This window comes from Kitasatospora sp. NPDC034533 (assembly GCF_055575155.1).
The window spans coordinates 14,969-71,331 of record NZ_JBVITE010000032.1 but is presented as its reverse complement, the minus strand read 5'-3'; the positions used below and the strand labels follow the sequence as shown (position 1 = coordinate 71,331).

Sequence of the window (56,363 nt, the reverse complement as noted above, 5' to 3'; positions counted from 1 at the left end):
ACGGCCGGCTCACCGCGCTCGACCAGGTCTCGCTGACCGTCCCCAAGGGCTCGGTCACGGCCGTCGTCGGCCCCTCCGGCTCCGGCAAGTCCAGCCTGCTGGCGGTGGCGGCCACCCTGATCGGCCCGGACTCCGGCCAGGTCGTGATCGACGGCACCGACACCGCAGGCCTCGGCCGGGCCGAACTCACCGCGCTGCGCCGCACCCGGATCGGCATCGTGTTCCAGCAGGCCAACCTGCTGCCCTCGCTCACCGCCGTCGAGCAGTTGCAGGTGATGGCCCACCTCGACGGCCGCTCCCCGCGCACCGCCCTGCCCCGCGCCCTGGAACTCCTGGACGCCGTCGGGCTGCGCGACCAGGCCGCCCGCCGCCCCCACCAGCTCTCCGGCGGCCAGCGCCAGCGGGTCAACATCGCCCGCGCCCTGATGAACGACCCCACGGTGCTCCTGGTGGACGAACCCACCAGCGCCCTCGACCACGAACGCGGCGCGGCCGTCCTGGACCTGCTCACCGACCTCACCCACCGCCGGGCCACCGCCACCGTCCTGGTCACCCACGACCGCACCCACCTGACGGCCGTCGACCAGATCGCCGAGGTCCGCGACGGCAGGCTCACGGTGCCGACGGCGGCGTGACCTACTTCTTGGCGATGAGCACGTCGTCCACCGAGAGCGTCACCGCCGCGCCGATCGACTCGGGCAGCGTGAAGGACTGGCCGGGGTGGTGGACGGCGTGGACCCGGTACTCGCCGTCCTCGGGGTCGGTCAGCACCCTCACGCGTTGGTTCGCCCGGTCCACGATGACGTAGACGGGCACACCTGCTGACGCGTAGGCGGCCGGCTTCTTCTTCAGGTCATCGCCGAAATCGGAGGAGGTCACTTCCAGCACGAGGCGAAAGACCGCCGGGTCGTAGCAGTTGCGCTCGATCAACCGATCGTCGCTGTACGCGTCAAGGATCGACAGGTCCGGGATCGCGAAGTCGGACGGACCGCCCGGGAGCCAGATGCCCACGTTCTGGAGGATCTCGGCTTCGTCTTCATCGAGACCGGCGGCGAACAGCGTGCGCATGAGCCTGGTCAGCGATCGGCCGTGCTTGAGGTCGGGTGGCGGCGTCACGGTGATCTGGCTCCCGATGATCTCGACCCGGTAGCCGGGGAACTGCTCGGAGATCAGTTCGGCGGCTTCGAGCAGCGTCGGCTGCTCCATGGGATCTTCCACTGCTGCGGCGGACATGGAATTCCTCCTGCTGCCGATGTCGAGACCATCATCGTAGGGCCCGGCCGCCGCCCGGCGCCCGGTCCCCGGGCTTCACCCGAACGAGCGGTTTCAGCCCTGCCGGGAGTGCAGCCGCAGCGCCGGGGGCTCCGGCTCGGCGGACTTCTCGCCGGCCCACAGGGAGCGGACGTGGCTGAGGTGGCGGGTCATGCAGGCCTCCGCCGCCTCCGCGTCGCCGGCCAGCATCAGGTCCAGCAGCTCCAGGTGCTCCTCCGCCGAGGAGACCAGCTGCCCCAGCTCGTCCAGCCGCGTCAGCCCGTACAGCCGGGACCGCTTGCGCAGGTCCCCGACCACGTCGACCAGCCGGGAGTTGCCGGCCAGCCCGAGCAGGTCCAGGTGGAACTGGCGGTCGGCCTCCAGGTAGCCGATCAGGTCGTGCTTGCGCGCCGCCGCGACGATCGCCTCGGCCTGCGGGCGCAGCCGCTCCAGCTGTTCCCTGGTGGCGGTGCGCGCGACCCGGCCGACGGTCGGGACCTCGATCAGGGCGCGGATCTCGGTGTAGTCGTCCAGGTCCCGCTCGGTGAGCTCGGTGACCCGGAAGCCCTTGTTGCGGACGGCCTCGACCAGGCCCTCGCGGGCGAGGTCGAGCATGGCCTCGCGGACCGGGGTCGCGGAGACGCCGAAGTCGGCGGCGAGCGCGGGTGCGGAGTAGACGACGCCGGGGCGCAGTTCGCCGGAGATCAGGGCCGCCCGGAGTGCGTGGGCGACCTGGTCGCGAAGCCGCTCCTGGACGGAGATCAGGGTGCGGGATTTGAGGTCGGCCATGGTGTTCCTCCGGATGGGTGCAGAACACCAGCGTACAATGTCACGTTACGTTGCGTACGCAACCGTCCGCGATGCGAACACCGCCGGCCGGCCCCCGCGGCACCCAAAAGCCGTGGTGGCGGCGGCCGTCGGCCGCGGGAACGGCCGACGGCGCGCGCTCCGCCACCCGTACGCAGGGCTACGCCCGGCGGAACTGCTCCACCAGGGTGCTCAGGCTGGCCGCGCCGTTCCCGGCCTCGACGCCCCGCCGGACCGTCCGCGCCAGCAGCGCCGGCAGTTCGCCGTCCACCCCGGAGGCCTCGGCGGTGTGCCGCACGTGCTCGATGCTCGCGAGCGCCATGACCAGCCGGTCGACGTCCCCGCCGTGGTCCCCGGCGGTGATCCGCGGCGCGTAGAACTCGACCATCCGCGGCATCAGCGAGGCGGTGGAGACGGCGTACGGCCGGAAGTCCTCGGCCGGGATGCCGTTGGCCTCGGCGATCGCGGTGGCGTGCAGGTAGCCGACCATCGAGGTCCAGAACAGGTCCATCTGGATCTGGTAGTACAGCTGCGCCAGCCCCGGGTCCTCACCCCGGTAGTCGGCCCCGGTGAGCACCTCCAGTGCCGCCCGGTGCCGCTCGAACAGCTCGGCCGGCCCGCTGTAGAAGGTGGACGACCCGGGGTTGCCGATGCCCGACGGCGGCACCTGCACGCCGCCGGTCAGGTGCCCGGCCCCGCGCTCGGCGAGCCAGCGGGCGACCTCCCTGGCCCGCTCGGGGGTGTCCGAACTCAGGTTCGCCACGGCCTTCCCCGCCAGCGCCGGCTCGGCCGACTCCAGCACGGCGAGCACCGCGCCGTAGTCGGTGAGGCTGAGCACCACCAGTTCGTTCGCCGCCACCGCCGCCTCCGCGCTCGGCGCCGGCTCCGCTCCCCTGGCGACCAGTTCACCGGCCCGCGCGGCCGTACGGTTCCACACCGTGACGGCGTACCCGGCGTCCAGGAACGCCCCGGCCATGGCCCGCCCCATCGGGCCGAGCCCGATCACCGTCACGGAATTCTTCGAGTGCTGCTCCACAGGCATGTGCTTCCCCTCCACTGGAACGAACGCTCTATCCAGAGCGCCGGAGCTGACGCTAGCACGGCTCTAGAACGAACGCTCTATTCATCCCATCGGATAGGATCACGCCGTGAAGACTCCGGAGAAGACCGTCACCGTCGGCACCCGCGAGCGGATCGTCCGGGCCACCTCCCGACTGCTGCAACGCCAGGGGTACGAGGGCACCGGGATCAAGCAGATCTCCCGCGAGGCCGAGGCCACCCTCGGCTCCGTCTACCACTTCTTCCCGGGCGGGAAGCAGGAGTTGGCCGCCGAGGCGATCCGGCACGGGGACGAGGAGTTCGCCGTCCTGCTGCGGGCCGGGCTGGACTCCTCGGCGGACCTCGCCGAGGCGGTGACCGCCTGCACCCGGCTGCTCGCCACCGAACTGCGCGCCTCCGACTGGCAGGACGGCTGCCCGATCACCAGCACCGCGCTGGAGACAGTCGGCCGGGCCCCGGTGATCGAGCAGGCCGTGGCCGAGGCCTTCGCCAACTGGCGGGCCATCGTGGAGGAACGGCTGCGCGCCGCCGGGATCGGCGAGGAGGACGCCCGCGAACTGGCCGGCACCGTCATCAACACCCTTGAGGGCGCCGAACTCGCCGCCCAGGTCGCCCGCAGCGAGGAGCCCCTGCTGGTCACCGGCCGGCACCTGGCCCGGCTGCTCTCGACCTACCGCTGACCGCCCCGACTCCCGCCAGGAGCAAAGGACTTGTCGATCGAAGTGGCGCTGTACGACGGCCGCCCGCAGGGCGGGCGCCGGAGCCCCGCCGTGCTGCACCTGTCGACCGGCCACGGCGGCGCCCTCGCCGAGGCGCTCGCCGAGCACGCCCGGCCCTCCGACCACCGGCTCGGCCGGATCGACCCGTACGGCGACACCCTGTTCAACGAGCAGGACGCGGGCGCCGCCTTCGAGGAGGCCACCGCCCTGCTCGCCCGCTGCACCGACGAGGCGCAGCGGGCGGCCGTCCGGGACCTGCGCAACCTGCTCGCCCACTGCGCCGCCACCCCGGGCAGCTGGCTGTGCCTCCACGGCGACTGACCCGGGCGGCCCTCACACCCGCGCGGCCCTCACACCCCGACGGGCCTCACACCCGGGCGGCCCTCGCACCCCGGCGGCCTCACGGCGCGGCATCACCCGCGGCCCGCCGGTACACCCGCGCCGCGACCGCCAGGTCCTCCCAGGCCATTCCGACGCTCTTGAAGAACCGCGGCCGCCCGTCCGGCACCGGCGCCTCGCCGCGCACCAGCTCCGCGAGGTTCCACGGCCGCCGCCCGGCCACGTCCGCCAGCAGCAGGTCCCCGGCCTCCCGGGCCGCGACCGAGCGCGCCTCCACGTACAGCTCGGCCCGGTGGACCAGCGCCGCGTCCACCTCCCGCGCGTCCGGCTCGTGCGAGCCGACCGCCGCCACCACCGCGTGCGCGGGCACCAGGGCGCCGTCGAACAGCGGGGTGCGCGCGGTGGTGCAGCAGACCACCAGATCCGCCGACGCGACCGCCTCCGGCCCACCGACACCGGCCGTCAGGCCGAGCCCGTGCCCGTACGCCGCCAGCGCCCGCGCCCGTCCGGCGTCGCGCGCCACCACGGTGAGCCTGGTCAGCGGCCGGACGGCGAGCAGCGCGTCCAGGTGCCCGTAGGCCTGCGGCCCGGAACCGAACAGCACCAGGTGCCCGGCCTCCGGCACAGCCAGCCGCCGCAGCGCGACCGCGGTGACGGCGGGCGTGCGCAGCGCGGTGAGCGCGGCGCCGTCCAGCAGCGCGAGCGGCTGCAGGGTGGGGCCGTCCAGCAGCAGGTAGCTGCCGGTGATCCGGGGCAGCCCGCGCTCCGGGTTGGCCGGCGCCACCCCGGCGATCTTCACGCCCGCGTACCGCCCGGCGGCGGCCGGCATCAGCAGCAGTTCCCCGGCGGGTACCGGTACGGCCGACCGGGCGGGTGCCGCCTCCGGGTCGAACCCGTCCAGCAGCACCCGCTCGATCGCCCCCGCCGCCTCGGCGGGGGCGACCCTGCCGACACTCCCCCGGCCCGGCGGCCGGGAGGTGCCCTCCGGTGCGAGGTACCGGAGCGGCACAGCCCCCGTACCGGAGGACGTTCCCGGGCTCACAGCAGGAACCCCGTCCCCAGCTCGTCGCCCGGCTCCAGGACGAAGCCGTGCTCGCCGGTGCGGTACGCCGTCCCGGCGACCTCGGTGACCACGCCCTCGGCCCGTGGATCGCCGCCCGGCAGGTAGCGGCCGGTGAAGACGGTGCCGATGACGGATTCGTGCCGCAGCGGCTCACCGGGGGCCAGCCGCCCCTCGGCGGCGAGCACGGCGAGGCGGGCCGAGGTGCCGGAGCCGCAGGGCGAGCGGTCGATCTGCCCGTCCGCGAAGACGGTGACGTTCCGCTGGCTCAATCCGCCGTCGGGCGAGGTCAGTTCGTCGTACAGCACCACCCCGTACACCCCCGACAGCCGGGCGTCCGACGGGTGCGCGACCGCCGCCGATCCGGCCAGTGCCGACCTGATCTCCCGCCCCACGGCGGTGAGTTCGGGCAGTTGCGCCGCTTCCACGGCGAGCCCCAGCGAGGCCGCCGGCACCGAGGCGTAGCAGGCGCCGGAGTGCGCCACCGCGACCTCCACGGTGCCCCGCGAGGTCTCCACCGGCAGCTTCACCTCCGCCACCCGGCTGGGCACGTTGCGGAAGGTCACCCCGGTGGTCCGCCCGCCTGCCCGGTGCACCAGTGCGGTGACCCGGCCGGACGGCACGTCGATCCGCACCGGCGCCACGCCGTCCGCCGGGGCCGCCACCAGCCCGGAGTCCACCGCCCAGGCGCCGAGCGCGATGGTGCCGTGCCCGCAGGCGGTGGAGTAGCCGTCCTTGTGCCAGAACAGCACCCCGAGGTGCGCCCCGTCGTCGTCCGGCGGCACCAGGAAGCCGCCGTACATCCCGGCGTGGCCGCGCGGCTCCCGGGCGAGCAGCTGCCGGACGGTGTCCAGCGGGCTCGGCCGGGGCGCGGTCGCGCTGCCTCCCGCGCCGAGCACGACGGCGCGGCGCTCGGCGACGGTGTCACCGGGGATCGGCGGCGCCCCGTCCAGCACGATCCGGAACGGCTCGCCGCCCGCGTGGTAGTCGACGGTGCGGACGTACATCAGGCACCCCCGCCGGGCAGCACGCTGACGGTCCGGCTGACGGTGTAGAAGTCCAGGGCCGCCTGGCCCTGTTCGCGGTCGCCGTGGCTCGCGCCCTTGGCCCCGCCGAAGGGCAGGTGGAAGTCGACGCCGCTGGACGGGGCGTTGACCCGGACCATGCCCGCGTCCAGCCGGTCGGCGGCGGCCAGCGCCACGTCCAGGCTGCGGGTGTGCACCGAGGTGGAGAGGCTGTGCGGGGTGTCGTTGGCGAGCGCGATCGCCTCGTCCAGGTCGGCCGCGGCGTGCAGCACCGCGACCGGGCCGAAGAACTCCTCGCGGGCCAGCGGGTGTTCGGCCGGGACGTCGGCGAGCAGGGTCGGCTCGACGTACCAGCCGGCCCGCTCGGGCACCCCGCCGCCCGCCAGCACCACGGCCCCGGCTCCGGCCGCCGAGGAGACGGCGCCGGTCAGCCGCTCCCGCGCGGCGCGGTTGATCAGCGGCCCGCAGACCGCGTCGTCGACCGCCGCGAGTGCCTTCACCAGCGCCTCGCGCAGCGGCTCGTACGCGGCGCCGACCGCGATCACCCGGCTGGTGGCGGTGCACTTCTGCCCGGCATACCCGGCGATGGCCGCGGCGAGGTGCCCGGCGGCGAGCGCGATGTCCGCGTCCGGGAGCACCAACGCCGCGTTCAGTCCGCCCAGTTCGGCCTGCACCGGCACCCCGCGCTCGGTCGCGGCCCGCACCACGGCCCGGCCGACGCCGGTCGAGCCGGTGAAGGAGACCACGTCCGCCGCGTCGACCAGCGCCGCGCCCTCCCGCGCCCCGCCGGGCAGCACCGTGAACACGTCCTCGGGGAGCCCGGCCTCCCCCACCAGCTCCGCCAGCCGCAGCGCGCAGGCCGTCGCCTCGGGGGCGGGCTTGAGCACCACCACGTTGCCGACCGCGAGGGCCGGCGCGGCCTTCCAACTCGGGATCGCCAGCGGGAAGTTCCACGGTGCGATCAGCCCGGCCACCCCGTACGGCCGGCGCCGGGTGAGCAGCAGCCCGGGCCCGGCGGCGGTCTCGTGCACCGCCCCGGACGGCGCGTACGGCGCCTGCGCGTAGTAGCGCCAGATCGCCGCCGTCCGGGCGACCTCGCCGGCCGCCTCGGCCGCCGGCTTGCCGACCTCGCGCACGATCAGCGCGGTCAGCTCCCCGGCGTGCGCGTCCACGGCGTCCGCGATCCGGCCGAGCGCCGCCGACCGGGCGGCGGCCCCGGAGGCGAGCCAGCCGCCCTGCGCCGCCCGGGCCCGCCCCACGGCGGCCCGCACGGCCTCGGCGCCGGGCTCCTCGACGGCGACCACCAGGTCGTCCGGATCGGCGGGGTTGTACGAGGTGATGGTCACGGCCGGCAGCCCTTCGGGAGAGGTTCGTACGGGAGGGTCAGAGCAGGAAGCCCGCCGGGAACGGGTCGCTCGGGTCGAGGAAGTACTGGGCGGTGCCGGTGATCCAGGCCCGCCCGGTGACGGTGGGCACCACCGCGGGCAGCCCCGCCACCTCGGTCTCCTCCACCAGCCGCCCGGTGAAGGTGGTCCCGATGAAGGAGTCGTTGCGGAAGTCCTGCCCGAGCGGCAGCTCGCCGCGCGCGTGCAGCTGGGCCATCCGGGCCGAGGTGCCGGTGCCGCAGGGCGAGCGGTCGAACCAGCCCGGGTGGATGGCCATCGCGTGCCGGGAGTGCTCGGCGGTGGAGCCGGGGGCGAGCAGCTGGACGTGGTGGCAGCCGTGGATGGAGGGGTTCTCCGGGTGGACCGGCCGGTCCGGGCCCGCGTTGATCGCCGCCATCATCGCCAGGCCCGCGTCCAGGATCTCCTGCTTGCGCTCGCGCTCGAAGGGAAGCCCGAACTCGGCGAGCGGCAGGACGGCGTAGAAGTTGCCGCCGTACGCGAGGTCGTAGGTCACCGTGCCGTGGCCGGGCACCTCGATCTTGCGGTCCAGGGCCACCGCGTAGGACGGCACGTTGCGGATGGTCACCGCCTTGGCGGCGCCGTCCTCGACCCTCACCTCGGCGACCACCAGCCCGGCCGGGGTGTCCAGCCGGACGGTGGTGACCGGCTCGACCACCGGCACCATCCCGGTCTCGACCAGCACGGTGGCGACCCCGATGGTGCCGTGGCCGCACATCGGCAGCAGTCCGGAGACCTCGATGTAGAGCACCCCGAAGTCGGCGTCGGGCCGGGTCGGCGGCTGGAGGACCGCGCCGCTCATCGCCGCGTGGCCGCGCGGCTCGTACATCAGCAGGGTGCGGAAGTGGTCCAGGTGCTCCTGGAAGTGCACCCGGCGCTCGGCCATGGTGGCCCCGGGGATGACGCCGAAGCCACCGGTGATCACCCGGGTCGGCATGCCCTCGGTGTGCGAGTCGACGGCGTGGAACACATGACGGCTGCGCATGGGTCACAACTCCCGTGGAGGGTCGGATGGTTGGGGGTGCGGTCAGACGAGGCCGTCGGCCAGCGCCTTCTCGGTGGCCGCGCGCACGGCCGCCTCGGCCTCCGGGGAGAGCGGCACCCGCGGGGCCCGCACCGGGCCGCCGGGGCGCCCGGCGATGTCCATCGAGAGCTTGATCGCCTGGACGAACTCGGTCTTGGAGTCCCAGCGCAGCAGCGAGTGCAGCGCCCGGTAGAGCGGCAGCGCGCTCTCCAGGTCGTGCCGCACGGCGGCGTCGTAGAGCGCCACCGAGGCCGCCGGCAGCGCGTTCGGGTAACCGGCGACCCAGCCGACCGCGCCCGCCAGCGCCAGCTCCAGCAGGACGTCGTCCGCGCCGATCAGCAGGTCGAGCCCGGGGGCCAGCTCGGCGATCTCGTACGCCCGGCGGACGTCGCCGCTGAACTCCTTGACCGCCACGATCGAGCCCTCGCCGTGCAGCTGGGCGAGCAGTTCGGGGACGAGGTCCACCTTGGTGTCGATCGGGTTGTTGTACGCCACGACCGGCAGGCCCGCCTTGGCGACCTCGGCGTAGTGGGCGCGCACCGAGGCCCGGTCGGCGCGGTAGGCGTTCGGCGGCAGCAGCAGCACGGAGCCGGCGCCGGCCTCGGCGGCCTGCTCGGCCCAGCGGCGGGACTCGGCGCTGCCGTACGCGGCCACCCCGGGCATCACCCGGGAGCCCTCGCCGGCCGCCTCGACCGCGACCTCGACCACCCGGGCGCGCTCCTCGGCGGTCAGCGTCTGGTACTCGCCCAGCGAGCCGTTGGGGACGACGCCCTCGCAGCCGGAGTCGATCAGCCGGCGGACGTGCTCGGCGTAGGCGTCGTAGTCGACGGAGTGGTCCGGTCGCAGCGGCAGCGTGGTGGCGACCATGATCCCGCGCCAGGGGCGGGTGGTGTCGTGCGAGGTGATGGACACGTGGACTCCTTGATGAGGTGTGACATTTTATAAGCCGGATCGGACCGAGACAAGCTCCCCGGCCCGCCCGAAAGACGGTCGCTACTCGGGGACCGGCCCCGCCGCCAGCTGGGAGAGCGGCACCGGGCAGCCCAGCGGCCGCCGGTCCGGCCCCGGCGCTCCCGAACCCGAACCCGAACCCGCCAGACAGGCCACCGCCGGGCCGCACATCCGCCCCTGGCACCAGCCCATCCCGGCCCGGGTGAGCAGCTTGACGGTGCGCGGATCGCCCGCGCCCAGCTCGTCGACGGCCTCCCGGACCGCCGCCACCGGCACCTCCTCGCACCGGCAGACCTCGGTGTCCGGGCGCAGCCAACCGGTCCAGCCGGGGCCGGGCCGGTGGGCGGCGGCCATCAGGTCGGCGAAGGCCCGCAGCCGCGCCCGGCGGCGCAGCAGCCCGGAGGCGGGCCGCACCCCGGCGACGGCGTGCGCGGCCAGCTCGCCCTCGACGAGGGCGAGGTCGGCGCCGCCGACGCCGTTGGTCTCCCCCGCCGACCAGAGCCCGGGCACGCTGGTGCGCAGCCGGGCGTCCACCGCCAGCGCGACCGCGCCGTCCGGTCCGGTCCGCGTCCGCGCGCCCAGCTCGGTGGCCAGGTCGATCTGCGGCAGCAGCCCGTGGCCGACGGCGAGCGCGTCGCAGTCGATCCGCCGCTCGGTGCCGGCCACCGGCCGCCAGTCGGCGTCCAGCCGGGCCACCGTGACGCCGGTGACCCGGTCCGTCCCGTGCGCCTCGACCACCGCGCCGCGCGGGCGCAGCCGCACGCCGTGGCGCAGCAGCGCTCCGCCGTGCCCGGCGCCCTCGACCAGCTTGCCGGGCACGCCCGCCAGCACGCCGGGGCGCCGGGCGTACCCGAGGTAGCCGGTGGCCTCGACCACCGCGGGCACCTCGGCTCCGGCGGCGACCAGCGAGGAGGCCGCCGCGAGCAGCAGCGGGCCGCTGCCGGCCACCACGATCCGCTTCCCGGGCAGCACCAGTCCGGCCTTGAGCATGGCCTGGGCGCCGCCCGCGGTGACCACCCCGGGCAGGGTCCAGCCGGGGAACGGCAGCTGCCGCTCGTACGCGCCGGTGGCGAGCAGCACCGACCGGGACCGGACGGTGGCCCGGTCGGTGCCCTCCGGCCCGCGGCTGACGTGCAGCGCGAAGCCGTCCCCGGTGCGCTCCAGCGCCCAGACCTGGTGGCCGCCCCGGAACCGGGCCCGCGCCGAGGCGTCCAGCCGGTCGGCGAGGTCGGTGTAGGCGGACCAGTGGTGGTGCAGCCGGTCCGGGCGGGCCGCGCCCAGTCCGGGCGCCGGGTGGCGGTAGTACTGGCCGCCGGTGCGCTGTCCGCCGTCCAGCAGGACGCAGCTCAACCCGAGGTCGGCCGCGGTGACGGCGGCGGCCAGCCCGGCCGGTCCGGCGCCCACCACGGCGAGGTCGAAGGTCTCAGACGGCGAGGTCGGCACGGCCGTGGCCCTCCTGGGTGGTGACGGTGGTGCCCGGTTCGGCGGGCAGCAGGCAGGTGCGCTGGTTGGGGCGGCCGTCCACGGTGGCCAGGCAGTCGAAGCAGGCGCCGATGCCGCAGAACGCCCCGCGCGGCTTCCCGCCGACCCGGGTGGTGCGCCAGGCGAGCACGCCGTCGGCCCAGAGCGCGGCGGCGATCGACTGGCCGGGCAGCGCGGGGACGGGCCGTCCGTCGAACTCGATCAGGTGGGCGGGCCCGGGCTCGGCCTCGACCAGCCCGGCGGGGGTGCGGCGGCGCATCGGCGGCCTCTCCAATCTCACGGCTCCATCTCGCGGGTCCATCTCGGTTCCATCTCGGGTCCGTCTGACGCGGAAGCGGGTCCGCCTCACGGGCCCGTCCCACGGCCCCGGCGGGGGATCCCACGCCTGCGGGTGGTTTCCCGGCCGGGCCGTCACCCGGCCGGGAAGCGATCCGCCCGGAACGGGGCGAGGTCCTGTTCCGGCTGCTTGCCGGTGAGCTGCTCGCTGATCAGCAGCCCGGTCGCCGGGGCCAGCCCGATGCCGGCCCCCTCGTGCCCGCAGGCGTGGTAGAGCCCGGGCACCCTGGGGTCCGCCCCGACGGCCGGGAGGTGGTCCGGCAGGTACGGGCGGAAGCCCCGGTAGGCGCGCAGCACGGAGACGTCGGCGAGCACCGGGAAGAGTTCCGCGGCCTGGGCGGCCAGCCGGCGCAGCACCTCCTGGGAGAGCGTGCGGTCGAAGCCGACCCGCTCCCGGCTGGCGCCGATCAGCACCGGCCCGCCCGGGGTGCCCTCGACCACGGCGGAGGTCTCCAGCCCGGCCGAGCCGCTGGCCACGTTGGCGACGTAGTCGGCGGCGTACACCTTGTGCCGTACGACCCGCGGCAGCGGCTCGGTGACCAGCACGAAGCCGCGCCGGGGCAGCACCGGCAGGTGCACCCCGGCCATCGCGGCCAGTTCGCCGCCCCACGTCCCGGCGGCGTTGACCACGGCGGGCGCGGCCAGGCTCCGCCGGTCGGTCCGCACGCCCCGCACGGCGCCGTCCGGGCCCCGGTCCACCGCCGTCACGCTCTCCCCGGTGATCAGCTCGGCGCCCAGCCGGCGGGCTTCGCGCAGCAGGTGGGCGGCGGCGAGGGCGGGCTGGACCTGGGCGTCCTGCGGGTAGTGGAAGCCGCCGGCCAGGCCCTCGGCCAGGTGGGGCTCCAGCTCGCGCAGCCGCTCGCCGGGCACCTCCTCGGCCTCGACCCCGGCCGCCCGCTGCCCGGCGGCGAAGGCCCGCAGCGCTTCCTGCCCGGCGGCGGTCGGGGCGACCACCAGACCGCCCTTGGCCTCGTACTCGATCGCCGGGCCGAGCAGCTCGGCGAGTTCGCGCCAGAGCCGGCTGCTGAGCAGGGCGAGGCCGAGTTCCGGGCCGGGCTCCTTGTCGGAGACGAGCAGGTTGCCCTCGCCCGCGCCGGTGGTGCCGCCGGCCACCGGGCCGCGGTCCACGACGGCGACGGCGAGCCCGGCGCGGGAGGCGTAGTAGGCGCAGGCGGCGCCGACCACACCGGCGCCGACCACGACGACGTCCAGCGGAGGTCTGCGGTTCTTCAGCACACCAGTAATATGTCACATGCCATCGACTCTGACCAGAGGGCGTCGAAAAGCCCCGGCCCACCGCTCGGTGGCGGCGGGCCGGGGCTCCTCAAGGGGACTACCGGATCAGGTGATGTCGTCCATCTCGTCGCGGCGGGACGCCGGCAGCGCCGCACCGGCCGACGGAGCCGCCGAGGCCTCGACCATCTCCGCCCCGGCCACCGGCTGCACCGAGAGGTCCACGTGCGAGGCCTCCTCGTCGTCCAGGTCCGCGTCCGGGTTGTTGCGGCGCTTGCGCTTGTCGTTGACGAGCGCGATCGCCACCGCGAAGAAGTACAGCGCCCAGATCGGCGCGGCCAGCGCCAGCATGCTCAGCGGGTCGGCACTCGGCGTGGCGAAGGCCGCGAACACCGTGATGCCCATGACCATGCCGCGCCACCAGCCCAGCAGCCGCTTGCCGGTCACCATGCCGATGATGTTCAGCATCACCAGCAGCAGCGGGAACTCGAAGGCCAGGCCGAAGACCAGCACCATCCGGGTGGCGATGTCGAAGTAGTCCTCGGGCGGCAGGATCGGCGTGGTGTTGTTCGGCGTGAACGAGATCAGCACGTCGACCGTGGTCGGCAGCACCAGGATGGCCACGGCCACACCGGCCAGGAACAGCGGCGTCCCGCAGATCAGGAAGACGATCGTGTACTTCTTCTCGTGCTTGTGGAGGCCGGGCGCCACGAAGGCCCAGAGCTGGTACAGCCAGATCGGCACGGTCCCGACCACGCCGGCCGTCAGGGCCACCTTGAGCATCCAGGTGAAACCGGAGGTCAGACCGATGTTGGAGACCTGGGCGCACTTGCCGTGGTAGTGCTCGGCCAGCTCCCTGGTGTCACAGCGCGGCAGCGGCTTCAGCAGCAGGTCCTCCAGCTGCTTGTGGTAGATCGCCGCCACGATGGTGATCAGCACGATCGCCAGGACCGACTTGACCACCCGGTTGCGCAGTTCCCGCAGGTGATCGGCGAGGGCCATCCGCCCCTCAGGATCTTTTGGCGCCTTCGACGCCTTGGAGAGCTTGCTCAACCCCGGTCCTCAACTCGTGCGTGGGGGCCCGCCGGTCGACGGGCCTCCGAAGTCGCGTACGTCACGTGCGCCGCGCTCAGTGCGGGCGGTCGCCGTCGGGCGCGGAGGCCCCGCCGGCGGAGCCGTTCACCGGACGGGCCGTGGCCGAAGCGCCCGGAGCGGCCTGGACGGTCCTGGTCGCGCCGCCGTCCACCGGCGCCGGAGCGGGCCGGGCCGGTGGCTCGGACTCGCCGTCCGAACGCATCGCCTTGGCCTCGCTCTTCAGGATCCGCATCGACTTCCCCAGCGAGCGCGCCACCTCCGGCAGCCGCTTGGCTCCGAACAGCACGATGGCGAGAACCACGATCACCACGATCGCGGTCATCGAGATGCGCATGCGCGACCACCTTCGGTCTCGGCGGCCCGACTGGTCCGTCCGCTGCGGATGGTAACCGCTGCGGATGACGCCACGACGACGGCCGCCCGAACAGGACAGCGGCCCCCGGTACACGGTTCAGGAGCCACCTGAGAGCGTAACCCGCCCTCACCCGCGCGGAGCAGCCCCCGTACCGCCGTGAGCCGGACCGTGCTATGCCACCGGGACGCTCCGCTCGCCGTCCTCGGCCCGGGCGCCCGGCACCGCGTCCGCCAGCTCCTCCGCCGCGGCGGTCAGCGCCCGCGACGCCTGGTCCACGCCCTCGGCGAGCGCCCGCACGTCCAGCCAGAGCCGGATCGCGAGGACCCCGAGGACCAGCAGGCCCGCGGTGGCGAGCAGGACGGCGGCGACGAGCATCCAGGACATGCGCCCCAGCCTATACGGGCCGTACGGCGCTCAGCCCTCCGCCGGGACGAGCCGCATGGTGCGCACCCCGGCCCCGGTGAGCGCCTCGACGATCTTCTCCCCGGCCGGCTTGCGCACCGCCGCCCCGCAGCGGGGGCAGCCGAAGCTGTAGTGCGCGTGGGCGGGGGTGCGACCGAGGGTCAGGCGGAACTCCTCCGCCGGGAGCTCCACCTTCTCCCGGCACTCCGAGCAGTACACCTTGAATCTGGTCCCGGGCTCCACCGCTCAGTCCCGCCCCTCCCCGTAGGCGGCCAGCGCCTCCCGCGCGGCCGAACGCGCCTGCTCGGCCAGTTCGGGGGGCGAGACGATCCGGCCGTCCCGGCCCAGCCGCAGCGCCAGCGGGCGCAGCTGGGAGGGGTCGGCGCTGCGCAGGGTGATCCTCAGCCCGCCGTCGGGCAGCTCCTCGGCCCGGTCGTGGGTGTAGTACTCGGCCACCCAGCGCCCGCCGGAGGAGACCTCGACCACCACCTCCGGGTCGTCCGCCGCCGGGTTGACCAGCCCGCCGCTCAGGTCACGCGGCTCGCGCCGGGGCGGGTCGGCCGGGACGTCCAGGACGCGGATCTCGGCGACCCGGTCGAGCCGGAACATCCGGTGGTCCTCGGAGGTGCGGCACCACGCCTCCAGGTAGGTGTGGCCCTCGGTGAGCAGCCGGATCGGGTCGACCTCGCGCTCGGTCATCCCGCCGCGCCCGTGCGAGTAGTAACGCAGCCAGAGCCGGCGGCCCTCGCTGAGCGCGCGGTCGATGTCGGCGAAGACGTGGCTCTCCGCCTCGAAGGTCACGCCGACCCGGGCACTGCCCTCGGCGCTCTCCCCCGCCGCGTTCTCGATCTTGGCGACGGCCCGGGTGAGCGCCTCCCGGTCCCCGGCCCGCAGGCCCGGCAGCCCGGCCACCGCGCGGGCGGCCACCAGCAACGCGGTCGCCTCGTCGGCGGCCAGGCGCAGCGGCTGGGCCACGTCGTCGACGTTGTGCCACCAGATCCGCTCGCCGTCGGTGTCGATGTCGAGCAGGTCGCCGCCGCGGAAGCTGGTGCCGCACATCGGCAGCACGTTGAGGTCCCCGATCAGCTCCCGCTCGCTGATCCCGAAGGCCCGGGCCACCTCGGCGACCTCGGCGCCCGGCCGCTCGCGCAGGTAGGTGACCAGCGACAGCATCCGTCGCGTCTGGTCGATGGCGTTGCTCATGCGTCCACCTCGCCGCGCTCGGTGGGCGCTCCGCACGGCGCGCACCCTCCGACGATCCGCTCACTCCGCTCGCTCATGCCCGAACCCCTTCAAGACCCGCGACCGCCCGCAGCCGGTCGATCACATCCGCCCGCAGCTCCTCCGGCCCGAGCACCAGCACGTCCGGCCCGAACTCCGCCAGGTCCGCGCCCAGCCCGTTGCCGTACGGGATCTCCAGCTCGTCCCAGGCCTCGTCCACCCGGGTGCTGTTCAGCGCCTTGGTGCGCAGCGGGAAGCCGGCGCCCCGGCGGACCCGGACGGTCGCGGTGGCGGTGGCGCCCTCCCCGGCGAACTTCGCCACGGTGGCCCTCACGTCCACGTGCTCGGGCACGGTGCCGAGGAAGGCCCCGGACCGGGCCTTCACCCTGCCGGTGATCCGGCTGAGCCGGAACACCCGGGCGTCGCCGCGGTCGCGGTCGTACCCGGCCAGGTACCAGTGCCCGCGCCAGCACTCCAGCGCCCACGGTTCGACGCTGCGCTGCTCGACGGCGGCGGCACCGGCCTTGCGGTAGTCGAAGGTGACCGGACGACGGTCCCGGGCGGCGGTGAGCAGCGGCTCGAACGCGGCCTCCCGGGCGGGGATGCGCGGCTCCAAGGCGGTGCGGCCCTCGGCCTCGGCGAACGGCACCCCGGCCGCGCGCAGCTTCTGGAGGGCGCCGCTGGCCGCGCCGGACATCTTGGCCTGCTGCCAGACCCGGGCGGCCAGGGTCAGCGCGGCCGCCTCCTCCGCGTCCAGGGCGATCTCGGGCAGCCGGTTGCGGTCGGCCCGGGCCAGGTAGCCGAGCTCCCCGTCCAGGGTGCTCTCGTCGACGTCGATCACCAGGCCGAGCTCGCGCAGGTCGTCCTTGTCCCGCTCGAACATCCGGTTGAAGGCGTCCTCGCTGCTGCTCTGCCAGGCCTCGCGGTACGCCTCGATGGATTCCCGCAGCTCCTTCTTGGAGAGCGGCCGTCTGGTGTTCATCAGGCACAGGGCGAGATTCATCAGCCGCTCTGCCTTGGCGATCGCCATCGCTGACCCTTCCGGTGTGCCGCGCCGCGCGCGGGGTGCGCCAACCGGGCGATCACCACCCGGCGGGACCGACCGTACCGGTAGCGGTACGCGGTGCAAAAGCCGCCTCCGGCACCCGTTCCCCCCGGCGTGCCGTTCGGGCCCGGACAGGCCCGTGGGCCGGGCCCCCGGAGGGGTCCGGCCCACGGTCACGACGGGCTCAGACGCCCAGCAGGTCGACCACGAAGATCAGGGTCGAGTGCGGCGGGATCGCCGGGGTCGGCGACTGCGCGCCGTACGCCAGGTGCGACGGGATGGTCAGCTCGCGACGGCCGCCGACCTTCATGCCGACGACGCCCTGGTCCCAGCCCTTGATGACGCGACCGGCGCCCAGCGGGAACTTGAACGGAGCGGTGCCCCGGTTCCAGCTCGCGTCGAACTCCTCGCCACTCTCGAAGGTCACGCCGACGTAGCGGACGCTGACGACCTGGCCCGGCTTGGCCTCCTCGCCGTCGCCCACGACGATGTCGCGGATCCGCAGCTCCTTCGGGGCGTCGCCGATCGGGAAGTCGATCTCGGGCTTCTCGTTGAGGTTGACGCTCACAGTCCCTCTTCTCACATTCGCTGTCATTCACGACCAAGCGGCGGGCGCCCGCACCCGGTCCGCCAGGACTCGTCGCCCTGGCGGACCACAGTACGGGCGCCCGCCGCCCGTAGGGGCCCGGCCACGCAGGCCGGACCCGAAGGTCACACGCGCACCATTGTCACCCGAAAGTGGCTCAGCCCTGACCGGCGTCCAGGATGTCCACCACGAAGACCAGCGTCGCGCCGGCCGGGATGTCGCCCTGGCCCTTGTCGCCGTAGCCCAGCGAGGCGGGGATCACCAGCTCGACCCGGCTGCCGACCGTCTGGCCCTCCAGTCCCTGGTCCCAGCCGGGGATGACCTGGCCGCCGCCGACCGGGAAGGTGAACGCCTGGCCCTTGCTGAGCGAGGAGTCGAACACCTTGCCGTCCTTGAACAGCGCGCCGGTGTACTGGACGACGACCTTCTCGCCCTTCTCCACCTTCGGGCCGGTGCCCTTGATCAGGACGTGCGTCTTCAGCTCGGTCGGGTCCGCCGCCCCGGGCACCGGAGTGATCTCGGCCGGCTTCTTGCCGTTGTCCTTGACCTGCGGGAAGTCCGCCGGCGGCGGGGTGACGGTACCGCTCACCACCGCGTCGGGCGCGTTGGCGTTGCGGATGTCGATCACGAAGATCAGGTCGTCCTTGGCGCCGATCGACATGTCGGCCTTGCCCTGCGAGCCGAAGGCGGCGGCCGGCGGGGCCACCACCAGCAGCCGGCTGCCGGCCTTCTTGCCGATCACGGCCTGGTCCAGCGCCGGGATCAGCGCGTCGGTGCCGGCCTGGAAGATCTGCGGCTTCCCGTTGGCGTCGTACGAGCTCGGGATGTCCTTGCCGGTGTTCCAGTCCTTGGCGGTGTAGTCCACCGAGGTCCAGGAGTTCTTCTCGACCTTGGCGCCGTTGCCCTCGGTGAGCACCTTGACCACGAACGAGCCGTCGGACGCCTCGCCCGGCACCTGGATCTCGGCCTTCTTGCCGAAGTCACCGGTGACCGTCGGCAGCACCTTGGCGCTGTCCTTGATCGGCGGCACCGGCTCGGCGCTCGGCGTGGGCGGCGCGGTCTTGGCGGCGTCCGGCTTGGCGGCCGAGGCGCTGTCCTTGGCACCGCCGTCCTTGTTCACCATGTACAGGGTGATGCCGCTGCCGACCAGCAGCACGGCCAGCACCGTGCCGAGGATCACGCCCAGCTTGCCGACGCCGGGCGGGTTCTCGTCGTACCCGGCCTCCGAGGTGTCGGTCTTGCGCACGCTGGACGCGAAGATCTGCGGGGCGTCGTCCGTCTTCGCCCCGCCCGCGACGCGCGGCGCGTCCCCGGGCTGCGCCCAGCCGGCCTGCTGCGCCAGGATCGCCGGGGGAACGACGATCGACTCGCGATCCACGCCCACCGGGCCGCCGGGACGAGAGGCGGCCGGGTCACTCGCGGAGCCGTCGTTCGCCGCGGTGCCGGCCCCGCCCGGGCTCGGCGTCTTCTCAGTCATGACTCCCCATCCATCTCGCCACGAGGTCTTCCAGGTCTGCGCCCGGCGTGGGACACGCCGGCCTGTGGTCGCACCGCCCGCCCCGGACCTCGGCGCCGGGCGGCGCCTGCCACAGTGCGTGGGCAGTATGACAGCTCAGGATGAGGGCGGACGCTTCGCTGTACGAGCGTCCGCCCAAGCGTACGGAATCCCCGGGGCGACTTCGAGGGGCCTGTCCGACGGATCCTCCGCCGGCGTCTAGACGGCTTCCAGGATGTCGATGACGAAGACCAGGGTCGAGTTCGGCGGCACCGAGCCCTGCGCCTTGTCCTGGTAGCCGAGCGCCGGCGGCACCACCAGCAGGACCCGGCTGCCGACGTTCTGCCCGACCAGGCCCTTGTCCCAGCCCTCGATCACGCTGCCGGTGCCGATCTGCACGGCCTGCGCGCCGCCGTGCGTCCAGGAGGCGTCGAACTGCTGGCCGTCGGCCCACAGCACCCCGGTGTACTGCACCACCAGGGTCTGCCCGCTCTTGACCTGCTTGCCCTCGCCCTTGATCAGCACCGCCTGCTGGAGGTCGGTGGGCGCGGCCTGCCCGGCCGGGATCGTGATCGTCGCCGGTGCCTTGCCGTTGTCCTTGACCTGCGGCATCGTCGCGGGCGACTCGGCCATCGTCCCGGTCAGCGTGGAGTCCGGCGGCAGGCTCTCCATGATGTCCAGCACGAAGACCACGGTGTCGCCCTTGTTGACGCCCAGCTGGCCGGAGCCCTGCTCGCCGAAGGCCGCCTCCGGCGGGGCCACCACCAGCAGCCGGGAGCCCACCTTCTTGCCGATCACGCTCTGGTCCAGCGCCGGCACCAGCTGGCCGCTGCCGGCCTGGTAGAGCTGCGGCTTGCCGTTGGCGTCGTACGAGCTGGGCAGGTCCTTGCCGGTGGTCCAGTCCTTGGCCGTGTAGTTGACCGTCACCCAGTCGCCCTTGCCGACCGCGGCGCGGTCGCCCTCGCTGACCGTGTTCACCACGAACTGGCCACTGGGCTGCTGGCCCTCGGGGATGGTGATGGTGGCCTTGCTGCCGAACCCGCCACCCGAAAGAGTGGGCATCGGCGACGCCTCGCCGACCGGCGCGGGCACCGTCGGGGCGGCGCTCGCCGGGGACGGCGACGCCGGGCCGGCCGCCTTGGGGGAACTGCCGCAGGCGACCGCGAGCAGCAGCGGCAGGGTGAGAAGCAAACCGGCGGTGCGACGCACGGTGGATGGTCCTAACTGTCGGTCGAAGTCGGCTCTCCTGACTCGACGGACAGCGTATGCCCGGCACGCGTCCGGCCCCGGTAGACACCACCGGGGCCGGACACCGCCTCGATCACTCGGCCGCGCGGGCTACATCCCCGCGATCAGCTTCTCCACCCGCTCGTCGACCGAGCGGAACGGGTCCTTGCACAGCACCGTGCGCTGCGCCTGGTCGTTCAGCTTCAGGTGCACCCAGTCCACCGTGAAGTCCCGGCGCTGCTCCTGCGCCCTGCGGATGAAGTCCCCGCGCAGCCGCGCCCGGGTGGTCTGCGGCGGGATCGACTTGGCCTCGAAGGTCTTGAGGTCGGTGGTCACCCGCTGCGCCTGCCCCTTGCCCTGGAGCAGGTAGAACAGGCCCCGGCGGCGGTGGATGTCGTGGTACGCGAGGTCGATCTGGGCCACCCGCGGGTTGGACATGCTCATCTGGTGCTTCTCGCGGTAGCGCTCGATGAGCTTGTACTTCATGATCCAGTCGATCTCGGTGGCCACCCCGTCCAGCCGCTCGGTGCGGACGGCCTCCAGGGTGCGGCCCCACAGGTCCAGCACCCGGCCGACCGTCCCGGTGTTGATGCCCTTGCGGTCGGCGAACTCCAGGGCCTTGGTGTAGTACTCCTCCTGGATGTCCAGCGCGCTGGCCTCGCGGCCGTTGGCCAGCCGCACCTGGTGGGTGCCGGTGAGGTCGTGGCTGACCTCGCGGATCGCCCGGATCGGGTTCTCCAGGGTGAGGTCGCGCATCACCACGCCGGCCTCGATCAGCCGCAGCACCAGGTCGGTGGCGCCGACCTTGAGCAGCGTCGTGGTCTCGGACATGTTGGAGTCGCCGACGATCACGTGCAGCCGGCGGTAGCGCTCGGCGTCCGCGTGCGGCTCGTCCCTGGTGTTGATGATCGGGCGGGAGCGGGTGGTGGCGGAGCTGACGCCCTCCCAGATGTGCTCGGCCCGCTGGCTGACGCAGTACACCGCGCCGCGCGGGGTCTGGAGCACCTTGCCCGCGCCGCAGATCAGCTGCCGGGTGACCAGGAACGGGATCAGCACGTCGGCCAGCCGGGAGAACTCGCCGTGCCGGGCCACCAGGTAGTTCTCGTGGCACCCGTAGGAGTTGCCGGCCGAGTCGGTGTTGTTCTTGAAGAGGTAGACGTCCCCCGCGATGCCCTCCTCGTGCAGCCGCCGCTCGGCGTCCACCAGGAGTCCTTCGAGGATGCGCTCGCCCGCCTTGTCGTGCGTCACCAGCTCGACGACGTCGTCGCACTCGGGGGTGGCGTACTCGGGGTGGGAGCCGACGTCGAGGTAGAGGCGGGCGCCGTTGCGCAGGAAGACGTTGCTGCTGCGGCCCCAGGAGACGACCCGGCGGAACAGGTACCGCGCCACCTCGTCCGGGGACAGCCGCCGCTGTCCGCGGAACGTGCAGGTCACGCCGTACTCGTTCTCCAGCCCGAAAATCCGGCGGTCCATGAGCACTCCATTCTCGTCGGAGCTGTCCGAAACCGCCTCCACGGCGGCTGGGCCGCCGCAGGGGCACCGGAGTCCCGTACGACGGCGGTCCGGCCGCCGCACGGGACTCCGCAGGCACTGCTACACCGGCGTGCCGTCCGCCGGGTCCTCGTCGTCGTCCGCCTCGGCGGACTGGTCCCCGTCGAGCAGCCGGCCCAGCTGGTTGCCCAGGATCCGCTTGAACTTGCGCTGCTGGAACCGCTGGCGGTCGAGGACCGCGACCTCCAGCTGTTCCGGCGTGAGGCTGCGCGGGCTGCCCCCGTTGGGGTCGCGGGCGAGCGAGTCGACCGCGACCTTCACCGCCTCGGTGAGGCTCAGGCCGGCGCGGTGGCGCTGGCCCAGGTAGTTGCCGATCGAGTCGGCGTTGCCGCCGACCACCACGTAGTTCTTCTCGTCCACGACCGAACCGTCCGGCGTGAGCCGGTAGATCTGGTCGTTGTCGGCGGTGCGGCCGACCTCGGCCACGATCAGCTCGACCTCGTACGGCTTCTCGCCGACCGAGGAGAAGATGGTGCCCAGCGTCTGGGCGTACACGTTGGCCAGGCCCCGGGCGGTGACGTCCGCCCGGTCGTAGGAGTAGCCGCGCAGGTCGGCGTAGCGGACGCCGCCGATGCGCAGGTTCTCGAACTCGTTGTAGCGCCCGACCGCCGCGAAGGCGATCTTGTCGTAGATCTCGGAGACCTTGTGGAGCGCCCTGGAGGTGTTCTCCGCGACGAAGACGATGCCGTCGGCGTAGGTGAGCACGACCACGCTGCGGCCGCGCGCGATGCCCTTGCGGGCGTACTCCGCGCGGTCGGCCATGGCCTGCTGGGGTGAGACGTAGAACGGTGTCGACACCGGCGGTCGTCCCTTTCCTGTGAGGTGACGGCTAGATCAGCGGGGCCTGCGGGCCGTTGGGGCGGGTCAGGCGGTCGTCGGTGATGGCGACGGCGGTCTGCGCGACCTCCGCCTCGGTCAGCCGGCGGAAGCCGTCCTCGGTGATCAGCGAGACGATCGGGAAGATCCGGCGGGCGAGGTCCGGGCCGCCGGTGGCGGAGTCGTCGTCCGCCGCGTCGTAGAGCGCCTGGACGACCAGGGTGACGGCCTGGTCGGCCGTCAGGTCCTCGCGGTAGAGCTTCTTCATCGAGCCGCGGGCGAAGACCGAGCCCGAGCCGGTGGCCGCGAAGCCCCGCTCCTCGGAACGCCCGCCGGTGACGTCGTAGTTGAAGATCCGGCCGCGGCCGAGGTCCAGGTCGTAGCCGGCGAACAGCGGCACCACCGCGAGGCCCTGCATCGCCATGCCCAGGTTGCCCCGGATCATGGTGGTGAGCCGGTTGGCCTTGCCCTCCAGGGAGAGCGTGGTGCCCTCGATCTTCTCGTAGTGCTCCAGCTCCAGTTGGAACAGCCGGACCATCTCGATCGCGAGGCCGGCGGTGCCGGCGATGCCGACCGCGCTGTACTCGTCGGCCGGGAAGACCTTCTCCATGTCGCGCTGGGCGATCACGTTGCCCATGGTGGCCCGGCGGTCACCCGCGATCACCACGCCGCCGTCGAAGACCGCGGCCACGATCGTGGTCCCGTGGGGGGCGTCGACCACGGCCCCCTCGGGCAGCCCGCGGCGGCTGCCGGGGAGCAGCTCGGGCTGGTGCTCGGCGAGGAACTCGATGAACGAGGAGGACCCCGGGGTCAGGAAGGCAGCCGGTAGACGCCCGGTGCCACGAGTGTTGGCTTCCACACGATTCCTTCCAGGTAGCTTGAAGCGCGCGCTGCCCGCACCCTACCCGCCCGGCGATCACTGTCCACGCGTGGAGGGGCCGGTGCCGGGCGGCCGGGCGGTCCTCGCCGCCCGGCCGCCGCGGACGGTCGCGACCGTGAATTCCGGAATGCCCGGGGGCGGGCTATTGCCCGCCCTTCTGGACGAATCCCCGGACGAAATCCTCGGCATTCGATTCGAGGACCTCGTCGATTTCGTCCAGTACCGCGTCGACGTCGTCGCTCAGCTTTTCCTGGCGCTCCTTGAGGTCGTCGGAATTCTGGCTTTCCGCGGCCTGCTCCTCGACCTCCTCGGAGGAACGGTTTGCCCGCTGCTGGCCGCCGCCGGTGTCCTTGCTCGCCATTTCCCTCACCCCGCTCGATTCGTCTGGCACGGTTGGGTCTCCGCTTGCTGCATCGACCCTATACACAAGGTGCGGTTGCCGCTCCCGGTTTGCCGGTGGCGCTTCCTGTCCAACACCCGCTGCCACCCCGGATGATTCCCATTCGGCGGACGTTCACCCGTGGTGATCGAAAAGTTACCCGCCGGACAGCACCCGGAGCAGGTCCTCCGCCGTGCGGCAGCGGTCCAGCAGCTCCTTGACGTGGTTGCGGGTGCCGCGCAGCGGCTCCAGCGTGGGCACGCGCTGCAACGAGTCCCGGCCGGGCAGGTCGAAGATCACCGAGTCCCAGGAGGCCGCCGCGACGTGCTCCGCGTACTGCTCCAGGCAGCGCCCGCGGAAGTACGCCCGGGTGTCCTCCGGCGGCTTGGAGACGGCCCGCTCGACCTCGTCCTCGGTCAGCAGCCGGTCGAACCGCCCGCGGGCCACCAGACGGTTGTAGAGGCCCTTCTCGGGGCGCACGTCGCTGTACTGGAGGTCGACCAGGTGGAGCCGCGGGTTCTCCCAGCCCAGGGCGTCCCGGCTGCGGTAGCCCTCCAGGATCTCCCGCTTGGCGACCCAGTCCAGCTGCCGGGAGAGCGACATCGGGTCGCGCTCCAGCCGGCCCAGGACGTCCTCCCAGCGCGCCAGCACGTCCACGGTCTGCTCGTCCGCGTCGTTGCCGAAGCGGTCCTCGACGTACTTGCGGGCCAGCTCGAAGTACTCCAGCTGGAGCTGGACGGCGGTGAGCTTGCGCCCGTTGCGCAGGGTGATCAGCTGCTTGAGCGTCGGGTCGTGGGAGACCCTGTGGAGGGTGCGCACCGGCTGGTCGACGGCGAGGTCGGAGGCGATGAACGAGTCCTCGATCATCGACAGGACCAGCGAGGTGGTGCCCAGCTTGAGGTAGGTGGAGATCTCGGACAGGTTGGCGTCCCCGATGATCACGTGCAGCCGGCGGTACTTCTCGGCGTCCGCGTGCGGCTCGTCCCGGGTGTTGATGATCGGGCGCTTGAGCGTGGTCTCCAGGCCCACCTCGACCTCGAAGTAGTCCGCCCGCTGGCTGATCTGGAAGCCGTGCGCCGAGCCGTCCTGGCCGATGCCGACCCGGCCGGCGCCGGTGACCACCTGGCGGGAGACGAAGAACGGGGTGAGGTGGCGGACGATGTCGGCGAACGGCGTCGCCCGCTTCATCAGGTAGTTCTCGTGGGTGCCGTAGGAGGCGCCCTTGTTGTCGGTGTTGTTCTTGTACAGGTGGATGTTCTGCCCGTTGGGCAGTTCCAGCGCGCGTTGCGCGGCGGCCGCCATGATCCGCTCGCCCGCCTTGTCCCAGAGCACCGCGTCGCGCGGGTTGGTGACCTCCGGCGAGCTGTACTCGGGGTGCGCGTGGTCCACGTAGAACCGGGCCCCGTTGGTGAGGATGACGTTGGCGAGGCCGATGTCCTCGTCGGTGAGCTGGCTGGCGTCCGCGACCTCGCGGGCCAGGTCGAACCCCCGTGCGTCGCGCAGCGGATTCTCCTCCTCGAAGTCCCAGCGGGCCCGCCGTGCCCGGTGCATCGCCGCCGCGTACGCGTTGACGATCTGGGACGAGGTGAGCATGGCGTTGGCGTTGGGGTGCCCGGGCACGGAGATCCCGTACTCGGTCTCGATGCCCATCACTCGCCGTACGGTCATGCGGCCCTCCTTGCCCGGTGCGCCGCCCCCGGCGGGCGGAGCACGCTGACGTACCGCCGAACAACACCGACGCCGGGTATCTGCCCGCGGACGGTGGGTCGAGCCTAGGACCCGGCGCCGACCGGCGGGTCCGGAGACGCGCCGTCCGGCTGCGGGGCCGCGAGGCGCCACAGCCGGACGGGGTGCGTACAGCTCCGGGGACCGCGGGCGGCCCGGGCAACCGCGTGCTTACAGGTACTGCCCCGTGTTGGCGACAGTGTCGATGGAGCGGCCGGACTCGGCGCCCTGCTTGCCGGTGACCAGCGTGCGGATGAAGACGATCCGCTCGCCCTTCTTGCCGGAGATGCGGGCCCAGTCGTCCGGGTTGGTGGTGTTCGGGAGGTCCTCGTTCTCCTTGAACTCGTCCACGCAGGCGGCGAGCAGGTGGGAGACGCGCAGACCCCGCTGACCGTGGTCGAGGAAGTCCTTGATGGCCATCTTCTTCGCGCGGTCGACGATGTTCTGGATCATCGCGCCGGAGTTGAAGTCCTTGAAGTACAGGACCTCCTTGTCACCGTTGGCGTAGGTGACCTCCAGGAAGCGGTTCTCCTCCGTCTCGGAGTACATCCGCTCCACCACCGACTGGATCATCGCGGCGACCGTCGCCTCGACGGAGCCGTCGTGCTCCTTGACGTCGTCCGGGTGGAACGGCAGCGAGTCCTTGAGGTACTTGGAGAAGATGTCCTTCGCGGCCTCGGCGTCCGGGCGCTCGATCTTGATCTTGACGTCCAGCCGGCCGGGCCGCAGGATCGCCGGGTCGATCATGTCCTCGCGGTTCGAGGCGCCGATGACGATGACGTTCTCCAGGCCCTCCACGCCGTCGATCTCGGCGAGCAGCTGCGGGACGATGGTGTTCTCCACGTCCGAGCTGACGCCCGAACCGCGGGTGCGGAACAGCGACTCCATCTCGTCGAAGAAGACGATGACGGGCGTGCCCTCGCCCGCCTTCTCCCGGGCCCGCTGGAAGACCAGGCGGATCTGCCGCTCGGTCTCGCCCACGTACTTGTTGAGCAGCTCGGGGCCCTTGATGTTGAGGAAGTAGCTCTTCCCCTGGGGCCGGCCCGTCACCTCGGCGACCTTCTTGGCCAGCGAGTTGGCGACGGCCTTGGCGATCAGCGTCTTGCCGCAGCCGGGCGGGCCGTAGAGCAGCACGCCCTTGGGCGGGCGCAGCTCGTACTCCTTGAAGAGGTCGGCGTGCAGGTACGGCAGCTCGACCGCGTCGCGGATCAGCTCGATCTGGTTGCTCAGGCCGCCGATCTGGCGGTAGTCGATGTCCGGGACCTCTTCGAGGACCAGCTCCTCGACCTCGGACTTCGGCACCACCTCGAACACGTAGCCGGAGCGGGGCTCCAGCAGCAGGGCGTCCCCGGCCCGGATGGTCAGACCGCGCAGCGGCTCGGCGAGGCGGACCACCCGCTCCTCGTCGGTGTGCCCGAGGACCAGGGCGCGTTCGCCGTCGTCCAGGAGCTCCTTGAGGGTGACGATCTCACCGATGTTCTCGAAGGCCATCGCGTCCACGATGTTGAGGGCCTCGTTGAGCATCACTTCCTGGCCGCGCCGCACCTCGTCGAGGGCGACGTTGGGGCTGACGTTCACGCGGAGCTTGCGCCCGCCGGTGAAGATGTCGGCGGTGCCGTCCTCGTTCGCTTCGAGGAAGGTGCCGAACCCCGCCGGGGGCTGGGCCAGCCGGTCCACTTCCTCCTTGAGGGCCACGATCTGGTCGCGGGCCTCGCGCAGGGTGGAGGCGAGCCGTTCGTTCTGGGCGGTCACGCCCGCCAGGTTGGTCTGGAGCTCGACGATCCGCTCTTCGAGGATCCTCGAATTGCGCGGCGAGTCGGCGAGCTTGCGGCGCAGCACGGCGATTTCCTGCTCAAGGTACGAGACCTGAGCGGCCTCGTCGGAACCACGAGCGGGCCTGCCGGTGCTGCGGTTGTAGTCGTCATCGTGGGCTGCCACGGTCCTCACCTCCTCCGGGGAGCTGGACGCTTCCAGACCCTACCTGGGACCAGGGGTCCGTAAACCCCTAGATCAAGAAAGATGGAACGGGCGTGTCCGATCTTCGCCCCAGCGTGCTTCCCCTCTGCTAAGGGGGATACCCACCGCGCACCGCCCAAAGCGGGCCGGATGTATCGTCGAGCGAAGTGATATCCGATCGCGACCACAAGTCGAGGTCCGATCGTTGTACGAATGGCGGGATTGCTCCAGGAATAGGGGCGACCCGGGACAGAAACGGCAGGGGACCATGTCGGTGACCGAGCAGACGGCGGCAGCGGCCGAGGCGCTGGAGGTGTGGATCGACCAGGATCTGTGCACCGGCGACGGCATCTGCGCGCAGTACGCACCCGAGGTCTTCGAGCTCGACATCGACGGGCTGGCCTACGTGAAGGGGCCGGACGACGAGCTGCGCCAGCAGCCCGGGGAGACGGCCCCGGTGCCGCTGACGATCCTTCAGGACGTGGTGGACTCGGCGAAGGAGTGCCCCGGCGACTGCATCCACGTGCGCCGGGTCGCCGACCGGGTCGAGGTGTACGGGCCGGACGCGCAGTAGCCGGTCCGTCACACGGCGGAGACCGGGGCGGCGGTCTGGGAGCGTTCCCAGCCGCCGCCCTTCGGCGTCCAGGTGAGGTCGAGTGAGATGTCCGGCCGGAAGCGCGGCACGTCCTCGCCGGAGTACCCCTGGGCGTGGCCGGTGACGGCACCGTCCGAACGCACCGCGATCCGGCTCACGGTGAGGTTCTCGCGCTCGGCGAGCAGGGTGGCCGCCACCCTCGGGCGCCCGTCCGGGCCGAAGTCCAGCAGGAGGACGGCGTCGGGCGGGGTGCCGGTCTCGGTGGCGCAGTGCGCGGCGACCACCGTGGCGGGACGTCCGTCGCCGAGCCGGGCGGACACCGCGAGCGCCGTCTTGACCGGGAACGGGCCGCAGTCCAGCGGGAGTTGGACCTGCGCCGGGTCGGGGCCGGCGGTCGCGGCGAGGGCCGTGGGCGCGGGGTGCGCGGACACCGGGGTGCCGGTCGCCGGGGAGGCGGCCAGGGCCGTCCCCACCACCACGCCGCAGCCGGCCAGGGCGACGGCCCAGTGCCAGGGGGCGGTCCGCACGCGCCCGGGCCCGGTGCGGCCCCGCGGTGTCTGCTGTCCAGCCGTCGCCGTCGTCCCGACCGCGGTCTCCACCAGGCGTCCCCTCCAGCGCTCCGGCCACCAAAGCGTCAGCCAGCATCGTCCCACACGGTGATCGGCGGAACGCGAAAGGGGTGGTACGGGCTCCTCGCCCGCACCACCCCTCGTCCGTCTTCGGGCTCAGCCCAGGTCGGGCTGCTCCGCGTCGGTGCCGCGGGCGGCCTTGCGGGCCGCCGCGCGCTCCTGGAGGGTCGGCTCGGGCGCCCCGCTGTCGTAGTCCTCGCCGTACGCGCCCTTGGCCGGGCGGCGGCGGCGCAGCGGCGGCTCGACGCCGTCCGCGAGGCGGCGGGCGGTGAGCAGGAAGCCGGTGTGGCCGATCATCCGGTGGTCCGGGCGGACCGCCAGGCCCTCCAGGTGCCAGGTGCGGACCATGGTCTCCCAGGCCTGCGGCTCGGTGAAGGTGCCGTGCTCGCGCAGCGCCTCGACGGTCTTCGACATCTGCGTGGTGGTGGCCACGTAGCAGCAGATGAGGCCGCCGGGGACGAGCGCCTTGGAGGCGACGTCCAGGCACTCCCAGGGGGCCAGCATGTCGAGGATGACGCGGTCGACGTCGGTCTCGACCAGGTTGTCCTGGAGGTCGCCGACGGTGAGCTTCCACGCCGGGTGCGGGCCGCCGAAGTAGCGCTCGACGTTCCCCCGGGCGATGTCGGCGAAGTCCTGCCGGCGCTCGTAGGACGCCAGCATGCCCTGCTCGCCGACGGCACGCAGCAGGTACGTGCTGAGCGCGCCGGAGCCGACGCCGGCCTCGACGACGCGGGCGCCGGCGAAGATGTCGGCCATCGCCAGGATCTGCCCCGCGTCCTTGGGGTAGATCACGGCGGCGCCGCGCGGCATGGACAGGACGTAGTCGGGGAGCAGGGGGCGCAGCGCGAGGTACGGGACGTTCCCCGTGGTGCGCACGACCGTGCCTTCGGGAGCGCCGATCAGCTCGTCGTGGGGGAACGCACCCTTGTGGGTGTGGAACTGGTTCCCGGCCTGGAGCGTGAACGTGTAGTGGCGACCCTTGGGGTCGGTCAGCTGGACCTGGTCCCCGACCTGGAAGGGCCCGCGTCGGCGGGCGGCACCGGTCGGTTCGGACATGCGGACAATCCTAAGGGAAGCGGACCGCCTCCCGGGACGCGGGTGATCAACGGCCGGCGATGGCGGTGGTCAGCCGCTGTTCGATGTCGCTGAGCGCGGCGACGCCGTACACCCGGCCGTCCGGCTCGACTACCAGGTACTCCCCCGCCGGGGTGGCCTGGACGGCCCGCAGCAGCTCCTCGCCGCCGAGGTCGGCGTCCAGCCGCATGCCGGGCTCGATGTCGCGCGCCAGCGGGCCGACCGCCACCCAGGGCCGGCGCTGCTCGGGCACCGACCGCACGGCGGCCTCGCGCACGATGGCGATCGGCTCGCCCCGGCCGTCCACCACGATCACCGCGCCCGCCCGGGCCTCGTGGGCGCGGCGCAGCGCCTCGCCGAGCGGGGTGTCGGCGGTGACCTCGACGGCCCGCCGGGCCAGTTCGCGCAGCCGCAGCGCGGGCAGCGCCTCCTTGAGCCGGGCGTTGCGCAGGCTGCCGGTGGCACCGTTCCAGATGATGGCGGCGAGCACGGCGGCCAGCACCGCGTCCACCAGGGTGTCGGTGGAGGTCTGCTCGATCCCGCGGGCGGCGCTCAGCAGCGGCAGGCCGATCAGCACGGCGACGGCCAGGCCGCGGCCTACCCAGGCGGCGGCCACCGTGCCGGCCATCGGCTTGCCGGTGACCGCCCAGACGACCGCGCGCAGCATCCGGCCGCCGTCCAGCGGCAGGCCGGGGAGCAGGTTGAAGGCGGCGACCACCAGGTTGGAGACCATCAGGCCGGTGAGCAGCACCCCGGGCACGGTGGACAGCTCCACCGCCCGCACCGCGAGGTAGAACAGGCCGCCGAGCGCCAGCGAGAGCAGCGGGCCGACGAAGGCCAGCCAGAACTCGCGCCAGGGGCTCTCCGCCTCGTTCTCGATCTCGGAGACCCCGCCGAAGAACTGGAGCTGGATCCGCCGCACCCCGAGCCGGTAGCGCAGCGCGACCAGGGTGTGGGCGAGTTCGTGCACCAGGACGGAGGCGTAGAAGGCGACCGCGAAGAAGAACGCGATCAGGTAGCGGCTGGCGCCGAGGTCGGGCAGCACCTCGCCCAGCTGCCCGCCGAACACCCAGGTGATCAGTGCGGCGATGACGAACCAGGACGGGGTGACGTAGATGGGCACGCCGAAGGGCCGGCCCATCAGGAGGCCGCCGCCGCGCTCGGGCGGCGCCCCGGCCGGACGCCGGTCGCCGTCCTGCGGTGGCCGGTCGGAGGGCCGCTGCCCTCTGCTGTCGCTCACCGTGATCCCTTCGGTCGTCTCTCCCGCCGTGCCCCGGTGCGCCCACGCTACGTGATCGCGGCCCGGCGGCGCGGCGCACCCCTCTTTCCGGCTTGATACCCACTCCGCCGCCGCTCTGGCAGCACCGTGGCAGCGGGATGGCAGCGAGGGGCAATAGGGTCGTAGCCATGCAGCACACCGACACCAGCAGTGCCGCCGGGCGCCCGGCGGCACCTCCGACCGGGCTCTCGCCCTCCCGCGCGGGGGACTTCCTCACCTGCCCCCTGTTGTACCGGCTGCGGGTGATCGACCGGCTGCCCGAGCCGCCGAGCCCGGCGGCGACCAGGGGCACGCTGGTGCACGCGGTGCTGGAGCGGCTGTTCGACAGCCCCGCGGCCGAGCGGACGCCGGAGCGGGCGCTGGGCCTGCTGCGCCCGCAGTGGGAGCGGCTGCTGGGCGAGCGCCCGGAGCTGGGCTCGCTGTTCCCGCAGGACCCGGACGGCGCGGCGCTCACCCGGTGGCTGGCGGACGCCGAGAAGCTGGTCGGCCAGTGGTTCCGGCTGGAGGACCCGACCCGGCTGCACCCGGTGGAGCGGGAGCTCTACGTGGAGACGGCGCTGGAGTCGGGGCTGCTGCTGCGCGGCTACATCGACCGGGTCGACGTCGCCCCGACCGGTGAGGTCCGGCTGGTCGACTACAAGACCGGCCGGGCGCCCTCGCGGGACTTCGAGGGCAAGGCGATGTTCCAGATGAAGTTCTACGCCCTGGTGGTGTGGCGCTGGAAGGGCGTGATCCCCAAGCGCCTCCAGCTGGTCTACCTCGGCGGGGGCGGGGACGTGGTCACGTACGACCCGGACCAGGCGGACCTGCTCGCGGTGGAGCGCAAGCTCCAGGCGCTGTGGGAGCGGATCAGCCACGCGGTGGCCACCGGGGACTTCCCGGCCACCCGCAACCGCCTCTGCGACTGGTGCGACCACCGGGCCAGCTGCCCGGAGTTCGGCGGCACCCCGCCGCCGTACCCGCTGCCGCTGGCCCGTACGTCGGATGAGAGCGATCCCACGGGGGATCCGATGAGCGAGGAGTCCTAGGTGACGATCCGAGTGCTGCTGGTCGACGACCAGCCGCTGCTGCGCACCGGTTTCCGGATGATCCTGGAGGCCGAGTCCGACCTCGTGGTGGTCGGCGAGGCCGGCGACGGCCAGCAGGCGCTGGACCAGGTGCGGGCGCTGCAGCCCGACGTGGTGCTGATGGACATCCGGATGCCCAGGATGGACGGCGTCGAGGCGACCCGCCGGATCGCCGGCCCGGGGCGGGACGGCCCGGCCAAGGTGCTGGTGCTGACCACCTTCGACCTGGACGAGTACGTGGTGGAGGCGCTGCGCGCCGGTGCCAGCGGCTTCCTGCTGAAGGACGTCCCGGCCGAGGAGCTGGTGCAGGCGATCCGGGTGGTGGCGGACGGCGCGGCGATGCTGGCGCCGAGCATCACCCGCCGGCTGCTGGACATGTACGCCACCAAGCTGCCCTCCGGTGACGAGGCGCCGCCGCAGGCGCTGAGCGCGCTGACCGAGCGCGAGCTGGAGGTGCTGAAGCTGGTGGCGCGCGGGCTGTCGAACGCGGAGATCGCGGCCGAGCTGTTCGTCAGCGAGACCACCGTGAAGACCCACGTGGGCCATGTGCTGACCAAGCTCCAGCTGCGCGACCGGGTGCAGGCCGCGGTGTACGCCTACGAGAGCGGACTGGTGCGTCCGGGCGCCCTGTAGGGCCGGCGACGGCGCGCTGAAACGTCACGGCGGCCCGTCCGCTCCCCCGGATCACCGGAAGGAGCGGGCGGGCCGCCGTGCCGCGGGCGCTACTTGTTGGTGCGGCTGATCTCCCAGAAGCGGAAGTAGCCGGTGGTGTCGACGGTGGACTCGACGCCGGTGACGTAGGAGCGGGCCGCGTAGAAGGACTTGTTCTGGTACAGCGGGATCAGCGGCACGTTCTCGGCCTCGATCTGCTGGATCTGCGCGTAGGTGGCGGCCGCGGCGCTGCGGTCGGTCTGCTTGAGGCCGTCCGGCACCAGCTTCCCGCTGATCCGCGGGTCGTCCCAACCGTGGTGGTAGGCACCGCCGTTGACGAGCAGCGGGGCGAGGTAGTTGTCCGGGTCCGGGTAGTCGGCGAACCAGCCGATGATGTACGCCTGGTACTTGCCCTCGGCCCAGCCCGTCCGGTACGAGTCCCAGTCGGACTCCTGGGCGAGCGTCACCTGGAACACGCCGCCGGTCTCCAGCTGCTTCTTCAGCGTCTCGGCCTCGTTGCTGCCGGCCCGCGAACGGGACCAGGTGAGGGTGAACTTGACCGGCGTCTGGATCTTGGCGTCGGACAGGATCTTCTTCGCCTTGTTCACGTCCTGGTCGCCGTAACGGTCGAAGAAGGCCGTGGTGTGGCCGGGCAGACCGGCCGGGACCATGGAGTAGAGCGCCTGGACGGTGCGGGCGAAGACGTCGCGGGCCAGCGCCTTGCGGTCCATCATCTGGGCCACGGCCTGGCGGACGGCGACGTTGCTCATCAGCGGGTCCTTGGTGTTGAGGACCAGCGAACGGGTGTCGTTGCTGTCGCCCTCGGTCACCTGGAGGTCGGTCTTGCCGCCCTGCTGGTCGGAGCGGACCTGGGCGGCGGTGTTCGGCTCCAGGCTGTTGTCGGTGAGGTCGACCTCGCCCTTGTCCAGCGCGGTCTTCAGGTCCTCGGCCTTGTCGAAGTACCGCACCGTGAACTTGTTGTTCCGCAGCTTGGCGTCGCCGCCGTACTTGTCGTTCGGCGCCAGGACGACCTTGCCCAGCTGCTTGCCGCCCTTGAACTGCTCCAGCCCGTCGAAGCGGTACGGCCCGGAGCCGATCAGCTTGTCGTTCGGGAGGACCTTGTCGGCGGGGTAGTACGAGTGGTCCACGATGGCGCCGACCGGGCTCGCCAGCTTGGCCGGCAGGGTGGCGTCGGGCGCGGAGAGGTGGAAGAGCACCTCGTTGTCGCCCTTGGCCTCGACGGACTTGATCGAGTCCAGCAGCTCGGCCGGGCCGGTCGGTTCGTTGATCTTCTTGGTGCGCTCGATCGAGAAGACCACGTCCTGGGCCGTGAGCGGGTGCCCGTTGGAGAACTTCAGGCCCGGCTTCAGGGTGCAGTGGTACTCGGTGGCCTCGCCGTTGGTGAACTCGCAGGACTGCGCGGCGTCCGGGGACGGCGCGCTGGCGGCGGCCTGGAAGGTGAGCAGCGACTGGAAGGTGTTGCGCAGCAGCATCCAGGAGCCGGCGTCGTAGGCGGCCGCCGGGTCCAGGACACCGGTCAGCTGGCTGGTGCCCATGGTGATCGACTTGCCGCCGTCCCCCTTGACCACGTCGGTCATAGATCCGCAACCGGCCACCGACACGGTGACCAGGCCGGCGCAACCGAGTACTGCCAGGCGTTCAACTGAAGTCTTCACGAGGCGCGTCCTTCTGGGTGGCACGAACTGGAGTAGCGTGCCACATCGAACACGTACGACCGGTACTCGTTCAGGTGACGTTTGGGACACGGTGGTTCAGGGCATCAGAGCGCGCCCGACGAGTTGTCAGCCATTGCCCGTTTTCTCCCCCGGAGACCCCTGCCGGGAGCCTCGAACGGCCACTTACCAGCGAGTAGCTCTGGGGCGCAGTGAGATGACAATCACACTCGCGAAGTGATCAGGGAGCGCAGAAGGTCGAGGTCGACCCGTTCCAGCGAGGGCAGCACCAGCCGCCCCGGAGCCGGCTCGACGGGCGCCACCGAGGGCACCGCGATCACCGGGCAGCCGGCCGCCTCGCCCGCCCGCACCCCGGTCGGGGTGTCCTCGATCACCACGCAGCGCGACGGCTCCGCGCCCAGCCGGCGGGCCGCCTCCAGGTACGGGTCCGGGAACGGCTTGGTGCGCGGCACCTCGTCCCCGCCGATGGTGAAGGCGAAGTGGTGGGCGCCCAGCGAGCGCAGCACGATGTCGATCACGTGCCGGTGCGAGGCGGACACCAGGGCGGCCGGGACACCGTGCGCGGCAAGGGTGTTGAGCAGCCGCTCGGCGCCCGGCATCAGCGGCACGCCGCCGGCCAGCAGGTCGACGAAGCGCTGGTTGACCAGCACGCCGAGGTCGGTCGGCGCGATGTCCACCCCGGTGCGGGCCACCAGGTAGTCCATCACCCTGGTCATCGGGCCGCCGACCACGTGGGCGCGGTCCGCCTCGTCCAGCTCGTGGCCCAGCTCGGCGAAGAGCGAGACCTCGGCCTGCCACCAGAAGTCCTCGGTGTCCACCAGCGTCCCGTCCATGTCCAGCAGCACCGCCTGGAGCCCGCGGCCGTCCCCGTGGTCGAGGACGCGCGTGGCGGTGGGGCTGGTCGTCATGTCGGGGATCCTTCCGGCAGGCCCGGGACGTGCCCGGGAAGGCGCGGGCCGGCCCGCTGGTGAGCGGACCGGCCCGTTCAGGATCATCAAGGATACGCCCGCTTCGTCCGGAAGGAGCGAACGCTGCGCGAACCGGGGGTTACCGCGCGTTGAAGTACTTCGCCTCCGGGTGGTGGATCACGATCGCGTCGGTGGACTGCTCCGGGTGGAGCTGGAACTCCTCCGAGAGCACCACACCGATCCGCTCCGGCTTCAGCAACTCCGCGATCTTGGCCCGGTCCTCCAGCTCGGGGCACGCCCCGTAACCGAGCGAGAAGCGCGCCCCCCGGTACTTCAACGCGAACATGTCCTTCACGTCCTGCGGATCCTCACCGGAGAAACCCAGCTCGTAACGGACCCGCGCGTGCCAGAACTCCGCCAGCGCCTCCGCCAACTGCACCGACAGACCGTGCAGCTCCAGGTAGTCCCGGTACGAATTGCCGGCGAACAGCTCGTTCGCCGCCTCCGAGATCCGGTTGCCCATCGTCACCACCTGAAGACCCACCACGTCCCGCACCCCGGACTCCTCCGGACGGAAGAAGTCCGCCAGGCACAACCGCCGCCCGCGCCGCTGACGCGGGAACGTGAAACGGGTCCGCTCGGTACCGTCCTCGTGGAAGACGATCAGGTCATCACCCTTGGAGTTCGCCGGGTAGTAGCCGTACACCACCGCCGCCTCCAGCCAGCCCTCCGTCTGGAGACGGTCCAGCCACGCCCGCAACCGCGGCCGCCCCTCCGTCTCCACCAGCTCCTCGTACGACGGCCCCTCCCCCGAACGCGCCGCCTTCAGGCCCCACTGCCCCTTGAACAGCGCGTCCTCGTCCAGCCAGGACGCGTAGTCCGCGAACGGCACGCCCTTGACGATCCGGTCCCCCCAGAACGGCGGAGTCGGCACGGTGTTGTCGACGGCCACGTCCGAGCGGATCTGCCCGAGGTTCACCTCCGGCTCCGGCTCCTCCACCTCCACCCGGGCATGCCGGCGCTGCTTCAGCTCCGGCAGCGCCGCACCCGGCACCCCGCGCTTGACCGCGATCAGCGCGTCCATCAACCGCAGGCCCTCGAACGCGTCCCGCGCGTAACGGACCTCGCCCTCGTAGATCTCGTGCAGGTCCTGCTCCACATAGGCACGGGTGAGCGCGGCACCACCCAGGATCACCGGGAACGACGCGGCCAGCTTGCGCTGGTTCAGCTCCTCCAGGTTCTCCTTCATGATCACCGTGGACTTCACCAGCAGCCCCGACATCCCGATCACGTCCGCGTTGTGCTCCTGCGCCGCGTCCAGGATCGCCGAGACCGGCTGCTTGATCCCCAGGTTCACCACGTTGTAGCCGTTGTTGGACAGGATGATGTCCACCAGGTTCTTGCCGATGTCGTGGACGTCGCCCTTCACCGTGGCCAGCACGATGGTGCCCTTGCCCTCGCTGTCGGACTTCTCCATGTGCGGCTCCAGGTAGGCCACCGCACTCTTCATCACCTCGGCGGACTGGAGCACGAACGGCAACTGCATCTGGCCGGAACCGAACAGCTCACCGACCACCTTCATCCCCGCCAGCAGGGTGTCGTTGATGATCTCCAGCGCCGGGCGCACCGTCAGCGCCTCGTCCAGGTCCGCCTCCAGACCGGCCCGCTCGCCGTCGATGATCCGCCGGCGCAGCCGCTCCTCCAGCGGCAGCGCGGCCAGCTCCTGCGCCTTGGACGCCTTCACCGAGGCCGTGGAGACGCCCTCGAACAGCTCCAGCAGGCGCTGCAACGGGTCGTAGCCGTCCCGGCGGCGGTCGTAGACCAGGTCCAGGGCCGCCTCCCGCTGGTCCTCGGGGATGCGGGAGATCGGCAGGATCTTGGAGGCGTGCACGATCGCCGAGTCCAGACCGGCCTCCACGCACTCGTGCAGGAAGACGGAGTTGAGCACCACCCGGGCCGCCGGATTCAGACCGAAGGAGATGTTCGACAGGCCCAGCGTGGTCTGCACCCCGGGGTGGCGGCGCTTGAGCTCACGGATCGCCTCGATCGTCTCGATGCCGTCCCGGCGCGACTCCTCCTGGCCGGTGGCCAGGGTGAAGGTCAGGCAGTCCACCAGGATCGAGCCCTCGTCGATGCCGTAGTCGGTGGTGAGCTCGGCGATCAGCCGCTCGGCGATCTCCACCTTCTTCGCCGCGGTACGGGCCTGGCCCTCCTCGTCGATGGTCAGCGCGATCAGACCCGCGCCGTGCTCCCGCGCCAGCGAGGCGATCCTCCCGAACCGCGAGTCCGGGGCGTTGCCGTCCTCGTAGTTCACCGAGTTGAGCACCGCCCGCCCGCCGAGCGCCTCCAGGCCCGCCTGGAGCACGGGCGGCTCGGTGGAGTCCAGCACGATCGGCAGGGTGGAGGCCGTGGCCAGCCGCCCCGCGATCTCCTTCATGTCCGCGACGCCGTCACGCCCGACGTAGTCCACGCACAGGTCCAGCAGGTGGGAGCCGTCCCGGATCTGGTCCCGGGCGATCTCCACGCACGCCTGCCAGTCGCCCGCCAGCATCGACTCGCGGAACTTCTTCGAGCCGTTGGCGTTCGTCCGCTCACCGATCGCCAGGTACGAGGTGTCCTGACGGAACGGCACCGCCTGGTACAGCGACGCCGCCGACGGCTCGGGCCGCGGATCGCGCGCGGCGACCGGACGACCCTGGACCCGCTCCACCACCTGCCGCAGGTGCTCCGGCGTCGTACCGCAGCAGCCGCCGACCAGCGACAGCCCGTACTCCCGGGTGAACACGTCGTGCGCGTCCGCCAGCTCGCCCGGGGACAGCGGGTAGTGGGCACCGTCCTTGCCCAGCACCGGCAGACCCGCGTTCGGCATGCACGACAGCCCGATCCGCGCGTTCTTCGCCAGGTAGCGCAGGTGCTCGCTCATCTCCGCCGGCCCCGTCGCGCAGTTCAGCCCGATGTAGTCCACGCCCAGCGGCTCCAGCGCCGTCAGCGCCGCGCCGATCTCCGAGCCGAGCAGCATCGTCCCGGTGGTCTCCACCGTCACCTGCACCAGCACCGGCAGGTCCAGCCCGGCCCGCGCCAGCGCCCGCTTCGAACCCAGGACCGCGGCCTTCGTCTGGAGCAGGTCCTGGCTCGTCTCGACCAGCAGCGCGTCCGCGCCCCCCGCGATCAGACCCTCCGCGTTCCGCTGGAAACCGTCACGCAGCACCTCGTACGGGGCGTGCCCCAGCGTCGGCAGCTTGGTACCCGGGCCGATCGACCCCAGCACCCAACGGGTCCGGCCGTCGGCCGCGGTGTGGGCGTCGGCCACCTCACGCGCGATCCGCGCACCGGCCTCGGAGAGCTCGAAGATCCGCTCGGCGATCTCGTACTCGCCCAGCGCGCTGAAGTTCGCGCCGAAGGTGTTGGTCTCCACGCAGTCCACACCCACGCCGAAGTACGCCTCGTGGACGGAACGCACGATGTCCGGGCGGGTGATGTTGAGGACCTCGTTGCAGCCTTCGAGGTTCTGGAAGTCCTCCAGCGTCGGATCCTGCGCCTGGAGCATGGTGCCCATGGCACCGTCGGCGACCACCACCCGGGTGGCGAGTGCCTCGCGCAGCGCGTTCGCGCGGCTCTGCTGAGTGACGGACGGGTTGGCTGCGATGGCCATGGGGCGTCTCCCTGGTGCGACGGCTGTCGGCTTTGCGAACCCGCTTGCTCGGGTACGCACCTCGCCAGGGTATCCGGCCCGCGGGTGGGCTCGCCGTTCCATTCCGTATCCTGAGCGCTCGACCGCAAGGGGGGAGCAAGCGCGTGGCCGGTTTCCGGACCCTCGCGAGAGGTGCCGGCCGGGCCCTGACGGCCCCGGCCCGAGCGCTGCGCGCCCGCTGGCGGGCATGGTCGTGGTGGCGCCGGGCCCTGCTGGCCCTGGCCCTCGCGGTGGCCGTTGCGGCCACCGCACTGGGCTCCGTCTTCGTCATGTTCCGCCTGCACTACACGGGCACCCCGAGCGCCGAGGCCCGCACCCGGGGCCGGGACGCGCTCTGGCTCGGCCACGCCTGGGTGGACGGCCGCAGGAGCGAGGCCGACGTGGCCGCGCTCGCGGCGCAGCTGGCCGGCACCGGCATCCGGGACCTCTACGTGCACACCGGCCCGCTGGAGCACGACGGCTCGCTGCCGCCCGCCGTCCACCCCCGGGCCCGCTGGTTCACCGACACCGCGCACCGGGAGCTGCCGGGCGTGCGCCTCCAGGCCTGGCTGGGCGACGAGGTCAAACCGGAGAAGGACGCCCTGGACCTGGAGGACGGTCCCACCCGGGACCGGGTCACCGCCTCGGCCGCCCAGGTGCTGGACCTCGGCTTCGACGGCGTGCACTTCGACATGGAGCCGATCCGCCCCGGGTCGGCGGGCTGGCTGGCGCTGCTCGACCGGGTCCGCCCGGTCACCGCGGCGCGCGGGGCCAAGCTGTCGGTGGCGGCTCCGCAGATCGACCCGCTCCCGGGCCTGCACACGGCCGGCATCCTGCTCACCGACCACGGCAAGTGGTGGGACGGGGCGTACTTCACCGAGACCGCCCGGCGGGTCGACCAGATCGCGGTGATGAGCTACGACACGTCGATGCCCACCGAGCCGCTGTACGGCGGCTACGTCGCCCGGCAGACCGAACTCGCGCTGCGGGCCACCCCGGCCGGCGTGGACCTGCTGATGGGCCTGCCCTTCTTCCGGGAGGACAAGTGGGGCCACTGGGGCGACGCCGAGACCGTCGGCGCCGCCGTCCGGGGCGTCCGGCTGGGCCTGGGCCGGGAGGACGGGCGGCGGGAGAACTTCGGCGTCGCGCTGTACGTGGACTTCGCCGCGCGGCCCGAGCACTGGGCGGCGTACCGCGACGGCTGGGTGGACGCCGGGTAGCGGCCCCGGCCGTCACGCGGCGGCCCCGGCCCGTCACCCTCCGCCGCCGACCGGATCTGACGGGCCGTCAGTCGAGTGCCCCGCGATATCCGGTGGATCGCGGCGCCCCGCTCCCCCAGACTGTCCCGGTGCCCGGCCGCCGTGCGCATCAAAGCCCGTAGGCTGGGCAGGTAGGGACCATGGAGCGAGGCGTTCCATGGGAGACGAGAGGTTCGACAGTCGGCAGCCGGCCGGTCGGCGCCCGGGCAGGCCAGCCGGGGCGGCGCGGGCCCGACCGCCGACCGGAGGGAGACGCTGGGTGATCGAGCTGGAAGATGTTCCCGAGTTGATCGACCCGGTGATGGTCTGCGCCTTCGAGGGCTGGAACGACGCTGGCGACGCCGCCTCCGCGGCTCTGGCGCATCTGGACGAGACCTGGGGCGGCAAGGTGTTCGCCGCCCTGGACGCGGAGGACTACTACGACTTCCAGGTCAACCGGCCCACGGTCTGGCTGGACGGCGGCATCCGCCGGATCACCTGGCCGACCACCCGGCTCTCGGTGATCCGGGTCACGGAACCGACGACCAGGGACGTCGTGCTGGTCCGCGGCATCGAGCCGAGCATGCGCTGGCGCTCGTTCTGCAACGAGCTGCTGGGCTTCGCGCACGAGCTGGGCGTCGAGCTGGTGGTGATCCTGGGCGCCCTGCTCGGGGACACCCCCCACAGCCGCCCGGTGCCGGTCAGCGGCGTCACCTCCGACCCGGAGCTGGCCCGCCGGCTGGATCTGGAGGAGAGCCGCTACGAGGGCCCCACCGGCATCGTCGGGGTGCTCCAGGAGGCCTGCACCCACGCCGGGGTCCCGGCCGTGACGCTCTGGGCGGCGGTGCCGCACTACGTCTCGCAGCCGCCGAACCCCAAGGCCACGCTGGCCCTGGTCAACAAGCTGGAGGACCTCCTCGACCTGCGCATCCCGCCGGGCGAGCTGGCCGAGGACGCCCGGGCCTGGCAGCTCGGGGTGGACCAACTGGCCGCCGAGGACAGCGAGGTGGCCGAGTACGTCCAGCAGCTGGAGGAGGCGCAGGACACCGCGGAGCTGCCGGAGGCCTCCGGGGACGCCATCGCGCGCGAGTTCGAGCGCTACCTGCGCCGCCGGGAGAACGTCGGACCGACCGGCGAGAAGCCGGTGTCCGGGCACGCGACGGCGGAGCGGCCGGCCGATCCGGAGGCGCCGGGCGGCACCCGGGAGAGCCAGGACGGCGCCGAGGAGGAGTGAGCCGCTACGCGGGAGGGGCGGCCGGGACCGATGTCCCGGCCGCCCCTCCGGCGTCCTGCGCGCGGTACGGCGCGATCGCTACAGCGCGACGCCGAGCAGGGCGTCCACGGTGCGGGTCACCAGACCGGGCGCGCCGGTGTCGGTGCCGCCCTCGGACTCCTGCCGGGCCGCCCAGCGGTCGACCGCGGCCAGCGCGGCGGGCGCGTCCAGGTCGTTCGCGAGCGCCGCGCGCACCTCGCCGAGCAGCTCCTCGGCCGCCGGGCCGTCCGGGCGGGAGACCGCGGCGCGCCAACGGGCGAGGCGCTCGACGGCCTCGTCCAGGACGCCCTTGGTCCACTCCCAGTCGGCGCGGTAGTGGTGCGAGAGCAGCGCCAGGCGGATCGCCGCCGGGTCGACGCCCTCGCGGCGCAGCGCCGAGACGAAGACCAGGTTGCCGCGGGACTTGGACATCTTGTGGCCGTCCAGGCCGACCATCCCGGCGTGCACGTACGCCTTGGCGTACGGGTGGGCGCCGGTGGCGACCTGGGCGTGCGCGGCGCCCATCTCGTGGTGCGGGAAGGAGAGGTCGCTGCCGCCGCCCTGGATGTCGAAGGACATCCCCAGGTACTGGAGCGCGATGGCGACGCACTCGATGTGCCAGCCGGGGCGGCCGTGGCCGAGCTCGGTGTCCCAGGCCGGCTCACCGGGGCGGGCGGCCATCCAGAGCAGGGCGTCCAGCGGGTTGCGCTTGCCGGGGCGGTCCGGGTCGCCGCCGCGCTCGGCGAAGACCGGGCGCATGGCCTCGCGGGTGAGGCCGGAGACCTCGCCGAAGCGCGGGTCGGCGTCGACCGAGAAGTAGATGTCGCCGTCCACGTCGTAGGCGGCGCCGGAGGCCAGCAGCTTCTGGACGATCGGGACGATCCACGGGATCGACTCCACGGCGCCGATGTAGTGGGCCGGGGGGAGCATGCGCAGCGCGGTCATGTCCTCGCGGAACAGGGCCGTCTCGCGCTCGGCCAGGGCGGTCCAGTCCTGACCGGTCTCGATCGCGCGGGCGAGCAGCGGGTCGTCGACGTCGGTGACGTTCTGGATGTACAGGACGTCGTGGCCGGCGTCCTTCCAGACGCGCTGCACCAGGTCGAACGCGTTGTAGGTGGCGGCGTGGCCCATGTGGGTCGCGTCGTAGGGCGTGATGCCGCAAACGTAGATCCGGGCGGTGCCGTCGAGCGGCACGACTTCGCGGACCGTGCCCGCTGCGGTGTCGTGGATGTGGAGGGGGAGCCCCTGACCAGGCAGGGCGGGAACCTCGGAGGCGGGCCAGGCATGCATGGAAACAACTTTAACCGTGCGAACATTTGAAAGCCTAACCAGTGCGAAAGATCGACTGGATTCGTTTCTTGCCATTGCCTGGCCGGTTTTCGACTGGTAGTGCACGGCTTTCGCGCCGGCCCCGGCGCCCTGCCGCCGGCTCGCGGGCGCGGGTGAGCGCCCGGCCGGCCCTGCCACCGACCGGGCGCCCGGCTCCCCCGGGGGAGCGGTCGGAGCCGCTACGACCGCTTCCAGAGGGCCGGCACGTTCGGCGGCTCCCAGCCGGCCATGGCGGTGTGCGCCTGGAGGCAGGTGTAGGAGTCGCCGTTGTAGGTCACGCGGTCGCCCGCGTTGTACTGGGTGCCGGCGGCCCAGGTGCCGCTCGGCGGCGGGGTGCTGGGGCCGCCGGTCGGGGTGGCCGTCGGGCTGGGCGTGCCGGGGGTCTGCGCGACGTCCAGCACGAAGTCGAAACTGGCCTCGCGGGTGTTGCCGTTCTGCCGGACGTTCATCAGCAGCCGGGCGTCGTAGATGCTGTCCGTGCTGTTGCGCGGCTCGTTCGGGAAGTACAGCTGGGTGGTGATGATCTGGCGGCCCGGGGCCTGCAACTTGACGTGCAGGTGCCGGGTGCGGCCCGGGTAGAGGCCGGGCACGATGGTGTCCAGCTTGTACGCGCCGTTGGCGTCGGTGAACTGGTGGCCGCGGAAGGTGTAGGTGACGTTGTCGTAGTTGCCGCCGTTGTCGGCCTGCCAGAAGTCCAGCAGCACGCCGGAGATGGGCCGGCAGGCGCGGCCGAAGACGTAGCCGCTGACCACCAGGTGGGTGCCGGGGCCGTCGTTCACCATCGAGCTGCGCAGCGGGGAGTTGGGCTTGAAGTACGGGCCCTCGATCTGCTCGACGGTGGGGGCGTCGCCGTCGTGGCACTCGGGGGTGAGGCCGAGCGGCTGTCCGCTGTCGATCTGGTCCCGGGCCAGCGCGACTCCGCCGCCGACCAGCAACGGGGCGGCGCCTAGTGCGGCGGCAGCCTTCAGGACGGTCTTTCGGCTGATCATGCCGTCGGACGTGGACATGCGCCGTCTCCTTATCGTGAGGCGGAGGGGGGTGGGGGCGGCCCTTGCCATGGTGGGGGCATGACAAGGGCCGGACCGGCCGCCCGTCCGCGCGCGCCGGACCGGCCACCGGTGGCCAGCAGCAAAGTTACGGGCCGTCCGGCGCGACCGCGATGGACATGATCCGGGGATCGTGGTGATTTCCGTCGACCCGGGCCCGGAACTCCCCCGGGGTCATCCCGGTCTCCCGGCGGAAGAACCGGCAGAAGTAGGCCGGGTCGCCGAAACCCGCCTCCTTGGACACCTGACGGATCGTCAGATCGGTACAGGCGAGCAGCCGTTTGGCCTCCAGGGTCTGCTGGCGGCGGATCAGCCCGCCCGGGGTCCGGCCGGTGGCCTGCTTCACCAGAGTCTGCAAGTGCCCCGGGGAGACGCCGAGTTCCTGCGCGGTGGAGGCCACCGAGTGCCGCACCCCGCCCGGCCGGGCGATCAACCGGGTGAAGGCGGCGGCCACTTCGGCCGGCCGGCTGGGCACCGCCGGGCGGTCGGCCGGCGTACAGGCCCGCAGCGCCCGGACGATCAGGATGTGCAGGCTGGCCCGCAGCACACCCTGGTAACCGGGCGCCCTGGTCTCGTACTCGTACTCCATGTCGGCGAGCAGCCCGGCGATCGCGTCGGCCTGGTCGCCGAGCGCGATGGCCGGCCGGGTGGCCAGGGCCCGCAGAGCGGCGAGGTCCTGGGGGTGGCCGAGCAGGAAGTCCTCGTTGAACAGGACGACCCTCCCGGTCAGTTCCTCGGTGTCCGCCCAGTAGTGCACCTGGCCCGGCGTGATCACGCACAACTGCGGTGGCGCCAGCGGCCGGTGGACGAGGTCCAGGACGTGGGCGCCCTGGCCGCCGGTGACCTGGACGATCTCGTAGAACGAGTGCCGGTGGGGGAAGCCGGCCCGGGAGAGCGGGCCGATCGTGTCGAAGCTGCCGACGGCGAAGGGGAGCAGGTGGGGAAGCGGGACCTGTAACCGGTGCAACGGCAGGTCCGGCGTGGTTCGGGGGGTGGGGGTGGTCCGTCGCACATCCATCGGAGCAGTGTGCGACCTGTTCCGGGGACAGGTCCAGACCATCTGCCGCCGATTTCCGGTACCGGCGCGGCCCGCGGGCGCTACACCGGCGGCCAGGGGATCGCGGGCCAGTCCGCGGGCGGCAGCGGGTGCCGTCCGGAGCCGCGCAGCTCCGCCACCCGGGCCCGGGTGGCGTCCAGTTCGGCCGCCGTCAGGTGCGGGGCGAGGCGCTCGGCGAGCTCGCCGTCCAGCTGCTCGGCCAGCCGGGCCAGCACCTCCAGCGCCTCGGCCGTCAGCGGGTCGCCGGCCCAGCCCCAGAGCAGGGTGCGCAGCTTGCCCTCGGTGTTGAAGGTGACCCCATGGTCGATGCCGTACACCCGGCCGTCGGCGGCCGGGATCAGGTGGCCGCCCTTGCGGTCGGCGTTGTTGAGCACCGCGTCCAGCACCGCGAGCCGGCGAAGCCGCCGGTCGTCGTGGTGCACCAGCAGGGCCGTCCGCCCGTTCTCGACCTCGGCCCGGACGATCGGCAGCCAGCCCGCCTCCGGGCCGCGCGGGTCCTGGAGGGCGAGCAGCGGCTCGGCGCCCGGGTCCGGCTCGACCCACAGCTGCACCATGCCGGGGCCGTGCGGGCCCTCGCGCAGCACGGTCGGCGGCACCAGCGCCCAGCCGGTCGCGGCGGACAGCTCGTACGCGGCGACCTCGCGGCCGGCCAGCGTGCCGTCCGGGAAGTCCCAGAGCGGGCGCTCGCCGGCCACCGGCTTGTAGACGGCCTGCGCGCTCAGCGAGCCGTGCGCCACCGTGCAGTACAGCGCGGCGTTGGAGGCGTCGGTGAGGCGGCCGTGCACGGTCAGCTCGCCCTGACGCAGCAGCGCGAGGGCGGTGGGCACGTCGGCGGCCAGCGCGGCGGCGGCCGTCGGGTCGGCCTGCGGCGGGGTGTCGGTGTTCAGCGCCGGTAGCCGTTCGCGCGCGGGCACAGGTGGCCCTCCGGGTCGAGCGGCAGGTTGCAGAACGGGCAGGGCTTGCGGCCGGCCGCGACCAGGTCCAGCGCGCGCTTGGCGAAGACCCGGGCCATCGCGCCGGTCAGCCGCACCCGCAGCATGTCCGGGCCGGTGTCGTCGTCGGTGAAGACCGCCTCCTCGGCGCCCTCCTCCTCGTCCTCGACCAGCGCCTGGGCCTCGACCACCAGGCAGCCGTCCACGCTGTCCCAGGCCAGGGCCATGGTGCCGACCCGGAACTCCTGCTCCAGCGGGAGGTCCAGGGGGGCGGTGTCGAGCAGGTCCTTCGGGGCGGCGGCGGGGATCGCGGCGTCGCCGCCGCTGCGCCGCAGCGCCTCGTCCAGGACCTCCTCGATGCGCTCGGCGAGCGCCGCGACCTGGGTCTTCTCCAGCAGCACGCTGGTGATCCGGCCCCGGGCGCTGGCCTGAAGGTAGAACGCCCGGGCGCCGGGCTGGCCGACGGTGCCGGCCACGAACCGTTCGGGCTGGTCGTAGAAGTAGACCTGACGGGGCACGCTCTCGCTCCGGATCGTGTCGGTCGGCGCGGCTCTGCCGGGGGCGGGCCGCGCCCGGATGGACTCATCAGTCACCCTACGACCTTCGGGCTCCGGTCGGGGAGCCGAGCCGACGACCGCGGGCGGGGTGGCACCCGGGGAACCGGCCGGTGCCGCACGGACGGTGCCTCCCCGGACGGCCCGTCGGCGGGGTCCTCAGGCGGTGCCGCCGACCACCGCGTCACCCGCCGGGGCCGCCGGGGCCGGACCGGGCCGGGGAGCGAGCGAGGTGAGGTCGCCGGTGTCGCCCATCCTCAGCACGAAGGGCCGCTGCGGGGTGTAGCGGATCGCGGTGACCGAGCAGGGCTCCACGCTGATCCGCTGGAAGTGGTCCAGGTGCAGCCCGAGCGCGTCGGCCACCACGGCCTTGATCACGTCCCCGTGCGAGCAGGCGATCCAGACCGCGTCCTCGCCGTGCTCGGCGGCGATCTTCTGGTTCCACTCGCGCACCGCGTCCACCGTGCGGTGGCTCAGCGCGCGCAGCGACTCCCCGCCGGGGAAGGCGGCCGCGGCGGCGTGGTCCTGCACGGTGCGCCAGAGCGGCTCCTTGGCCAGCTCGGCCAGCGGACGGCCGGTCCACTCGCCGTAGTGGCACTCCCCCAGCCGTTCGTCCTCGGCCGGCGCGCCCAGCTCGGGCCGGACCGCCAGCAGCGGCTCCAGGGTCTGGCGGCAGCGCTCCAGCGGGCTGCTGACCGCCTGGACCAGCGGGATGCCGGCCAGTCGGCCGGCCAGCGCGGCGGCCTGGCCGCGTCCGGTGTCGTCGAGGTCCACGCCGGGGGTCCAACCGGCCAGGATTCCGGCCGTGTTCGCGGTGGAGCGGCCGTGACGGACGAGCAGCAGGGTGGGCATGGGGTCAGCCTACGGCCTCCGGGGCCCGGTGCGGGCGCGGTTCCGGTCGGCCCCCGTTCCGGCCCCGGCCCGTACCGGCCACCGGCCCCGGCCCGTACCGGCCATCGGCCCCGGCCCGTACCGGCCACCGGTTCCGGCCCGTACCCGCCACCGGTCCCGGCCCCGCCGTCCCGTCCGGTGGGCCCGAGTCGGCCCGGGCCCGTTTCCGAGGGCCCCGCCCGGGTGACAATGGCCCGCATGATCGTCCACTGCGCCGCCTACCACGAAGGCCGCCGGATCGAGGCCCCCGAGGACCTGGCCGGCGCGCTCGCCGCCGCCCGCGCGGCCGGTCCGGACGGCTTCGCCTGGATAGGCCTCTTCGAGCCCACCGCCGAGGAACTCGACAGCGTCGGCAAGGAGTTGGTGCTGCACCCGCTGGCCGTCGAGGACGCCGTCAGGGCCCACCAGCGCCCCAAGGTGGAGGCCTACCAGGGCTCGCTGTTCGTCGCCCTGAAGACCCTCGGCTACCACCCCGGCGCCCACGTCGTCACGACCGGCGAGGTGATGGTCTTCCTCGGCCCGGACTTCGTGCTGACCGTCCGGCACGGCGAGGACAGCCCGCTCAGCGGCCTGCGGGCCACCCTGGAGCAGGACCCGGAACTCCTGCGCTACGGCCCCAGTTCGGTGCTGCACTCGGTCTGCGACACCGTCGTGGACGGCTACGTCGAGGTGGCCACCGCGCTCCAGACCGACCTGGACGAGCTGGAGGCGGACATCTTCTCCCCCGGCCGGGTCGGCAGCGACACCGCCGGGCGGATCTACGGCTACAAGCGCCAGGTGATGTCCGTGCGCCGGGCCACAGGCCCGCTGCTGGAGCCGATGCTCGCGCTGGAGCGCGGCGCCCGTTTCGTCCGCCCCGAGACGGCGCCCTACCTGCGCGACGTCGCCGACCACGTGGCCCGGGTGAACGACCAGGTGGACGGCATGGACCGGCTGCTGTCCGACATCCTCAGCGCCAACCTGGCGCAGGTCAGCGTGCAGCAGAACAACGACATGCGGAAGATCTCGGCCTGGGCGGCGCTGGCCGCCGTGCCGACGATGATCGCTGGCATCTACGGGATGAACTTCCAGGACATGCCCGAGCTGCGCCAGCCGTGGGGGTATCCGGCGGTGCTGGCGCTGATGGCGGTGGTCTGCGTGGTGCTGCACCGGGTGTTCAAGCGGCACGACTGGCTGTAGTGCCGCCTGCCCGGCCGGTCCGGCCGGCGTCCGGGTACGCCGGGCCGGTCAGGCCAGCCCGGCCCGCTCCAGCGCCTCGACGCCGGTGCGCAGCGCCTGGATCCGCTCGTCCAGGGAGAACCCGGACGGAGCCAGGGTGAGCGTGCTGACGCCCGCCTCGGCGTAGGCCTGCATCCGGTCGGCGATCCGGGCGGTGTCGCCGATCAGCGAGGTGGCGTCGATCAGGTCGTGCGGGACGGCCGCGGCGGCCCCGGCGTAGTCCTTGGCCAGGTACTTCTCCTGGACCTCGTCGGCGGCCTGCTCGTACCCCATCCGCCGGGCGAGCTGGTTGTAGAAGTTCTTCTCCTTGCTGCCCATGCCGCCGATGTAGAGGGCCGCGTACGAGCGCAGCGCGTCGACCCCGGCCTTGACGTCCTCGCCGACCGCGAGGTTCACCGTCGGGCAGAGGTCGAAGCCCTCCAGGGTCTTCCCCGCCCTGGCCCGGCCGGCCGTCAGCGGGTCCAGCGAGAGCGCGGCGTGCTCGGGCGAGAAGAAGATGCCGAGCCAGCCGTCGGCGACCTCGCCGGTCAGCTCCAGGTTCTTCGGGCCGATCGCGGCGATGTACAGCGGGACGTGCTCGCGCACCGGGTGCACGGTGAGCTTGATCGGCTTGCCGGGGCCGCCGGGCAGCGGCAGCGTCCAGTGGGCGCCGTCGTGCACCAGGCGCTCGCGGGACATCGCCTTGCGGATGATCTCCACGTACTCGCGGGTGCGGGCGAGCGGCTTGTCGAACTTCACGCCGTACCAGCCCTCGGACACCTGGGGGCCGGAGACGCCGAGGCCGAGCCGGAACCGGCCGCCGGAGAGGGTGTCCAGGGTCGCGGCGGTCATCGCGGTCATCGCCGGGGTGCGGGCCGGGATCTGGAAGATGGCCGAGCCGACGTCGATCCGTTCGGTCTTCGCGGCGACGAAGCTGAGCACGGTCGCGGCGTCCGAGCCGTACGCCTCCGCCGCCCAGCAGACCGCGTAGCCGAGCCGGTCCGCCTCCTGGGCCACGGCGATGTTGTCGGCGTCCATGCCGAGTCCCCAGTAGCCGAGGTTGATCCCGAGTCGCATCTGGCGCACCTTCCAGTGGGTTGGGGTTGCGGCGAGGGTAACCGCGCCGGCGCCGGTCATGCTACTGGCGGGTAGCAGTGAGCTGGATCACACCCGGCCGGTTTCCGCCGCTCCGCTTCCGCCGCTGCCGCCCGGTCCTGGCGGTTCCGGCGGTCCCACCGGTTGCGCCGGTTGCGCCGGTTCCGCCGGTTCCGCCGCACGGGCGGGCGGCGCACCGGCGCGATGATCGTTCTGCGGGTCTGCACCCCTGTCCGGGCACCGCCCGCTACGCTCAGCCGAGGTGGGGAGCACTCCCCCCACCTGCGCGTTTACAGGGCTGCCGGGGCTCCCGGGAGCACCGGCCAGTGGAGGTCCCGTCCGATGGAAAAGCGTCACCTCGGCCGCACCGGCCTACAGGTCTCCCGGCTCGGCCTCGGCACCATGACCTGGGGCCGCGACACCGACGAGCCCGAGGCCGCCGAGCAGCTCAAGGAGTTCGTCGACGCCGGCGGCAACCTGATCGACACCGCCGACGTGTACGCGGACGGCGGCGCCGAGTACCTGATCTCCCGGCTCACCGACAACCTCATCCCCCGGTCCGAACTCCTGATCGCCACCAAGGCCGGCAGCGTCCCGGAGTCCGCCCGCCGCTTCGACGGCTCCCGAGGCCACCTGCTCGCCGCCCTGGACGCCTCGCTTCGCCGGTTGGGCACCGACTACGTCGACCTGTGGCAGGTGCACTCCTTCGACCCCGCGACGCCGGTCGAGGAGACGCTCAGCGCCCTCGACATCGCCGTATCCTCCGGGCGCGCCCGCTACGTCGGAGTCTGCGACTTCAGCGGCTGGCAGCTCGCCCGGGCCGCCACCTGGCAACACGCCCACCACGGCCGGGTGCCGCTGGCCGGGGCGCAGCTGGAGTACTCGCTGCTCCAGCGCGGCATCGAGCGGGAGGCCCTGCCCGCGGCCCTGGACGCCGGCGTGGGGGTGCTGGCCGGCTCCCCGCTCGGGCGCGGGGTGCTCACCGGCAAGTACCGGCACGGCGTCCCACAGGACTCGCGCGGCGCCACGCCGTACCTCAGCGGGTACGTCCAGCCGTACCTCGGGGAGCGTTCCCGGCGGATCGTGGACGCCCTCGCCACCGCCGCCGACGGGCTCGCCAGCAGCCCGCTGGCGGTCGCGCTGGCCTGGGTGCGGGACCGGCCGGGGGTGGCGAGCGCGCTGGTCGGAGCCCGGACGGCGGGCCAGCTCCAGGCCGCGCTGTCGGTGGAGGCGCTTACGCTTCCGGATGAGATCCGTGGTGCGCTGGACGACATCTCGTCGCCGGTGCACCGCTACCCGGACCAGGGGTGGACCGAGCTGTGACCCCCGGCCCGGGTTGTCGAGCAGAACGCGCAGTGGAGTGACCTTTGGAGCGGACGACGATGACTGACACGGGGAACGGCGCTCCGGAGGCGACCAGCGGGGCCCAGCTGACCCCGGAGGAGAAGGCGGCGAAGTTCGCGGAGCTGGCCCGGCGGATCCGCGGCATGCAGCCGGAGGACGCCGCGGCGAACGCCGCGCGGGCGGGGGCCTCACGGGCCGAGGCCTCGATGCAGGAGCCCTCTCCCGCGGAGGCCCCTCCTGAGGCGGCCTCTCCGGCGGACGTCACGGAGCCCGGGGCTTCGGAGCCGGCGGCCCCGGCCGCTCCCGCTGCTCCTGCGGCTCCCGCTGCTCCGGCGGCTCCGGCGGCTCCGGCCCCGGTGATGTCCGACCGGCAGCGTGCTGAGGCTCTCCGCGCCACCACCGAGGTGCTGGCCGCCGGCGGCGCCCCGGCCGAGCTGGCGCCGGCCGCCGTGGCCGCGTTCGGCGAGGAGGCCCCCGGGCGGCTGCGCGAGGACCCGTGGGCGGTGCTGGGCCTGCCCGGCGTCCGGCCCGAGCACGCGGACGGCTTCGCCCGGAGCCTGCTCGGCCCCGGCGCCGCGCCGGGCGATCCGCGCCGCGGCCAGGCCCTGGTGCTCTGGTTGCTGGAGCAGGCGGCGCTGCGCGGGCACTCCGCCCTGGAGCTGGCCGAGGTGGTGGCCGGGCTCGACCGGCTCCGGCTGCCGGAGCCCGCCGCCGCCATCGAGTCCGCCGTCGAGACCGGGCGGGTGCTGACCTTCCAGGAGGAGCTGACCGGCGCCGAGGCGCACGCCGCGGGCGGCGGTGAGGAGGACGAGGCTCCGACCCGGACGCTGCTCGCGCTGGAAGGGCTGGGCATGGCGGAGGTCAGCCTCACCGAGAAGCTGCTCCAGCTGATGGCCACCTTCGTTCCGGGCGAGGACCCGGGCGAGGACCAGGACGCGGCCGAGGACGCGGCCGAGGACGCGGCCGGCGCGGCCTCCGCCCCCGCCGCCCCCGGCCCGACCGCCTGGGCGTCCGCGGCCGAAGCCGCCTCGTCCGCCTCGGCGACCGCCCTGATCAAGGCCGTCGCCGAGCACGCCCTGGTGCTGCACACCGGCGGCGAGGCGGCCCGTGCCGAGCCTGCCGAGCTCGTCGCCGCCGCCCGGGGCCTCGGGCTGCGGGCCTGGGCCGCCACCTGGACCGACCAGGGCCGGGACGCCCTCGCCCCCCTCACCGGGGCCGCCGACGGGGAGCAGCCCCCCGTGGTCACCCTGGCCGAGTTGCTCTCCGGCACCGCCGGCCCCGGCCGCGCCCCGGACGGCACCCTCGCCCTGGACCTGCTGGTCGTGCTGGACGCCCCGCTGCTGGACGTCGAACTCGCCGCCACCGTCCTGGAGTCACTCGCCGACGGCACCCGGCTGGTGCTCAGCGGAGATCCGGGCCAGCTCTGGTCGGCCGGCCCCGGCCGGTTCTTCGCCGACCTGCTGGCCACCAAGGTCTGCCCGGCGGTCGCCTCCCGCACCCCGGACTTCGGCCCGATCGGCGAACTGGTCTCCGGCGTCGGCATCGGCGAGCTCCAGCCGGTCGAGGCGCCGGACAAGGAGGTGGTCATCCTGACCGCCAAGGACGGCGGCGAGGCCGTCCACCGCGCCCTCCAGCTGCTCACCGATTCCATCCCGCGCGCGCTGGGCATCCCCGTCGAGCAGGTGGTGCTGCTCACCCCGGGCCACGGCGGCCCGGCCGGCACCCGGGCGCTCAACGCCGCCGCCAAGTCCCGGCTCAACCCCGGCCCCGGCCGGTTCGGCGGCTTCGACCCGGGCGACCGGGTGGTCGACTTCCCCGCGCCCGGGATCACCCGCCCGGCCCGGGTGCTGGACGGCGACGCCACCGGCCTGCACCTGGAGTACCCGGACGGCTCGCGCCGGACCGTCCCGCCCGCCGAGGCCGCGCGGCTTCGGCACGGCTGGGCGCTGACGGTCCACCAGGCGCTCGGCCGGCGCTGGCCGGGTGCGGTGGTGGTGGTCCCGGAGGACGCCGCCCCGGCGCTCACCCGGCAGTGGGTCTACACCGCCTTCGGCCGGGCCGAGCGGCACCTGTCGGTGGTGCACGCGGCGGGCCCGGCGCTCGCCCAGGCCGTCGCCGGGCGCCCGGGGCAGCCGCGCACCACCCGGCTGCGGGCGATCCTCGCCGAGAACGCCGCCGCCTCGGCGTACTGACCGGCCACCGCGGCCGGCGCCATTCCAGGCGCCGGCCGTGACCCGAGCTGCCGGCCGCGACGGCACGACGGGCGGGCCCCGGCTGTCCCGGGCCCGCCCGTCGGCGTTCCGAACGGCGTCACGCTCCGAACTGCCTCACCTCCTGGACGCCTTCAGTCGTCCAGGTCCTCGTCGTCGTAGACCTCGCTCACGTCGAACCGGCAGATCAGCAGCTGCGGATCGGCGTGCTCGAAGGGCTCCGGCAGCCACTCGCCCGGCTCGGTCGGCTCGGCGGCCGCGACCCAGAGCGTGGAGTCGCCCTCCTCCAGGCCGAACTCCTCGCTGCGGGCGGCGATCTCGTCCGGCTCGTACTCTCCGAACAGCACGCCGATCGCGGCGTTCACCTCGCCCGCGCCGGAGCCGCCCGGGGTGAGCGAGTCGTCCAGCCGCTCCGCCTGGGCACGCAGCCGCTTGGGGTCGACGACGTGGTAGTCGCGGCGGATCAACACGCTGATCGCCTCGGGCTGTTCGGGGCCGTGGTACCCCCCGGGGCCCTCGTCCCCGGGGATCTCGAAGGGCGTGACCTCGTCGTAGGCCTCGTACAGGAGCTGGTCGTAGGCGATGGCCGCCGTCGCGAGCTGCTCGTAGGCGGCGGACACGGCGGGATCATCGGCTGCGTTGGGGCTTGACACCGCTTCCAGATGACGGTCGATGGCGGCCTTGACCGCCTCAGCGGCGGCGCGTACCTCGGCAATGGTGGGCTGCGCGGCATCAGACATGGTGCAGACGCTATCTCCCCGCGGTGTCGGTACGCACAGCGGTTGTCACCTACACCCGCGATTTCACCGCAACTTCCCCCCTGATGTCCGATCCATGCCACTTCGTCCTCCCGCGGCACCGGCGCGAAGGGGGCAGCGGGGGCGCGCACCGGGCCCCACGGGGCCGTCCGAGTGCGGCTGAGCGCGCCGGGATCGGGGTATCTCCTCCACGGCGGCACCGGAGCTGATGCACTGTCAGTCGACCGCCCCGCGCCGCACCCCCGGGGGCGGCCGATGCCACGCCGGAGCACGACCGGAAATATCCGGGCCGACTGTCCGGGGCAGGCCGTAGGCTTGCCCGAAGGTGATCCTCAGGAGGAGCGTTTTGACCCCACGGAAGCCGGTCCGGCAGCCGGAGTACGAGTACCAGTCCCTGCGCATGCCGCGCGGCACCACGCGCAACGCGGCGCGCCAACTGCTCACCGAGCACGCCGAGTACGGGCACTGGGAGCTCGACCGGCTACGGCTGTTCCCCGACGGCAGCCGGACGGTCCGGCTGAAGCGGCGGATCATCCGGCAGGTCCGGAGCTGGTGACGCTCCCGGCCCCGCGCCCCTGAGCCCTTCGGGACTCGCCGGAGGGGGCTCGCACCGAGCCGTGACGCACCCGCGGCCGCCCTCACGCGGCGGCCGCGGGTGCGCCGCTCCATGGTGGGCCGACGCGGGCTTCAGTTCAGGGCGCGCGCCGGCCTTCGGTCCGCCGCGTCAGCGGGCGCCGGCCCGGGCCCGGCGGTAGAGCACGCCACCGCCGAGCATCAGGGCCAGGCCGGCGGCACCGAGCAGCTCGACGCCGCCGGCCCCGGTGTGGGCCAGCTCGGCCGCCGGGGCGGGCGCGACGGCCGCCTCGGCCGCCACCGCCGGAGCGACGCTGCGCGGGACGGGCGGGGCCTCCTCGGCGGAGACCTGCGGCGGGGTCGGGCACTCCTCGCCGCAGCCCTCGGCCGGCGGGGCGACGGGCTTCGGGGCGGGCTTCTCCACGTTGGCGCAGTCGTTGCCGAAGGCCGGGTTGGCGGCCCCGGCCACGTTCGCCGAGTTGCCGCACACGTTGACCGGGACGTCCACCGGCGCCTGGACGCTGTTGCCGGAGAGCACGCCCGGCGAGTTGGTGGCGACGCCGGAGGCGCTGGCCCCCGGGACGGTGACGCCGGGACCCTGGTGCGCGCCGGCCTCGGAGCTGCCGAGACCGCTGCCACCGAGACCGCTGCCGCCGAGGCCGCCGGCGCCGTTGCCGCCGAGGCCCCCACCGCCGACGCTGCCGCCTCCGACCCCGCTACCGCCACCGTGGCCGCCGGCACCGGCGCCACCCACGCCGCCCCCGCTGCCGCCGGGCTGGCCGTCCTGAGCGGGCTTGGAGGCGTGGTGCGCTCCGCCGCTGACGTTGGCGCACTTGTTGCCGAAGGACGGGTTCAGCAAGCCGATCAGGTCGATCGTGTTGCCGCAGAGATTGACCGGCACATCGACCGGTACCTGCACCGAGTTACCGGAGGCGACGCCGGGCGAACCCACGGCACTCCCCTGCGCCTCGGCGCCACCCGCGTAGGCGTAGCCGGCGGTCGAGGCCAGCACACTGCCGGTGGCCACGGCCGTGAGGATCCCCTTCTTGGCTACATTCCTCATGTTTTCCCCTGACATTTCGAGACGACGTGTCGACCTTGACATGAACCTGTAAATAGTCGGAATTTCCGTATATCCGTAAATCACGCAAGGGCTGCGGCTGCACACGAGTTAACGAGGCGCCGACGGGGAGGTTGAGCCGAACGTATCGGCTTCACCCGATCGAGCGATTGCGCCGGAGCCCGTGTATCCGGGAGTCGCCGAAGACCGAACGCCCCCGGTGCGGCGCGTCCGCCGCCCGGGGGCCGGATGGGATCGGCTCAACGGGCCTCGCCGGCCCGGAGGTCGACTCAGACGTTGGCGCAGGTGTTGCCGAACGCCGGGTTCAGCAGGCCGACGACGCTCACGGTGTTGCCGCAGAAGTTCACCGGCACGTGCACCGGAACCTGGATCGTGTTCCCCGAGACGACGCCCGGAGAACCGGCGGCCACACCATCGGCGACGGCACCGCCGTGAGCGGATGCGACACCGGCGGCGGCGAACACCAGGCCACCGGTGGCGGCGGCGACAGCGGTGATCTTCTTGACCTTCATCATTCCTCCTGTATGGACAACGCAACCCGTTCGGCGGGTTGCACAGGAATGAACGACGTTGCGGCAAACGGGGTACGGAAGAGATCCGCCATTCACTCGCAACGGTGAGAGATCGCACGCATGACCGGCCTTGAATTTCAAGCAGAATCGCTTCTGTTGATCTCCTCCAACCCATCTCACAATCATCCGCTCGGACAATGCGGTCGGACCAACTTCAGGAACCCCGAAAAAAGACAAACCAACTCCCCCAACAACGGCAGGCCCACCAACCCCCAAAAAAAAAACCCAAACACCAAAACAAAAAA

General features: G+C 73.0%; 54 protein-coding genes and 1 pseudogene (1 of these 55 cut by a window edge). 12 read left to right on the top strand and 43 right to left on the bottom strand.

All coding sequences use genetic code 11. The features are described 5' to 3' along the window. A protein-coding gene (locus tag ACZ55U_RS22295; protein ID WP_465528133.1) for an ABC transporter ATP-binding protein crosses the window boundary here: on the top strand, positions 1–635 show its 3' portion. 46 nt of this gene lie to the left of the window's left edge; only the last 635 of its 681 coding nucleotides appear in the window; its start codon lies off the left edge, out of view; the stop codon is at positions 633–635. A 1-nt stretch (position 636) separates the two neighbouring features. Here ACZ55U_RS22295 and ACZ55U_RS22290 read toward each other — a convergent pair whose 3' ends face one another. From ACZ55U_RS22290 to ACZ55U_RS22280, 3 genes are all read right to left on the bottom strand, one after another. Then, the gene (locus ACZ55U_RS22290) at positions 637–1,233 is read right to left on the bottom strand and encodes a Uma2 family endonuclease (protein ID WP_465528131.1); all 597 of its coding nucleotides are present in this window, start codon (positions 1,231–1,233) and stop codon (positions 637–639) included. Between the two features lie 93 nt (positions 1,234–1,326). After that, entirely contained in the window at positions 1,327–2,040 is a 714-nt protein-coding gene (locus ACZ55U_RS22285; protein ID WP_465528129.1) for a GntR family transcriptional regulator, read from the bottom strand. 178 nt (positions 2,041–2,218) lie between these two features. Further along, entirely contained in the window at positions 2,219–3,100 is an 882-nt protein-coding gene (locus tag ACZ55U_RS22280; protein WP_465528127.1) for an NAD(P)-dependent oxidoreductase, read from the bottom strand. A 106-nt stretch (positions 3,101–3,206) separates the two neighbouring features. On the opposite strand from ACZ55U_RS22280, the gene ACZ55U_RS22275 reads away from it, so the two are divergent. Then, positions 3,207–3,797, top strand: coding sequence for a TetR/AcrR family transcriptional regulator (locus ACZ55U_RS22275; protein ID WP_465528125.1), 591 nt, complete (start codon positions 3,207–3,209; stop codon positions 3,795–3,797). Positions 3,798–3,827: 30 nt separating this feature from the next. After that, positions 3,828–4,157 (top strand): hypothetical protein, encoded by a 330-nt coding sequence (locus tag ACZ55U_RS22270; RefSeq protein WP_465528123.1) that lies wholly within the window; start codon positions 3,828–3,830, stop codon positions 4,155–4,157. A gap of 79 nt (positions 4,158–4,236) precedes the next feature. Here the strand turns inward: ACZ55U_RS22270 and ACZ55U_RS22265 are convergent, their stop codons facing one another. The 24 genes and pseudogenes from ACZ55U_RS22265 to arc all read right to left on the bottom strand — a co-directional run bounded on the left by ACZ55U_RS22265 (position 4,237) and on the right by arc (position 27,404). Then, positions 4,237–5,184: an ornithine cyclodeaminase family protein gene (locus ACZ55U_RS22265; protein WP_465528121.1), complete on the bottom strand. Its 948-nt coding sequence runs from the start codon at positions 5,182–5,184 to the stop codon at positions 4,237–4,239. Positions 5,185–5,213: 29 nt separating this feature from the next. Further along, positions 5,214–6,242, bottom strand: a complete 1,029-nt coding sequence (locus ACZ55U_RS22260) for a proline racemase family protein (RefSeq protein WP_465528119.1) — start codon at positions 6,240–6,242, stop codon at positions 5,214–5,216. After that, positions 6,242–7,615, bottom strand: coding sequence for an aldehyde dehydrogenase family protein (locus tag ACZ55U_RS22255; RefSeq protein ID WP_465528173.1), 1,374 nt, complete (start codon positions 7,613–7,615; stop codon positions 6,242–6,244). Before ACZ55U_RS22255 ends, ACZ55U_RS22260 begins: the two co-directional genes overlap by 1 nt. A gap of 28 nt (positions 7,616–7,643) precedes the next feature. Next, positions 7,644–8,648, bottom strand: a complete 1,005-nt coding sequence (locus ACZ55U_RS22250; RefSeq protein ID WP_465528117.1) for a proline racemase family protein — start codon at positions 8,646–8,648, stop codon at positions 7,644–7,646. 42 nt (positions 8,649–8,690) lie between these two features. Beyond that, the gene (locus tag ACZ55U_RS22245; protein WP_465528171.1) at positions 8,691–9,554 is read right to left on the bottom strand and encodes a dihydrodipicolinate synthase family protein; all 864 of its coding nucleotides are present in this window, start codon (positions 9,552–9,554) and stop codon (positions 8,691–8,693) included. Between the two features lie 126 nt (positions 9,555–9,680). Beyond that, positions 9,681–11,081: an FAD-dependent oxidoreductase gene (locus tag ACZ55U_RS22240; RefSeq protein ID WP_465528115.1), complete on the bottom strand. Its 1,401-nt coding sequence runs from the start codon at positions 11,079–11,081 to the stop codon at positions 9,681–9,683. After that, complete coding sequence (locus ACZ55U_RS22235; RefSeq protein WP_380729979.1) at positions 11,062–11,379, bottom strand: (2Fe-2S)-binding protein; 318 nt, start codon at positions 11,377–11,379, stop codon at positions 11,062–11,064. The genes ACZ55U_RS22240 and ACZ55U_RS22235 overlap by 20 nt, the downstream gene beginning before the upstream one ends. A gap of 152 nt (positions 11,380–11,531) precedes the next feature. Next, the gene (locus tag ACZ55U_RS22230; RefSeq protein ID WP_465528113.1) at positions 11,532–12,692 is read right to left on the bottom strand and encodes an NAD(P)/FAD-dependent oxidoreductase; all 1,161 of its coding nucleotides are present in this window, start codon (positions 12,690–12,692) and stop codon (positions 11,532–11,534) included. Between the two features lie 105 nt (positions 12,693–12,797). After that, positions 12,798–13,691, bottom strand: a complete 894-nt coding sequence (gene tatC / locus ACZ55U_RS22225; protein WP_465528111.1) for a twin-arginine translocase subunit TatC — start codon at positions 13,689–13,691, stop codon at positions 12,798–12,800. Between the two features lie 127 nt (positions 13,692–13,818). Then, on the bottom strand, positions 13,819–14,118 hold the full coding sequence (tatA, locus tag ACZ55U_RS22220; RefSeq protein WP_465528109.1) for a Sec-independent protein translocase subunit TatA: 300 nt from the start codon (positions 14,116–14,118) through the stop codon (positions 13,819–13,821). A 192-nt stretch (positions 14,119–14,310) separates the two neighbouring features. Then, positions 14,311–14,523, bottom strand: coding sequence for a hypothetical protein (locus ACZ55U_RS22215; protein WP_465528107.1), 213 nt, complete (start codon positions 14,521–14,523; stop codon positions 14,311–14,313). Between the two features lie 30 nt (positions 14,524–14,553). Continuing rightward, positions 14,554–14,784, bottom strand: a complete 231-nt coding sequence (locus ACZ55U_RS22210) for a hypothetical protein (protein ID WP_465528105.1) — start codon at positions 14,782–14,784, stop codon at positions 14,554–14,556. Between the two features lie 3 nt (positions 14,785–14,787). Next, positions 14,788–15,744, bottom strand: a complete 957-nt coding sequence (locus tag ACZ55U_RS22205; RefSeq protein WP_465528103.1) for a helix-turn-helix transcriptional regulator — start codon at positions 15,742–15,744, stop codon at positions 14,788–14,790. A gap of 73 nt (positions 15,745–15,817) precedes the next feature. After that, positions 15,818–16,792 carry a helix-turn-helix transcriptional regulator gene (locus ACZ55U_RS22200; RefSeq protein ID WP_465528101.1) on the bottom strand — a complete coding sequence of 325 codons (975 nt, stop codon included), beginning with the start codon at positions 16,790–16,792 and terminating at the stop codon, positions 15,818–15,820. A 199-nt stretch (positions 16,793–16,991) separates the two neighbouring features. Beyond that, positions 16,992–17,402, bottom strand: a complete 411-nt coding sequence (locus ACZ55U_RS22195) for an FKBP-type peptidyl-prolyl cis-trans isomerase (RefSeq protein ID WP_465528099.1) — start codon at positions 17,400–17,402, stop codon at positions 16,992–16,994. Positions 17,403–17,550: 148 nt separating this feature from the next. After that, positions 17,551–18,870, bottom strand: a complete 1,320-nt coding sequence (locus ACZ55U_RS22190) for an FKBP-type peptidyl-prolyl cis-trans isomerase (protein WP_465528097.1) — start codon at positions 18,868–18,870, stop codon at positions 17,551–17,553. A gap of 237 nt (positions 18,871–19,107) precedes the next feature. Beyond that, a complete protein-coding gene (locus tag ACZ55U_RS22185; RefSeq protein WP_465528095.1) occupies positions 19,108–20,097 on the bottom strand; it encodes an FKBP-type peptidyl-prolyl cis-trans isomerase in 990 nt (329 codons plus the stop codon). A 129-nt stretch (positions 20,098–20,226) separates the two neighbouring features. Next, positions 20,227–21,588, bottom strand: coding sequence for a Pup--protein ligase (pafA, locus tag ACZ55U_RS22180; RefSeq protein ID WP_380730000.1), 1,362 nt, complete (start codon positions 21,586–21,588; stop codon positions 20,227–20,229). A gap of 120 nt (positions 21,589–21,708) precedes the next feature. Further along, the gene (gene prcA / locus ACZ55U_RS22175; RefSeq protein WP_380730002.1) at positions 21,709–22,464 is read right to left on the bottom strand and encodes a proteasome subunit alpha; all 756 of its coding nucleotides are present in this window, start codon (positions 22,462–22,464) and stop codon (positions 21,709–21,711) included. Between the two features lie 31 nt (positions 22,465–22,495). Next, positions 22,496–23,296, bottom strand: a complete 801-nt coding sequence (gene prcB / locus ACZ55U_RS22170; RefSeq protein WP_465528169.1) for a proteasome subunit beta — start codon at positions 23,294–23,296, stop codon at positions 22,496–22,498. Further along, positions 23,293–23,370: pseudogene (locus ACZ55U_RS22165) on the bottom strand (endonuclease VII domain-containing protein); the annotation flags it as partial. The gene prcB and the pseudogene ACZ55U_RS22165, both read right to left, overlap by 4 nt. A gap of 134 nt (positions 23,371–23,504) precedes the next feature. Then, positions 23,505–23,723 (bottom strand): ubiquitin-like protein Pup, encoded by a 219-nt coding sequence (locus ACZ55U_RS22160; protein WP_188299085.1) that lies wholly within the window; start codon positions 23,721–23,723, stop codon positions 23,505–23,507. Positions 23,724–23,897: 174 nt separating this feature from the next. Continuing rightward, positions 23,898–25,409 (bottom strand): depupylase/deamidase Dop, encoded by a 1,512-nt coding sequence (gene dop, locus ACZ55U_RS22155; protein WP_465528093.1) that lies wholly within the window; start codon positions 25,407–25,409, stop codon positions 23,898–23,900. A 228-nt stretch (positions 25,410–25,637) separates the two neighbouring features. Then, the gene (gene arc, locus ACZ55U_RS22150) at positions 25,638–27,404 is read right to left on the bottom strand and encodes a proteasome ATPase (protein ID WP_465528091.1); all 1,767 of its coding nucleotides are present in this window, start codon (positions 27,402–27,404) and stop codon (positions 25,638–25,640) included. A gap of 286 nt (positions 27,405–27,690) precedes the next feature. Here arc and ACZ55U_RS22145 point away from each other — a divergent pair, with 286 nt between their 5' ends. Continuing rightward, the gene (locus ACZ55U_RS22145; protein ID WP_465528089.1) at positions 27,691–27,996 is read left to right on the top strand and encodes a ferredoxin; all 306 of its coding nucleotides are present in this window, start codon (positions 27,691–27,693) and stop codon (positions 27,994–27,996) included. Positions 27,997–28,004: 8 nt separating this feature from the next. Here ACZ55U_RS22145 and ACZ55U_RS22140 read toward each other — a convergent pair whose 3' ends face one another. The 3 genes from ACZ55U_RS22140 to ACZ55U_RS22130 all read right to left on the bottom strand — a co-directional run bounded on the left by ACZ55U_RS22140 (position 28,005) and on the right by ACZ55U_RS22130 (position 30,960). After that, positions 28,005–28,544, bottom strand: a complete 540-nt coding sequence (locus tag ACZ55U_RS22140; protein WP_465528087.1) for a hypothetical protein — start codon at positions 28,542–28,544, stop codon at positions 28,005–28,007. A 198-nt stretch (positions 28,545–28,742) separates the two neighbouring features. Next, entirely contained in the window at positions 28,743–29,702 is a 960-nt protein-coding gene (locus tag ACZ55U_RS22135) for a tRNA (adenine-N1)-methyltransferase (RefSeq protein ID WP_465528085.1), read from the bottom strand. Between the two features lie 46 nt (positions 29,703–29,748). After that, positions 29,749–30,960: a site-2 protease family protein gene (locus ACZ55U_RS22130; RefSeq protein ID WP_465528083.1), complete on the bottom strand. Its 1,212-nt coding sequence runs from the start codon at positions 30,958–30,960 to the stop codon at positions 29,749–29,751. Between the two features lie 167 nt (positions 30,961–31,127). On the opposite strand from ACZ55U_RS22130, the gene ACZ55U_RS22125 reads away from it, so the two are divergent. Together ACZ55U_RS22125 and ACZ55U_RS22120 are read left to right on the top strand one after the other, a co-directional pair. Next, on the top strand, positions 31,128–32,027 hold the full coding sequence (locus ACZ55U_RS22125) for a RecB family exonuclease (protein WP_465528081.1): 900 nt from the start codon (positions 31,128–31,130) through the stop codon (positions 32,025–32,027). Further along, positions 32,028–32,699: a response regulator gene (locus ACZ55U_RS22120; protein ID WP_188299078.1), complete on the top strand. Its 672-nt coding sequence runs from the start codon at positions 32,028–32,030 to the stop codon at positions 32,697–32,699. Positions 32,700–32,788: 89 nt separating this feature from the next. On the opposite strand, the gene ACZ55U_RS22115 is transcribed toward ACZ55U_RS22120, so the two are convergent. The 3 genes from ACZ55U_RS22115 to metH form a co-directional block, all read right to left on the bottom strand. Continuing rightward, a complete protein-coding gene (locus ACZ55U_RS22115) occupies positions 32,789–34,315 on the bottom strand; it encodes an ABC transporter substrate-binding protein (RefSeq protein WP_465528079.1) in 1,527 nt (508 codons plus the stop codon). A gap of 299 nt (positions 34,316–34,614) precedes the next feature. After that, positions 34,615–35,319: an HAD family hydrolase gene (locus tag ACZ55U_RS22110; RefSeq protein WP_465528076.1), complete on the bottom strand. Its 705-nt coding sequence runs from the start codon at positions 35,317–35,319 to the stop codon at positions 34,615–34,617. A gap of 139 nt (positions 35,320–35,458) precedes the next feature. Continuing rightward, the gene (gene metH, locus ACZ55U_RS22105) at positions 35,459–38,971 is read right to left on the bottom strand and encodes a methionine synthase (RefSeq protein WP_465528072.1); all 3,513 of its coding nucleotides are present in this window, start codon (positions 38,969–38,971) and stop codon (positions 35,459–35,461) included. A 143-nt stretch (positions 38,972–39,114) separates the two neighbouring features. On the opposite strand from metH, the gene ACZ55U_RS22100 reads away from it, so the two are divergent. Together ACZ55U_RS22100 and ACZ55U_RS22095 are read left to right on the top strand one after the other, a co-directional pair. Continuing rightward, on the top strand, positions 39,115–40,209 hold the full coding sequence (locus tag ACZ55U_RS22100) for a glycoside hydrolase family 18 protein (RefSeq protein WP_465528070.1): 1,095 nt from the start codon (positions 39,115–39,117) through the stop codon (positions 40,207–40,209). Between the two features lie 298 nt (positions 40,210–40,507). Continuing rightward, complete coding sequence (locus ACZ55U_RS22095; protein WP_380699065.1) at positions 40,508–41,461, top strand: PAC2 family protein; 954 nt, start codon at positions 40,508–40,510, stop codon at positions 41,459–41,461. Positions 41,462–41,539: 78 nt separating this feature from the next. Here the strand turns inward: ACZ55U_RS22095 and mshC are convergent, their stop codons facing one another. From mshC to ACZ55U_RS22065, 6 genes are all read right to left on the bottom strand, one after another. Beyond that, positions 41,540–42,769, bottom strand: coding sequence for a cysteine--1-D-myo-inosityl 2-amino-2-deoxy-alpha-D-glucopyranoside ligase (mshC, locus tag ACZ55U_RS22090; protein ID WP_465528068.1), 1,230 nt, complete (start codon positions 42,767–42,769; stop codon positions 41,540–41,542). Between the two features lie 218 nt (positions 42,770–42,987). Beyond that, on the bottom strand, positions 42,988–43,815 hold the full coding sequence (locus tag ACZ55U_RS22085; protein ID WP_465528066.1) for a dioxygenase family protein: 828 nt from the start codon (positions 43,813–43,815) through the stop codon (positions 42,988–42,990). Between the two features lie 127 nt (positions 43,816–43,942). Continuing rightward, positions 43,943–44,821 (bottom strand): helix-turn-helix transcriptional regulator, encoded by an 879-nt coding sequence (locus tag ACZ55U_RS22080; RefSeq protein ID WP_465528064.1) that lies wholly within the window; start codon positions 44,819–44,821, stop codon positions 43,943–43,945. Between the two features lie 131 nt (positions 44,822–44,952). Then, positions 44,953–45,750 carry an SCO1664 family protein gene (locus ACZ55U_RS22075; RefSeq protein WP_465528167.1) on the bottom strand — a complete coding sequence of 266 codons (798 nt, stop codon included), beginning with the start codon at positions 45,748–45,750 and terminating at the stop codon, positions 44,953–44,955. Positions 45,751–45,794: 44 nt separating this feature from the next. Continuing rightward, the gene (locus tag ACZ55U_RS22070; RefSeq protein ID WP_465528165.1) at positions 45,795–46,361 is read right to left on the bottom strand and encodes a DUF3090 domain-containing protein; all 567 of its coding nucleotides are present in this window, start codon (positions 46,359–46,361) and stop codon (positions 45,795–45,797) included. A gap of 195 nt (positions 46,362–46,556) precedes the next feature. Beyond that, a complete protein-coding gene (locus ACZ55U_RS22065; RefSeq protein ID WP_465528062.1) occupies positions 46,557–47,249 on the bottom strand; it encodes a histidine phosphatase family protein in 693 nt (230 codons plus the stop codon). A gap of 237 nt (positions 47,250–47,486) precedes the next feature. On the opposite strand from ACZ55U_RS22065, the gene ACZ55U_RS22060 reads away from it, so the two are divergent. After that, on the top strand, positions 47,487–48,467 hold the full coding sequence (locus ACZ55U_RS22060) for a magnesium and cobalt transport protein CorA (RefSeq protein WP_465528060.1): 981 nt from the start codon (positions 47,487–47,489) through the stop codon (positions 48,465–48,467). A 48-nt stretch (positions 48,468–48,515) separates the two neighbouring features. On the opposite strand, the gene ACZ55U_RS22055 is transcribed toward ACZ55U_RS22060, so the two are convergent. Next, positions 48,516–49,562 carry an LLM class F420-dependent oxidoreductase gene (locus ACZ55U_RS22055; protein WP_465528058.1) on the bottom strand — a complete coding sequence of 349 codons (1,047 nt, stop codon included), beginning with the start codon at positions 49,560–49,562 and terminating at the stop codon, positions 48,516–48,518. 360 nt (positions 49,563–49,922) lie between these two features. Here ACZ55U_RS22055 and ACZ55U_RS22050 point away from each other — a divergent pair, with 360 nt between their 5' ends. Continuing rightward, positions 49,923–50,903, top strand: coding sequence for an aldo/keto reductase (locus tag ACZ55U_RS22050; RefSeq protein ID WP_465528056.1), 981 nt, complete (start codon positions 49,923–49,925; stop codon positions 50,901–50,903). Positions 50,904–50,962: 59 nt separating this feature from the next. After that, entirely contained in the window at positions 50,963–53,116 is a 2,154-nt protein-coding gene (locus ACZ55U_RS22045; RefSeq protein WP_465528054.1) for a helix-hairpin-helix domain-containing protein, read from the top strand. A 152-nt stretch (positions 53,117–53,268) separates the two neighbouring features. Here the strand turns inward: ACZ55U_RS22045 and ACZ55U_RS22040 are convergent, their stop codons facing one another. Beyond that, complete coding sequence (locus ACZ55U_RS22040) at positions 53,269–53,874, bottom strand: hypothetical protein (RefSeq protein ID WP_465528052.1); 606 nt, start codon at positions 53,872–53,874, stop codon at positions 53,269–53,271. Between the two features lie 364 nt (positions 53,875–54,238). On the opposite strand from ACZ55U_RS22040, the gene ACZ55U_RS22035 reads away from it, so the two are divergent. Further along, on the top strand, positions 54,239–54,448 hold the full coding sequence (locus tag ACZ55U_RS22035; RefSeq protein ID WP_224285495.1) for a DUF5703 family protein: 210 nt from the start codon (positions 54,239–54,241) through the stop codon (positions 54,446–54,448). A gap of 168 nt (positions 54,449–54,616) precedes the next feature. Here the strand turns inward: ACZ55U_RS22035 and ACZ55U_RS22030 are convergent, their stop codons facing one another. Further along, a complete protein-coding gene (locus ACZ55U_RS22030) occupies positions 54,617–55,492 on the bottom strand; it encodes a chaplin (RefSeq protein WP_465528050.1) in 876 nt (291 codons plus the stop codon). A gap of 323 nt (positions 55,493–55,815) precedes the next feature. Next, a complete protein-coding gene (locus tag ACZ55U_RS22025; RefSeq protein WP_465528163.1) occupies positions 55,816–56,061 on the bottom strand; it encodes a chaplin in 246 nt (81 codons plus the stop codon). Between the last annotated feature and the right edge of the window lie 302 nt (positions 56,062–56,363).

Coding starts and splice junctions, on each gene's coding strand:
- ACZ55U_RS22290 (WP_465528131.1), bottom strand. CDS start 1,233: ATGTCCGCCGCAGCAGTGGAAGATCCCATGGAGCAGCCGACGCTGCTC.
- ACZ55U_RS22285 (WP_465528129.1), bottom strand. CDS start 2,040: ATGGCCGACCTCAAATCCCGCACCCTGATCTCCGTCCAGGAGCGGCTT.
- ACZ55U_RS22280 (WP_465528127.1), bottom strand. CDS start 3,100: ATGCCTGTGGAGCAGCACTCGAAGAATTCCGTGACGGTGATCGGGCTC.
- ACZ55U_RS22260 (WP_465528119.1), bottom strand. CDS start 6,242: ATGTACGTCCGCACCGTCGACTACCACGCGGGCGGCGAGCCGTTCCGG.
- ACZ55U_RS22250 (WP_465528117.1), bottom strand. CDS start 8,648: ATGCGCAGCCGTCATGTGTTCCACGCCGTCGACTCGCACACCGAGGGC.
- ACZ55U_RS22245 (WP_465528171.1), bottom strand. CDS start 9,554: ATGGTCGCCACCACGCTGCCGCTGCGACCGGACCACTCCGTCGACTAC.
- ACZ55U_RS22235 (WP_380729979.1), bottom strand. CDS start 11,379: ATGCGCCGCCGCACCCCCGCCGGGCTGGTCGAGGCCGAGCCCGGGCCC.
- tatC (WP_465528111.1), bottom strand. CDS start 13,691: ATGGCCCTCGCCGATCACCTGCGGGAACTGCGCAACCGGGTGGTCAAG.
- tatA (WP_465528109.1), bottom strand. CDS start 14,118: ATGCGCATCTCGATGACCGCGATCGTGGTGATCGTGGTTCTCGCCATC.
- ACZ55U_RS22215 (WP_465528107.1), bottom strand. CDS start 14,523: ATGTCCTGGATGCTCGTCGCCGCCGTCCTGCTCGCCACCGCGGGCCTG.
- ACZ55U_RS22205 (WP_465528103.1), bottom strand. CDS start 15,744: ATGAGCAACGCCATCGACCAGACGCGACGGATGCTGTCGCTGGTCACC.
- ACZ55U_RS22200 (WP_465528101.1), bottom strand. CDS start 16,792: ATGGCGATCGCCAAGGCAGAGCGGCTGATGAATCTCGCCCTGTGCCTG.
- ACZ55U_RS22195 (WP_465528099.1), bottom strand. CDS start 17,402: ATGACAGCGAATGTGAGAAGAGGGACTGTGAGCGTCAACCTCAACGAG.
- ACZ55U_RS22190 (WP_465528097.1), bottom strand. CDS start 18,870: ATGACTGAGAAGACGCCGAGCCCGGGCGGGGCCGGCACCGCGGCGAAC.
- pafA (WP_380730000.1), bottom strand. CDS start 21,588: ATGGACCGCCGGATTTTCGGGCTGGAGAACGAGTACGGCGTGACCTGC.
- ACZ55U_RS22160 (WP_188299085.1), bottom strand. CDS start 23,723: ATGGCGAGCAAGGACACCGGCGGCGGCCAGCAGCGGGCAAACCGTTCC.
- dop (WP_465528093.1), bottom strand. CDS start 25,409: ATGACCGTACGGCGAGTGATGGGCATCGAGACCGAGTACGGGATCTCC.
- ACZ55U_RS22145 (WP_465528089.1), top strand. CDS start 27,691: ATGTCGGTGACCGAGCAGACGGCGGCAGCGGCCGAGGCGCTGGAGGTG.
- ACZ55U_RS22135 (WP_465528085.1), bottom strand. CDS start 29,702: ATGTCCGAACCGACCGGTGCCGCCCGCCGACGCGGGCCCTTCCAGGTC.
- ACZ55U_RS22125 (WP_465528081.1), top strand. CDS start 31,128: ATGCAGCACACCGACACCAGCAGTGCCGCCGGGCGCCCGGCGGCACCT.
- ACZ55U_RS22115 (WP_465528079.1), bottom strand. CDS start 34,315: ATGACCGACGTGGTCAAGGGGGACGGCGGCAAGTCGATCACCATGGGC.
- ACZ55U_RS22110 (WP_465528076.1), bottom strand. CDS start 35,319: ATGACGACCAGCCCCACCGCCACGCGCGTCCTCGACCACGGGGACGGC.
- metH (WP_465528072.1), bottom strand. CDS start 38,971: ATGGCCATCGCAGCCAACCCGTCCGTCACTCAGCAGAGCCGCGCGAAC.
- mshC (WP_465528068.1), bottom strand. CDS start 42,769: ATGCATGCCTGGCCCGCCTCCGAGGTTCCCGCCCTGCCTGGTCAGGGG.
- ACZ55U_RS22085 (WP_465528066.1), bottom strand. CDS start 43,815: ATGTCCACGTCCGACGGCATGATCAGCCGAAAGACCGTCCTGAAGGCT.
- ACZ55U_RS22065 (WP_465528062.1), bottom strand. CDS start 47,249: ATGCCCACCCTGCTGCTCGTCCGTCACGGCCGCTCCACCGCGAACACG.
- ACZ55U_RS22060 (WP_465528060.1), top strand. CDS start 47,487: ATGATCGTCCACTGCGCCGCCTACCACGAAGGCCGCCGGATCGAGGCC.
- ACZ55U_RS22055 (WP_465528058.1), bottom strand. CDS start 49,562: ATGCGACTCGGGATCAACCTCGGCTACTGGGGACTCGGCATGGACGCC.
- ACZ55U_RS22050 (WP_465528056.1), top strand. CDS start 49,923: ATGGAAAAGCGTCACCTCGGCCGCACCGGCCTACAGGTCTCCCGGCTC.
- ACZ55U_RS22045 (WP_465528054.1), top strand. CDS start 50,963: ATGACTGACACGGGGAACGGCGCTCCGGAGGCGACCAGCGGGGCCCAG.
- ACZ55U_RS22040 (WP_465528052.1), bottom strand. CDS start 53,874: ATGTCTGATGCCGCGCAGCCCACCATTGCCGAGGTACGCGCCGCCGCT.
- ACZ55U_RS22025 (WP_465528163.1), bottom strand. CDS start 56,061: ATGATGAAGGTCAAGAAGATCACCGCTGTCGCCGCCGCCACCGGTGGC.